Genomic DNA, 57,671 nt, shown 5'->3' with positions numbered 1-57,671 from the left:
TTGTCGAGGACTGGAGGGTTTTCTTGTGCAGCAGATAAATTTACCATGTTGGACCACAGAGTGAAAGTTGGTGCAAAGGCTTCTGGCCAGGTTCTGCAAAGGGGACGCATGATAAAATTTGTGATCTTATGCATGTGCCGATGACTGCCATAACCGGTTTGAGGTTTTACGACAGTGAAAGAATCCGTTTTGAAAGCAACTGAATTGAATCAGCAGCCCTCCAAGCTCATTATCGCTTCGCGCGAAAGCCGGCTCGCCATGTGGCAGGCTGAGCATGTTCGCGCGCAATTATCTTTATTATATCCGCAGTGCAGCATCGAGATTCTGGGAATGACCACGCGGGGCGACCAGATCCTCGACCGCACTTTATCAAAGGTCGGCGGCAAGGGGCTGTTCGTCAAGGAACTCGAGGTGGCGATGGCCGAAGGGCGCGCCGACCTGGCCGTGCATTCGCTCAAGGACGTGCCGATGGATCTGCCGGAAGGCTTCGAGCTGGCCGCCGTGCTGGAACGGGAAGACCCGCGCGATGCGTTCGTGTCGAACGACTTCGGCAGCCTGGACGAACTGCCGCCGGGCGCGGTGGTGGGCACCAGCAGCCTGCGGCGCCAGTCGCTGATCGCGGCGCGCCATCCGCACCTGGTGATCAAGCCGCTGCGCGGCAATCTCGATACGCGCCTGGGCAAGCTCGATCGCGGCGAGTATGCCGCCATCATCCTGGCTGCCGCGGGCCTCAAGCGCCTGGGACTGCCGCAGCGCATCCGTTCGCTGCTGGACCCCGAGCATTCGCTGCCGGCGGCCGGGCAGGGCGCGATGGCGATTGAAATCGTGTCGGGCCGCACCAATGGGGTCGACCTGCGCGCCGTGCTGGCGCCGCTGAACCACCTGCCGACCGCGCAGCGCGTCGCGGCCGAGCGCAAGGTATCGAAGGTGTTCGGCGGCAGCTGCCAGATTCCGCTGGCGGCGTTCGCCACCATCGACGATGGCGTGATGCACCTGCGCGCCATGGTCGCCACGCCCGACGGCAAGCGCAGCGCGCACGCCGAACTGCGCGGCCCGGCCGATGCCCCGGAACTGCTCGGGCAGCAGGTGTCGGACTTGCTCGACACCCAGGATGCGCGCGCCATCCTGGCCGCCTGCAAGGCCGATATCGCCGCCGATGCCTGACGCGGTCATCATCACCCGTCCGCTGGCGCAGGCCGGCGCGCTGGCCGAGCAGGTGAGGGCGCTCGGGCGCGAGGCGGTGCTGCTGCCGCTGCTGGAGATCGCGGCGCTGGAGGACCAGGGTCCGCTCAAGGCGGCGCTGGCCGGCATGCACGATTGCGCCATGGTGGCGTTCGTGTCGCCCAACGCGATCGATGCGGCGTTTGCCCACATCGGCGTGTGGCCGGCCTGGGTGACGCTGGCGGTGCTGGGCGAGGGCAGCCGCGCCGCGCTGGAACGGCATGGCATCAATCATCATACGGCGACCATCGTCAGCCCGCGCGACCCGGCCCGCAGCGACTCGGAAAACCTGCTCGAGACGCTCGACCTGGCGGCCCTGGCCGGCCAGAAGGTGCTGATCGTGCGCGGTGAAAGCGGGCGCGAACTGATGGCCGACGGCCTGCGCGCGGCCGGCGTGCTGGTCACGACCGTGGCGGCCTACCGGCGCAATGTGCCGGCCTTGACGCCCGCCCTGGCGCAGCAGCTGCGCGCGCTGATGGAAGGCGACAACGACTGGATCGTCACCAGTTCCGAGGCGCTGCGCGGGCTGGTGGCGCTGGTAAAGGAGATGGGCGATCCCGCCCTTGTGGAAAAAATGCAACAACAGCATCTGATCGTGCCGCATGCCCGTATTGCCGAAACGGCAAGCAGCTTGGGCCTGCGCCATTTGACGCTGTGCGGATCAGGCGACGAACGTCTGCTTGCCGCGTTACAATCACGAGCATGAACGAATTGCCTACATTACCTGAACACAATGCAGCACCCGGTGCTGCTCCCCATGCCGACAAATATAACGAGCCGGCGGGCGGGCGCGCGCGCTCGTCCGGCGGCGACAGCATGACTGAAATCCTGCAGCGTCCGATGACGGTGGTAGTGATCCTGCTGGCGCTGCTGCTGGCCGCGCACGCCTGGTCGACGCGCAGCAATCTGCTCAAGTTGCGCATGGAAATGGCCAACCGCCTGCAAAAGGGTGAAGTGGTCAATACCGAAACCAGCACGCTGGTGCGCACGGTGCAGGACCAGGCCAGGGATTTGCAGGCCAAGGTCAGTCTGCTGGAAAACCGCCAGCTCGAAGCCCAGAGCCAGCAACTGGCGCTGGAACAGCTGTACCAGGATTTGTCGAAGAACCGCGACGAATGGGCGCTGGCTGAAATCGAACAGGTGCTCTCGACCGCCAGCCAGCAGCTGCAGCTGGCCGGCAATGTGCAGGGTGCGCTGATCGCGCTGCAAAACGCCGACCGTTCGCTGTCGCGCTCGGACAAGCCGCAATTCATCACGATCCGGCGCGCGATTGCGGGCGATATCGACAAGCTCAAGGCCCTGCCGGCGCTGGACCTGACCGGCGTCGCGCTGCGCCTCGACAACGTGATTACCCAGGTCAATACCCTGCCGATGCTGGCCGACGAAAAGCCGGCCCTGCCGGCCAAGCCGGTCAAGGCAGCGGCGGCCCCGGTGGCGCCGAAAGCGGGCACCGCTTCCGCCACGACGGCCGCTGCGGCCCCGGTCAGGGAGTCGATGCTGGTGCGGGTGCAGGACGTGTGGCAGAGCTGGACCGGCGAAATGTGGGATGAAATGCGCCAGCTGATCCGCGTGCGCCGCGTCGATACGCCCGAAGCGCTGATGCTCTCGCCGTCGGAAACTTATTTCGTGCGCGAAAACGTCAAGCTGCGCCTGCTGAACGCGCGCATGGCGCTGCTGGCACGCAATGAAGTGGCCTTCCGCAACGACCTGGTGGCGGCGCAGGACGCCCTCGCCAAGTATTTCGACACGCGCGCCGGCACCACCCAGACCGCGCAAGCGCTGCTGCGCCAGGTCCAGGCCAGCAATCTGGCGATCGAGATGCCGTCCCTGTCCGACAGCCTGAACGCCGTGCGCAACTACAAAGCGAAGCCATAACATGCGTCTTCTTCTCTGGTTAGTCGCGCTGATGGCCGCGGCCATCGGCATTGCCGTGACGGCACGTTACAATCCGGGCAACGTGGTGTTTTTCTACCCGCCGCACCGGATCGACATGTCGCTCAATTTCTTCGTGGTGGTCGTGGTACTGCTGTTCCTCGTCATGTACGCCTTGCTGCGCGCCCTGCGCGCCACGGTCGGCATGCCGGGCCGGGTCGCCGCCTACCGCCAGCGCAAGCGCGAGCGCGATGGCAACAAGGGCTTGCGCGATGCGCTCAAGGCCCTGTTCGAGGGCCGCTTCGGGCATGCCGAAAAAGCCGCCATGCGCGCCGCCGAACTGCCGGAAAACGCCGGCATCGCCGCCCTGATCGGCGCCCGCGCCGCGCACCGCATGCGCCAGGGCGCGCGGCGCGACAACTGGCTGGCCGGCGTGGTGCACGACAACACGCTTAAAACCGCACGCCTGATGACCATGACCGAGCTGCTGGTCGACGATCACCAGCCGCAGGCGGCGCTCGACGCCGTGGCCGAACTCAATGCCAGCGGCACGCGCCACATCCACGCGCTGCAATGGTCGATGAAGGCGCACCAGCAAGCCAAGAACTGGCCGGAAGTGCTGCGCCTGGTGCGTTCGCTCGACAAGCACAAGGCGCTGCATCCGGCCCTGTCGGCGCGCCTGCGCGAGCTCGCTTACGACGCCTTGCTGTCCGATAGTTCGCACGATGCCGAATCGATCCTGCGCGTGTGGTCCACCGTACCGAGCGCCGACCGGGTCAAGCCCTACGTGGCGGCGCGCGCGGCGGCGGCGCTCAATGCACGCGGCCTGCACGACGAAGCGCGCGCCAGCGCCGAGGAAGCGTTGCGCGCCGGCTGGGACGACCGCGTGGTGCGCGCCTACCGCGACGCGGCCGCACAGGCGGGTTCGCCCGCGCTGCTGGCCCAGATCGAGCATTGCGAAGCGTGGATGAAGCAGCGCCCGACCGATGCCGAACTGGCGCTCACGCTCGGCTCGCTGTGCCTGAAGCAGAAACTGTGGGGCAAGGCCCAGCGCTACCTGGAACAGGCCCTGTCGGACGCGACCGAGCCGCGCATGGTGCGCGAGGCGCACCTGAAACTGGCGCAGATGCACGAAGCGCTCGGCCAGCAGGAAGAAGCCAATGCGCATTTCAGGCAGTGCGCGCTGGCGAGTATTTTGTGATCGATGGCGCGCCGCTGGCTTGAAAACCGTTGCGCCCGCGCCAAGGCGGTCCTTGGCGGGCGCCCAGGTGTTTCCACAGCAGCCAACTGAACGACGAACTTGGACCCCCGCCGTCGCGGGGGCGAGGGTTTTAAGGTTAACGCTATGGCATAGTGCGCCGTTTTTTGTGCGCTCGCCAGCCGATTTCCTTGCCCTCACCAGCCGATTTCCTGCCCCTCTCCAGTCTATCCTCCCGCGCACAGCGTACGACGACGCTTGCTGCAATGCACAAGCTAGCGTGAAACTTCGTTATAATGTCGGCCATTGACCCCCTCAGCAATCTAAGGATATCCCATGAGTTTGAATAAAGTCTCCGCCGGCCGCGATGTGCCGAATGATTTCAACGTGATCATCGAAATCCCGATGAATGCCGATCCGATCAAGTATGAAGTGGACAAGGAATCGGGCGCGATTTTCGTTGACCGTTTCATGGGCACCGCGATGCACTACCCGTGCAACTACGGTTATGTGCCGAACACGATCGCCGACGACGGCGACCCGTGCGACGTGCTGGTCATCACCCCGTTCCCGCTGATCCCTGGCGTGGTGGTACGTTGCCGCGCCATCGGCGTGCTGAAAATGACCGACGAAGCCGGCGGCGACGCCAAGGTGCTGGCGGTTCCAGTCGATAAGATCCTGCCGATCTACAAGCACTGGCAAAAGCCGGAAGACATGAACGAACTGCGCCTGCAGCAGATCCAGCACTTCTTCGAGCACTACAAAGACCTGGAACCAGGCAAGTGGGTCAAGGTCGAAGGCTGGGGCGGCCCTGAGGATGCCAAGGCAGAGATCATGAACGGGATCGCCGCGTTCGACAAAGACAAAGCCGCCAAGGCGTAAGCCTTGCAGCGTCGTTGCCCTTGGCAGCGACCGGCCACCGGCAGATGGCATGCCGCGGTACACGACGCGCTCCCGAGGGAGCGCGTCGTGCGTTTACAGCCGCGTTTTTACCAGCCAGGTTCTACCACCCGCGTTTTTACCAGCCGCGCTTTACCAGCCGCGCATCACCAGCCGCGCATCACCAGCCGATATCCTGCAGCAGCGGATACGTCAGGTCGCGCGGCGGGTTGACGTCGTGCAGCAGGTCGGCACTGATGGAAGGCTCCATCAACTGGTTCGGCCTGGTATCGACCGAATAGTGCGATACCGACGAGCCCGGCGAAAACACTTCCGGACTGTACATGCGTATCCGCCGGACCAGGTCGGTGCCCGAGAGCCGGTCGGGATCGACGCCGAGGCTGGCAGTCACGCCCGACGACGTGCGCGAGCGCCGGACCATCACCGACTTGAGCTGGTTGCCCGTCGCCCGGTCGATGCGCACCGCCGGAATGCGTACGGCCGGATCGGTGCCGCCCAGCGGACTGACGGGGTCGGCCGTGTTTTCCATGACCACCATGCCGCGCGCGCCGGCGTTCTGCAAAATCCGGGCTTTGGTAACGAAGGTACAGGCGCCACGGTCGACCAGGGCGATATTGCCCCGGACCGCCATCGCGTTGGCCGGGCTGAGCGGGGTGCAGGCCAGGCCGCCGCCGTTGGGCTGGTCGACCACGGGCATCAGCTCGCCCGTGACGGCGTTTTGCCCCAGTTGCGGGCCGAACGCGGCGTCGCCCACTTCGTGGCTGCCGCTGGCCTTGCCCGCCGCCATGCCGCTGACCAACAGCTGGGGCTGGGGCGCGAGAACCTCGGCGGTGACCTTGTACACGCGTTCGCCGTTCCACGACAGGTTGGCGCCGCCAATGGCCGAGAGGCGCCGTTCGTCATTCTTCATGTTGACCCAGGTTTTGTTGTTGCGGATATCGACCAGGAAGTAATCCCAGATCGATGGCGTGCCGAGGAAGAACTCGCCGGTGCTTTCGTCGGTGAAGTTCTGGAACCCCAGGCCATGCGCCAGTTCGTGCAGCAACACGGTAACCAGGTCGATCTGCGCGCCGGCTTTGCGGTCCAGCCCGAGGTAGAAGCCGGAACCGGGCATGCAATCGGGGAACAGGCCGAGGCGCGAGTTGAAGCGCGCCTGGATATGCGCCTGGCCCGGCGTGGCCAGGTCGGTGCGCGCCAGCTTGCTGGCCAGCGCGCCCGGATACCAGGTGTCGGCCTTGGGCGCGTTGGGGAAATTGCTGAACACTTCCACCGCGCCCGCCGCGCCGAGCACCGCGCCGTCGGCGTTGCACGGCAGCGGCTCGAACGAGGCGGCCACCCTGACCGGCACCGGGCTGGTGAGCGTGCGGCCCCAGATGTCGGCCGCTTGCTGGAACGCGATGAGGCGCTGCGCCCCGAGCGTGCGCCCGCTGTTGCCCCCGACCGGCTGCACCGGCGTGGGATCGTTGAAGCCCACATTGGGCCCGTTGGTGTTGACGATCGTGATGGTCGCCGCCGCGTGGGCGCTACCGATGGTGCAGCAGAAAACAGCGAGGGCGGCGGCCGCGCGCCGCAGGAGGGGGCGCTTATTGCTCATTGCCGTGCTCCCCCGCTGGCGTGGCATGGTCGTGGGCGGCGTGCTGCGCGGCGGCTTCGCCTTCCACGCAGCGCTGGGCCAGCTTGCCGTCGGGCGTGCGCGAGACGACGGAATACACCATGCCGCGATCGCCCACGGGCGCGCTGCGGGTGCCGTCGGCACGCACCTGGACCTGCGGTTGCGGACGCGCCATCTGCGGTTGCTGCAAGTCGCCTTGCATTGCGCGCAGCTCGGCCGCGGTGGCCGGACGCAGTTGTCCGGTTTGCTTGTCGCGCACCACGGCCATGCCGTCCGCTTGTGCTGCGGCCGAGGCTGCCATCGAAAAGGCAGCCAGCGCGCAGCAGGTGATCAGGGTTCTACTCAACATGTTGAAAATCTCCCGGGTTCGTTCATGGTGAACTGCCTTCGGCGCAGCAATGCCAGACTGCCCAAGCCGACCAGCAGCATCAGGTAGGTACCAGGTTCAGGCACCGTAGTGACTACGACAGCGTCAATGCCGATATAGTTCGCTGCTGAGGCGTCGCCAAAGTAACGAAAGGCGAAACGGCCCTGGCCTTCATGGTCGAGGCTGGAAATGACCTGCTGCCAGACCGTGGGATAGGCCGATATGCCGCCGAGCACGCCGAGCACGGTGCTGAAGTTGCCGGTATCGGTGCCGCTGCCCGGGGAAAAGCGCACTTCGAGCGTGTCGCCAAAGCCGGACGCGCTGGCCGAGCGCGTGAAAAACGATAGCTCGCTGGGACCGATCAGGCTCACCACCGGCGTGATCAGCCAGTTGTCGATGCTGCCCATGCCGTTCTGCGCGCTCAGGAAATTGGCCGCGATATAGGACGAGGCTGGCCCGGAGGGGGCCGGGAACACGCCGGCGTTGCCTTGCGACCAGGACTGGCCCGGCGGGATGCTCTTGTTGTCGAGGGCCCAGTCGTTCAGGGTGCTGATGTCGTTGAAATGTTCGTTGAGGACCACGATGGGTTCGATGGCATGCGACGCAGCGGGCAGCGCGGCGGCCATGGCGATGGTCGCCATGGCAAGCAGTTTATGAGCTAGTTTCATCGTCGTTCTTTCAGCAGTTGCCAGTAGGATGGCACTTCCACTCGCGCTGGCAGGCAGCGAGGCCACGGTTGATCCCATGATAGGAGTGGAAGAAGCGCCAGCATTGATGTGCGCTTAATGTGCGAAGCGCGTTTTCGGGCAATCGGAGGGAACTTAAATGAAGAGGCGCGGCGAGGCCGATGCCGCCGGTGAGGAAGAAGGGAAAACTGAAGGGGAAGCCAACGTCCCCGCCGCTGCGGGGACGCTGTGAAAAACAATCAGTTGCCGGCTGCGCGCGCGGCAATCTTTCGCAAACGCAGTTTCCCTACGATTCCGAAGGGGAAAAAGTAGATCGACAGCACGAACAGTACGCCCAGCCACAGCATCCAGCGGTCCGGATGCAGGGCCTGCGCCAGCAAGGGCACGCCTTCCAGCGCGGCCGAGCCTTCGGCCATCAGCGACTTGAGATAATTCTGCGCGATGATGAACAAGGTGGCGCCGACCACCGCGCCATACATGGTGCCCATGCCGCCGATCACCACGATCAGCAGGATGTCGGTCATCACCTCGAAGCCGAGCATGGTCTTGGGCCCCACGTAGCGCAGCCACAGCGCCATCAGCGCGCCGGCCAGGGCCGCCACCAGCGCCGCCAGCACGTTGGCCCAGATCCGGTACAGCACCGTGCGGTAGCCCAGCGCCTCGGCGCGGAACTCGTTTTCGCGGATGGCCTGCAGCACGCGTCCGAAGGGCGAATTGACCAGCCGCAGCAGGAACAGGAACAGCAGCAGGCAGCCGGTGAACACGATGTAGTAGGTGATCAGCTTGCCGTCGATGGCGCGCCCGAACACGTCGGACTCGAACAGGCGAAAGCCGGGCGTGAGCAATTCCGGCACGCTGAAGGTCTTGCCGTCTTCGCCGCCGGTCAGGTCGGACAGTTGCGAGGCGAGCACGGCAAACGAAGAGGCGACCGCCAGCGTGATCATGGCGTAGAAGATGGCGCGCACGCGCAGCGCGAACAGGCCCACCACCAGGGCCAGCACCAGGGTGAGCAGCAGGGCCAGCAGCAGGCCGGTGAAGGCCGCGCCCCAGGTCGGCTCGCCGCTCGACAGGCCCAGTCCGACCCCGTAGGCGCCGATGCCGAAAAACATGGTGTGGGCGAAGGACACAATGCCGGTGTAACCGAGCAGCAAGTCGTAGGAAGCCACCAGCACGATATAGATGCAGATGGTGGCGGCGGTGTTGAGCGGGCGCGCGCCGCTGGTCAGGAAAGGCGCCAGCGCCAGTCCCAGCAGGATCAGCAGCAGGGTGGCGGACAAGGCCCGGCTGCGCGGCAGGTCGCCGGATAACAATTGATTGAGCATCGTCGTTCCTTAACGGCGCAGGTTGGAAAACAGGCCGGCCGGACGCCACAGCAAAATGGCGATCATCAGCATGATGTGCGACACCAGCGCGAACTTGGGCGCCAGGAAGCCGGCATAGTTGGCTACCAGGGCCATCAGCAGCGCGCCGATGAAGCAGCCGCCGACCGAGCCCAGCCCGCCGATGATGATGACGATAAAGATCATCACCATGATTTCGCCGCCCATGGCCGCGCTCAGGGTTTCCTTGTACAGGCCCCACAGCACGCCGCCCAGGCCCGCCAGCGCCGAACCGGCCGCGAACACGGCCACGAACAGGCGCCGGATGCGGTAGCCCATGGCCTCGACCATTTCGCGGTTTTCGACGCCGGCCCGGATCAGCAGGCCGATCTTGGTGCGGTTGAGCACCAGGAACATGGCCGCGAACACCAGCAGGCCGATCACGACCGCCACCAGCCGGTATTTCTCGACCGCCGCGTCGCCCAGCATCACCGCCCCGCGCAGGCTGGCCGGCAGCGGCAGGGGAATCTGCTCGGCGCCCCAGATCACGTTGATCAGCTGCTCGGCCACGATCATGCCGCCCATGGTGATCAGGATTTGCTTGAGATGCTGGCCGTACACAGGTGCGATGATGATGCGCTCGAAAGCCCAGCCGAGCAGCGCGGTGGAGAGCATGGCCACCGCGATCGCCAGGCCCAGCACGCCCAGGTTGATCAGCAGCGAATCGACGTCGAGCCAGCCGCGCATGGGAATGAGGACCATGGTGGCGGCGTAGGCGCCGACCGAGACGAAGGCGCCGTGGCCGAAGTTGAGCACGTCCATCAGGCCGAACACGAGCGTCAGTCCGCTGGCCATGATGAAGATCATCATGCCCATCGCCAGGCCGGCGATGGTCAGGGTGACCCAGGTGGGAAAGCTGCCCACCAGCGGCAGCATGAGCAGGATCAGCGCGGGCACCAGCAGCAGCGGCGCGATGTCGCGTGTCGCCGCCGGCAGCGGGGTATCGCCTGATGCGGCCGGGGCGGCGGGCAGCGCGGTGGCGCCGCTCACCGGAGGTGATTTCGTGGTCACGTGGTTGGTCTCCGTGTTCATGATGGGTGCAGGTTCATTGATGGGAGCTCAGTGCCAGCCCGAGCAGGCGTTGCTGCAGGTCCTGGTCCTCGACCAGCTCGCGCATGGCGCCGGCGTGGACCACGCGCCCGTCATCCATCACCGAGACCGTGTCGCCCAGGTGCCTGACGAAGCTGAAGTTTTGCTCGACCAGCAGGATGGTGGTGTCGGTCTGCTTGAGTTCGCGGAAGGCGGCGATCAGGCTCTGGATGATGGCCGGGGCCAGGCCCTTGGTCGGCTCGTCGATCAGCAGCAGCTTGCGCGGCTCGACGATGGCGCGCGCGATGGCCACCATCTGTTTCTGTCCGCCCGATAGGTTGCCGGCCGGGTAGTGCCAGAATTTTTTGAGCGCCGGAAAGAAGCCGAAGATCCACTCGACCCGCTGCTCGTCGAGCGGCCCGTTGCGCGCCGCCAGGTACAGGTTTTCGCGCACCGTCAGGTCGGAAAACACGGCCATCGATTCGGGCACGTAGGCGATGCCCAGCTGCGCGATGTCGGGCGTGGGCAGGGCGGCGATATCGTGCCCGTTGAAGCGCACCGTGCCGGCGCTGGCTTTCCACAAGCCCATGATGGTGCGCAGGGTGGTGGTCTTGCCGGCGCCGTTGCGTCCCAGCAGCACCGACAGGCCGCCGCGCGGCACCGTCAGGTCGACCCCCTGCAGGATGTGGTACTCGCCGATGTGGGTGTGGACCCCGCTCAGTTGAAGGATAGTTTCAGGCATGGCTTCACGCATGTTCGGGGGTTCCCAGATAGGCTTCCTGGACGATGGCCGACGCCATCACCTCGGCCGGATTGCCGTCGGCGACCAGGGCGCCGTTGTGCAGGACGATGATGCGGTCGGCCAGCGAGCGCACCACGTCCATCTTGTGTTCGACCAGCAAAATGGTCTTGTTGCGCTCGGCCTTGACCTGGTGGATCAGGTCGAGCACGACCGGTACTTCGTCCACGCTCATGCCGGCGGTCGGTTCGTCGAACATCATGACCGCCGGCTCCAGGGCCAGGAGAATCGCCACTTCGAGCTTGCGCTTGTCGCCGTGCGACAGGGCGGCCACGCGCGTGTCGCGCCGGCCGGCCATGGAGACGCGCTCCAGGTAACGGTCGGCGCGCACGATCAGGTCAAGGTGGCTGGACCAGCGCGTCAGCATCGAGCGCATATTCATGCCGAAGCCAGCACGGCTTTGCACCGCCAGGCGCACGTTCTCGCTCACCGTCAGGTGCGGGAACAGGTTGGTCAGCTGGAAGGCGCGGCCGATGCCGAGCGCCGTGCGTCTGGCCGCGCCATGGCGGGTGATGTCGGCGCCATCGAGCAGCACCGTGCCGGAGGTGGCCGGCAGCTGGCCCGACATCAGGTTGAAGTAGGTGGTCTTGCCGGCGCCGTTGGGGCCGACGATCACGGTCAGGGTGCCGGGATAGAAATCGGCAGTCACCTGGTTGACCGCAACGTGCCCGCCGAAGCGGATGCTCAGTTCGCGCGTCGACAGCGACGGCATGGCCGCCGGCGTCATCGCTTGTTCCTCACCGGTAGCGGCAGCTCGCTGGCCGGGATTTCGCGCACCAGTTCGAGCAGGTCCCACTCGTTTTTCTGGTCCTTCTTGATCTTGAAGTGGTACATCGACTGCAAGGCCTGGTGGTCTTCCTTGCGAAAGCTCATCTTGCCCTTGGGCGTGTCGAATTCCATGCCTTCCATGGCCGTGATCAGCTTTTCGGTATCGCCCGAATTGGCCTTGGTCAAGGCCGTGACCACCGCGCTGGCGGCGGCGAAACCGCCGGCGGTGAACATGTCGGGCGGGGCCTTGTAGCGCTTGCTGTGCTCGGCCACCAGCCAGTCGTTCATCTTGTTCTTCGGAAAGCCATGGTAGTAGAAGATGGTGCCCTGGGTGCCGGCGAAATTCTTCCAGGTTTTCATCACCGGCAGGATGTTGCCGCCCGGGGACAATATGATGCCGTAGCGCTCGGGCTTCATGTCGGCCAGCTTGTTCATGGGGTTCGGGCCGGCCCAGACGATTTGCAGCAGGCGCGGCTCGGGCTTGTTCTTGAGGGCGTCGAAGATGCGCTGGGCCGGGGCGGTGAAGTCGGTCGTGTTCTGGGCCGCGTATTCCTCGTGGATCACCTGGGCCTTGCTGCCGGTGGCGGCCAGCGCTTCCTTGCCGGCCTTGACCGCATCCTTGCCGAAGGCGTAGTCCTGCGCCAGGAAGGCCACGCTGCCGGCCTTGAGGGTGCTGGCGGCGGCCAGCGCGTCCTGCATCGAGCTGCGCGCGGTGCGGAAGATGTAGCGATTCCATTTGTCGCCGGTGATGGCGTCGGCCACGGCCGGCTCGATGATCAGGATCTTCTTGTACTCCAGCGCCACCGGCAGCATGGCAATGGCCGAGCCGGACGAGGTGGTGCCGACCGCGATGTCGGCCTTGTCGTCGCCGTAGGCTTCGGCCAGCAGGGTGCGTCCCAGGTCGGGTTTGCTCTGGTCATCCTTGACGATCACCTTCAGTTTGCGCCCGTTGATTTCCATCTTGCCGCCGGTGAGATACTCCAGGCCCATCATGAAGCCGGTTTCGGTCTCCTTGGCATAGGTTTCCAGGATGCCGGTCTTGCCGGCGATGAGGGCGATTTTCAGGTCGGCCGCGGCCATGGCCGGTGCCGCCAGGGTGGTCGCGAGCGTGGCCAGGACGGCCGCTGCCAGGGTGTTCAGTTTGTGCATCGTGTCTCCTCGTTGGGGTGCTGCTTTATATTTGTACGGTCGGTTACAGGGTCAGTCTACCTGTCCCAGGAAGCGTTCGATCGCTTGCCGGGCCGGCGCTTCGGTCAGCATCGGCGCGTGGCCGACGCCGGGTACTTCGGCGTACTGCATGGCCGGCGCGGCGCGCTGCATGTAGCTGGCCTGCTCCTGCTCGACCAGATCGGACAGGCTGCCGCGCACCAGCAGGGTGGGGCGGTTGCGCGCCAGGCGCCGGAATGCCAGGCGCGACATCCACGACGACGGCTTGAGCTTGCCGGTCCGCAGGGGCAGGGCGATGTTGGGGTCGTAATGCAGCACCAGCTGGCCGGCATCGTTTTCGCTGAATGCGCGGCGCGCCCACTTGTTCCATTCGGCCATGTCGTTCGATGGAAACGCCGGCTGGTTGATGTCGCGCATGTACTCGGCCGCCTGTTCCCACGACATCATGGTGGCGCCCTTGCCGGCGTAGGTGGCGATGCGCGACAAGCCTTTTTGCGAGATCACCGGGCCGACGTCGTTCAGGACGGCGGCGGCGATCAGTTTCAGGCGGCGCAAGGCCAGGGTCATGGTGATGATGCCGCCCATCGAGGTGCCGACGAACACGGCGCGCTCGATGCCCAGGTCGTGCGCCAGCTTGATGACATCGCCGGCGTACACCGCCGGGTTGTAGTGGGCCGGGTCGGGGTCGCGCGCCGACTGGCCGCGCCCGCGCACGTCGAGCGCCAGCACGCGCCGCCCGAGGCTGGCGATCCATGGCGCCAGCTCGTCGAAGTCGCCCGAGTTGCGCGTGAGCCCGTGAATGCAGATGACGGGCAGGCGCGCCGGCCCGCTGTGGCCCGGATAGTCGCGCGCGTACAGGGTCAGGCCGTCGTCGCTGGTGTAGCTGACGTCGTTGAATTGCCTGGCCGCGCCCGCAGCGCCGGCGGGGTGGAGGTGGCGGGCCGCCTGCGCGCCATCGTGTTCTTGTACTTGTACCGACATGCTCAGAACCGGTACTCGAGCGTTGCCGACACGGTGCGCGGGGCGCCGTAAAAGGCGGTCAGCACGCCCTCCTTGCCAAGGTTCGGGAAGACGTAGCCACCGGTGCGATAGCGTTTGTCGCTCAGGTTCTTGCCGTGCAGGCCGGCGCGGATCCTGTTGTCGGCGCTGGTCCACGTCAGGCTCAGGTCGTACAGGGTGTAGGCCGGCTGGTCGAGCACCGAGGCGTATTCGAACTGGGTGGTGTCGTCCTTGTAGGAGGCGCTGCCGCTGACGCTGAAGGTGCCGCTGCGGCCCATCATCGGCAGCGCCATATCGTAGGTGGCACGCAGGTTGGCCGAGTTCTTCGGCGTGTTCTGGAAGTAGCGCTCGTTGGCCACATTGACCAGGGCCGGCACGCCGCCGACCAGTTGCGATGTCAGGTACTGGGTGAATTCGGCGTTGATGTGGCTGTACATGCCGGTAACGCTGAGGGCGTTGGTCAGCTTCGCGCTCGCTTCGAGTTCGATGCCGCGGATCTTGGCCTTGCCGGCGTTGGTGGTCACGCCGGCGAAGCTGTCGGGGCGGCCGTCGCCGTTGGTGTCGACCTCCACCGAGCCGGGAATCTGCACATCCTTGTATTTGCTGTCGAACAGGGCGATGTTGGTCAGGATGCGGTTGTTGTTGTACGACGATTTCAGGCCCAGTTCGAGCGAGTCGATGGTTTCCGGCAGGAAGCCGGCGCGCGCGGTGGCGTTGCTGATCTTGGTGCCCACCACGTTCATGCGCGGGTCGAAGCCGCCGCCCTTGAAGCCGCGCGCCCAGCTGGCGTAGATGTTCTGGTTGGCGCTGGCCTTGTAGGCCAGGCCCACTTTCGGGGTGAATTTCTTGTCTTCGCGTTCCAGTTCGCCGTGGGTGAAGTCGGTATCGGTGCGGAACAGCACGGCGTTGGGGTTGCCCATCGCCGGCGAGCCATCCTGGCCGAGATAAATCTGGCGCAGCACGCTCGCTTCGCGCTTGTCGACCGTGTAGCGTCCGCCCAGCGAAAAGCTGAGGGCATCGTTGACTTTATAGTTGGCGTCGGCGAACACGGCCCAGGCCTTGGTGTCGATGTCGCCCAGGGTATAGGTCGAGCTGGGGAAGGCGCCGGCCAGCACGGTGTCGAAGATGTTGAAGGCGTTGGCGTCGATGTAGTACACGCCGGCCACGCCCTGCACCTTGTCGCCGGTATAGGTCAGCTGGAATTCCTGGCTGAACTGCTTGTTCTTGTACAGCGCCGGCACGTGAAAGTCGGTCATGGCCAGCGAATCGAAATCGATCGGCGCGTACGATTTGTCGCGGCGCGCGGCGGTCACCGACTTGACGCTCAGTTGCGGGCTGACTGTGTATTCGAGCAGCGCCGACCAGCCGTGGGCCTTCACTTCCTGCTCGTGCCCGAGCGCGCGGGTCAGGTTGGCGCGGGTATCGTACACGTTCGACAGGATTTCGGCGCCGCTGGTGCGCCCGACCGTCACGCGGTGGCCGTTGCGCGGGCTCGAATCGTCGTCGGTGGCGTCGCCGGCGAGGCGGATGAACAGTTCCGGCGTGGGCGTGAATTCGGCCGACAGGCGCGCCGCGGTCATGTCCTTGTCGTAGTTGTGCGCGCCCGTGACGAGGTTGCGGCCATAGCCGTCGCGCTTGAAGCGGGCGATCGAGCCGCCCACCCGCACCGTGTCGGAGATCGGCGTGCTGGCCGTGAGCACCGCTTCGCGCTGGCTGTAGTTACCCAGGGCGAGGCGGGCGCGGATATCGGTTTTGGGGCCGAGCTTGCGGGTCACGTACTTGACCGCGCCGCCGATGGTGTTGCGCCCGTACAGGGTGCCTTGCGGGCCGCGCAGCACTTCGATGCGCTCGACGTCGTAAATATCGGTCACGGCGGCCTGCGGGCGCGCCAGGTAAATATCGTCGAGGTAGATGCCGACGCCGGCTTCGAAGCCGGCCAGCGGGTCTTGCTGGCCGACGCCGCGAATGAACGCGGTCAGGGTCGAGTTGGTGGCGCGCGAAGCCTTGAGCGTGGTGTTCGGAATCGACAGGGCGAGGGCGGTGATGTCGGGCGTGCCCTGCTTGGAGAGCTGGTCGCCGCCGAACGCGGTCACCGATACCGGGACGTCCTGCAGGTTCTCGGGACGGCGCCGCGCGCTCACCGTCACCACGCCGGCGTCCTGGATGGGGCCGGCGGCGGGAGCGCCCGGCTCGGTCTGTGCCTGCGCCGTACCCATCGCCCCTCCCGACAGGGCCAGCACGGCGGCGGCAATACGATGTAAAGGGAAATGTCGAATGGTCAGGCGCATGGTGTTGTCTCCTTGAGTTTTTTTGGACAATGCGGGAAGCCAGGAATGAACGCCATGCAGTGTGCCCCCATTTAAATTTGCGCGAAAGATAACGAAACGCCCACCCACTGTGCAAATTTGCACAGTGGTTTATTGTTCAACTTCTTCTTTGCACACGGGCTAGTTCCTCTGGGACTTTGCGTTTTATCAATACAGGGAAACGAAAAGTTTGCGTGTGCGATGTGCACTGGTGCACAATATCGGCGATGAATAGCGGATATTTATTCCATGAATACCTTGCCTGAATGGACAGACCTGCGTTTCTTTCTGGAGCTGGCACGCGCCGGCACCTTGTCGGGCGCGTCGCGCCGGCTGGAGGTGGAGCACACCACGGTGGCGCGCCGCATCGACCGCCTCGAAATCCAGCTCGGCACCACCTTGTTCGACCGCAGCCGCGAAGGCTATGAGCTCACCGAGATGGGCCAGGCGCTGCTGCCGCATGCCGAAGCGATGGAAAGCGCGGCGCTGGCCGCCACCGAGCAGCTGGGCGGCACCGAAGTGGCGGCGCACGGCGTGGTGCGGCTGGGCGTGCCGGAAGTGTTCGGCGTGCGCGTGGTGGCGCCCCTGCTGGTCGGGCTGCTGCAGACCCACCCCGACCTGAGCATCGATCTGCTGGTGCTGCCGCGCTTTGCCAACCTGGCCAACCGCGAGGCCGACCTGGGCGTCATGCTCGATCCGCCCAGCACCGGGCGCTACATGATCACGCGGCTGGCGTCGTTCCGTTTCTATTTGTACGCATCGCCCGACTACCTGGCGCGCCATCCGCCGATCCGCGAGCATGCCGACCTGGCGCGCCACGATTTTGTCGATTACGTGCAGGACCGGCTGGCCAGCCGCGAGCTCAGTTATCTCAATGAACTGGGATTCACGCCGAGGCGCCGCCTGTGCTGCACCGGGATGACCGCGCAGGTGGAGGCGGCGTCGCTGGGAATGGGGCTGATCATGGCGCCGCCGTATGCGGTGCCGGACGATGGCCGGCTGGTGCCGGTGCTCGACCAGTTTTTTGCGGAGCGCTCGTTCTGGCTGGCCGCGCCGACCGATCTGTACCGCCTGCAGCGGGTGCGGGCGGTGTGGAATTTGCTGAGGGAGTATTCGGACCGGCAGCCATCGCTGTTCGTGCACGGGCGCGAGGAGCGGCGGTGAATTGTCGTTCCCGCGCGAGGGCGGCCCCCGGCGGGAACGACGGTTTACTGGCTAACGCCGCTAGCCAGCGTCGGTGGTCTTAGTCCTCCGGCTTCTCGTCGATCAGCAGCGGCGGAATCAGGATGGTTTCCTCCTGGCCCGCCGGCACGGCCAGCTTCGGAAAGGCGATGTCGGTACCGTCATCGACCACTATCAGCGTGGTCGGCACGCGGTAGGTCCATGCCGCGCCTTCGGGCGTTCCTTCCATCGGCGTGCTGCGGTTGACCAGCTGGACTTCGCGGTTCAGGTCGGCGAGCACCCGGTCGGCCGGCACCACCGCGATGTCGGACACGATCCCGGTCTGCAGGTACAGCGCGGCGGCATCTTCATACCCGCTGCGCACCGGCAGGATCACCGACGCGAAACCGGCGTTGAGGAAAGCCGTGAACACGCTGTCGCCCTGCTGCTCGAAGCGGGAAGCGGCCCATTGCTGCGACCCCTGGTTCCAGAAATACGGGAAGAAGCTGTAGGTCAGTTGATCCCACTCGAAGGCGTACTCGAAGAAGCGCACTTCGCGTGCCGCCTGCTCCAGCCGCTCCGGCGCGATGGCCGGTATGGCGCCCTGGATGATGGGCGAGGCCGGCGCGGCCTGGCCGCTGCCGCTGCGCACGATTTCCAGCACCGCGCGTTTGAGCTCGTTGCGCTCGATGGTGCGCATCTGTTCTTCGCCGAGGGCAGCGTATGGACCTTCTTCGTCGGCGCGCGCCGCGGCCAGGCGGGCGTGGTGCTGTTTCAGGTCGCTTTCGTACTGGTCCATGATGATCTGGTGGCAGGCCAGCTGCCACTTCTCGAGCGCCACCTTGGTGCGGGTCCAGACCAGGTAGAAATTGACCGTGAACTGGTCCAGCTGGCCCCAGCCGCTGGCGTTGTAGCTGACCGCGCCGCTGTTGGTGCCGATGGCCTGGGCCGCGATCGGCGTGCTGCCGGCCGGGCTGCTCGAAAACAGCCGGGTGCCGATGCTGGCGGTGATGCCGGACTGGTTCTCGACCCCGTACCAGGCCATCGACACGCCGGCCGCCGTCGCCGCGTAGCCCTGTTCCAGCGCCACTGGCGAATTGAACACGCCGCTGGCGGTGGGTGTTGCGCCGGCACCCGTGGGGTAGCTCAGGCTGGCGTATTCGGTGATGGCGGCCGTCGGCGGCGGCGGCAGGGTCACGCCGAAGCGGTCGGCGATCGCCAGCCAGCTGGCGTCGGTAATCTCGGCCGGGCGCAGGGTGGGCTTGACCGGGGCCGGACCGGCATGCCCGCCGAAGCCGGGCTGCCGGGCCAGCAGGTGGCGGAACATGGCCGCCGGCGCCGGCACCATGACCTCGTACATGGCGCGCGCGCCGTAGGTGAACACCTGCGCCTGGTAGACCTTGTCGACCCAGCGGTACTGGGCGCGCACCGTGGCCGCCGGGGCGCTGTGGCGCACCGTCTCGCTTTCGTACACTTCGGCGCTGCGGGTAAGGAAACGCTGGCGCCCGACCCGTTCGCGCACCAGCGCCACGGCGCGGTCGACCAGTTCGCGCGACTGGCGCACATCGTTGCCGCGCGACTGGTCGCCGCCGCGCGAGTTGTTCATGAAGGTCGATGCCTGGGCATTGACGGCGCCATAGTTGGAAGTCAGGTTGATGCTGGCGTTGCGGTCCTGCTGGTTGCGCGCGCTCTGGAAGGCCGACTGGCCCAGCTCGAAGCGGTTGAAGCCCGTCTCTTCCTGCGAGAATTCGGCATCGCCGTCGTTGAAATTGCCCTGGCTTTCGTCGGCGCGGCTCAGGCGCGAGTGGAAGTGCTCGTGCTCTTCGCCTTGCAGGATGTTGTGGATATTGGCCAGCTCACCCTTTTCGTAGCCCACCAGTACCTGGCGCACCACGCGCAGGTCGGCCACGCCAACGGGACGGATGCCGAACTTCATGCCTGGCGCCGGGGCCGGTTTCGAGACCGGGGCGGTGGGCAGCAGCAGGCCCAGTTCCGGACTGGCGGCCAGCACGGCTGCAGCTTCAGGGCCGGTGGCGGGCGTGCCGGACGCAATGGCCACGCCGCTCGAAATGCGGCGCCGCACGTCGTCGAGCAGCTCGTAGGCGCTCAGCGTGGCGGTGGACACCTGGGCGTCGGCCAGCTCCTGGATCAGGTTTGCATGGTCGGCGCGGAACTGCGCGTCGATGTCGGCGGCGGGCTGGATGCGGAAGACTTTTTGCAGTTCCGATGGGCTGCCCGTGCCTGGCATGCCGGGCGCGTGCGTGCCGCCGCCGGCGATCTGGTCGAGCGCCGCAACCAGGCGTTTTTCGAGCAGGACCAGGGTATCGATCTGCTTGAGCAGGTCGCGCAGGATGGCATCTTCTTCCCCGGCGGCGTTGTGGCCGGCGGCGGTTTGCTGGGCATGTTGCTGTTCGCGGCGCAGGCGCATCTGTTCCTCGAACGCGGCCGGCAGCCTGAGTGCGGGCGTGAGCGCGGCCTGCACCGATTCGGGCGACAGCGCATTCTGGTCGCCGGCCAACAGTTTTTGCAGCAGGGTGACCTGGCCCAGCAACTGCTGGGCGCGCTGCAACTGGGCGTTGCTGGCCTTGTCGGAAGCGATGCCTTGCAGGTAGTACTGCCAGAAGGCGGTTTGCAGAGCGCTGACGTCGCCCGTCGCGCTTTGGGCGATCGGGAACAGGGTGTCGGCGGCCAGGGTCAGCTGGCCCTGGCGCGCGGCGTTCAGGTCGGCCTCGATGGCTTCCGGCGTGCGCTTGACCAGCGCGGCCCAGTGGGCGGTCAGGATGTCCAGCTCGGCGGTGAAATCGAGCTCGGCGGCGGAGGCGATCCAGGCCGCGACCTTCGATTCGTCCGGCAGTTCAAGGAGTCCCGCTGGCGCCGGTGTCGGGTTGGGTGCCCGGGCGGTAGCGAAGCGAAACAGTTCCTCTGCATTGGCGGTAGCTTGCGTCATGATATCTCCCGGTGATGAGGTTGAAAGGTCATCATGGACCGCGATGGCGCGCCGGAGTTCAGCCTGCGTCAGCGATAAAACCGACCTGCCTCAATGCGGAGCCTGTTTGAAATGTCGCGACGCAAGTGTTGCGGATTTTATGGTTCCGGCTGGAACAAGGTTTCGACCGGCACATTCAAGGTTGCAGCCGGGTGCCGGTGCCGCTTACTCGTGGCAGCAGACGCACAGCTTGTTGCCGTCCAGATCGCGGAAGTAGGCGCCGTAGTAACTGGCGTGATACTCGGGCCGCAGACCGGGCGCGCCTTCGCAGGTGGCGCCGTGGGCGAGGGCGCTGGCGTGGGCGCGCTCGACCGCGGCGCGCGAAGGCGCCAGCAGGGCGGTCATCTGGCCGTTGCCGGCGGCGTGCCGGCCGGCGAAGGGATGGCCGATCAGGAACAGAGGGCGCGGGCTGCCTGGCTTCATCCAGCCGGCCCACGGCCTGGCCGGATCGCTGAACTTGAGCGCCAGGCCCAGTTCGGGCATCAGCGCCGCGTAGAAACCGAAGGCGGGCGCGAAGTCGGTCACGCCGATGAAGACATGCGAAATCATGCGGGTTCCTTGAAAGGATTGCGCTCGTTCAGTTCATCGATGTAGTCGTCGATGCCGCCGCTTTCACGCTCCAGGAAGCGCTCGATGGCGTCCGAAAACGCCGGGTGGGCCAGCCAGTGCGCCGACCAGGTGCGGGTCGGCAGGAAGCCGCGCGCCATCTTGTGTTCACCCTGGGCGCCGCCCTCGAACACGGCGATCTTGTGCTCGATGCAAAATTCGAGCGGCTGGTAGTAGGCCGTCTCGAAGTGCAGGCAGGGCACGTGTTCGAGTTCGCCCCAGTAGCGCCCGAACAGGGTGTCGGCGCTGTGGATCACCAGCGAGGCGGCGATCGGCTCGCCCTCGCGCTCGGCGATCACCAGCAGGATATTGTCGGGCATGGTGCGCCCGATGCGCTGGAAAAAATCCAGGTTCAGGTAGGGCGAGGAACGGTGCGCCGCGTAGGTGCGCTGGTAGCAGCGGTTGAACAGGCGCCAGTCGGCGTCCGTCGCTTCGGCCCCGCGCACGCGGCGCAGCATCACGCCGGCCTCGCGCACCTTGCGCCGCTCGGCGCGGATGTTCTTGCGCTTTTTTTGCTCCAGCGTGGCGAGGAACTCGTCGAAATCGCGGTAGCCGGCGTTCAGCCAGTGGAACTGCACGCCGCTGCGCAGCATGAAGCCGGCCTCCTCCAGCTGCTTTACCTGGTCTTCGGGCGGGTACAGGATGTGGGTCGAGGAGACGTCGGACGCCTTCTGGGTCGACACCAGCGCGGCCAGGAGCGCGGCGCGGGCGGCGGCGTCGCGTGCCAGCAGGCGCGGCCCGGTCACCGGCGTGAAGGGAATCGCCGAGAGCAGCTTGGGATAGTAATCGACGCCGTTGCGCTGGTAGGCGTCGGCCCAGGCCCAGTCGAACACGTACTCGCCGTACGAGTGCATCTTGACGTACAGCGGCATGGCGGCGGCCAGTTCGGCGCCGTCGTACAGGGCCAGGAATTGCGGCTGCCAGCCGGTATCAAGGCAGGCGCTGCCCGACTCGTGCAGGGCGTCGAGAAAAGCGAAGGAGAGGAAGGGATTGGTGTCGGCCTGGGAGGATGCCAGGGCGTCCCAGGCGGCTTGTCCGATCTCGCTCAGAGAGGATACGATTTGCGTGCGATAATTCATTCTTGTCGAATCGGCTATTCCATTATTTTGGCGGGCGACGCTGGCTGTGATGCAGGCCGGTCCATTGCATTCTACGCACATTAGCGTCAGGAGGCGCAAGGCGGCCGGACGCCGCGCCGCGCGCGCCGCCACCCTACGAAAGACACTGCATGCAGAACGACTTCTTTAACCTCTATTCGCACGGTTTCGCCCGGGTCGCGGTGGCTACGCCACGCTGCAAGATCGCCGATCCCGTCTTCAACGCGGCCCAGACCATCGCGCTGGCCGAAGCGGCGGCAAAGCAGGGCGCGGCGCTGGTGGCCTTTCCCGAGCTGGGACTGTCGGCCTACAGCTGCGACGACCTGTTTCACCAGGCCGCGCTGCTGGACGCCTGCGAAGCGGGCTTGCGCACGGTGATGGACGCGACCGCGCAGCTGCCGCTGGCGCTGGTGGTCGGCCTGCCGCTGCGGGTCGGGCATCAGCTGTTCAACTGCGGGGTGGTCGTCGCCGGCGGGAAAATCCTCGGCGCGGTCCCGAAAAGCTACCTGCCGAACTACGGCGAATTTTACGAAGCGCGCCAGTTCAGCGCCGCCGACAGCGCGCCATGCAGCCAGATCGACCTGCTCGGGCAAAGCGTGCCGTTCGGCGCCGGCCTGCTGTTCGAGGCCGAGGGCGTGGCGCTGCTGCGCTTTCATGTGGAGATCTGCGAGGATGTGTGGGTGCCGATTCCGCCGTCGTCGTTTGCGGCGCTGGCCGGGGCCACGGTGCTGGTCAACCTGTCGGCGTCGAACGTTTTGGTGGGCAAGAGCGGCTACCGGCACCAGCTGGTGTCGCAGCAGTCGGCGCGCTGCCTGGCGGCGTATCTGTACACCTCGGCCGGGCGCGGCGAATCGTCGACCGACATGGCGTGGGATGGCCAGACCCTGATCTACGAAAAAGGCGACCTGCTGGCCGAGGCCGAGCGCTTCCAGGACGACTCGCACATCATTTACGGCGACGTCGACCTGGAACGCCTGTCGCGCGAGCGCATGCACACGACCACGTTCGCGCAGCAGGTGCGGCACCATGCGCAGCAGGTGGCGGCCTTCCGCGTGCTGCGCTTCGCCTTGCCGGGCGCGCCGGGCGGCGGCAGGACGCTGGCCTTGGCGCGCGCGGTCGAGCGCTTTCCGTACGTGCCGTCGGACCCGCAGCGGCGCGACGAGCGCTGCACCGAGGTGGTTCACATCCAGGTGCAGGCGCTGGTGCAGCGGCTGTCGCAAAGCGGCATGCAGAAGGTGATCATTGGCGTGTCGGGCGGGCTCGATTCGACCCACGCTCTGCTGGTGTGCGCCAAGGCGATGGACCGCCTGAAGCTGCCGCGCACGAATATCCTGGCGTACACCATGCCGGGCTTTGCGACCAGCGAGCGCACCTTGCGCCAGGCGCGCGCGCTGATGGAAGCGGTGGGCTGCGAGGCGCACGAAATCGACATTCGTCCGAGCTGCATCCAGATGCTCAAGGACCTGGGCCATCCATACGCGCAAGGGCAGGAAACCTACGACATCACGTTCGAGAACGTGCAGGCGGGCGAGCGCACCAGCCATCTGTTCCGGCTGGCGAACTTCCACAACGGGATCGTGATCGGCACGGGCGACCTGAGCGAGCTGGCGCTGGGCTGGTGCACGTACGGCGTGGGCGACCATATGTCGCACTACAACGTCAACGCCAGCGTGCCCAAGACCCTGATCAGCCACCTGGTGCGCTGGGTGGCCGAGTCGGGCGTGATCGGCACGGGCGGCTCGGACGTGCTGCTGCAGGTGCTGGCGACCGACATCAGCCCCGAGCTGGTGCCGGGCAAGGCCGGGGAAGACAAGCCGGCGCAGAGCACGGAAAGTTCGATCGGGCCGTACGAGCTGCAGGATTTCAACCTGTACTACATCCTGCGCTATGGCTTTGCGCCGTCGAAGGTGGCGTTCCTGGCGTGGTCGGCGTGGAAGGACCGCGAGCAGGGCGCGTGGCCGGACGCCTTGCACGCCAGCCGCAACCAGTATGCGCTGGCCGATATCAAGAAACACCTGGCCACGTTCGTGTATCGCTTCTTCAAGATCAGCCAGTTCAAGCGCTCGTGCGTGCCGAACGGGCCGAAGGTCGGCAATGGCGGATCGCTCTCGCCGCGCGGCGACTGGCGCGCGCCGAGCGACGCCGAGGCGGTCGTGTGGCAGGCCGATCTGGACAGGATTCCGGATCAAGCCGGGAAATAGCACTGGCGTTCGTTTAGAATAGCGGCAACAGCAATTCCATCGCGTGACGAGCAACTATTTAGGAGTAGCCATGAAACAAATTACCTGTGTCATCAAACCGTTCAAGCTGGACGAAGTGCGCGAAGCGCTGGCCGACGTCAATGTGACGGGGCTGACGGTCACCGAGGTCAAGGGTTTCGGCCGCCAGAAGGGCCATACCGAGCTGTACCGCGGCGCCGAGTACGTGGTCGATTTCCTGCCGAAGGTCAAGATTGAAGTGGTGGTGGACGACAGCATGGCGGACCAGGTGGTGGACGCCATCATCAAGGCCGCCCGCACCGGCAAGATCGGCGACGGCAAGATTTTCGTGCAGGATGTGGAGCAGGTGATCCGTATCCGCACCGGCGAAACGGGCCCGGAAGCAGTTTAAGTCCGCCCAGCAATTAATTTCCTAACCGGGGTCAGACCTCCGAATCGAAACAAAAAGATTTCGATTCGGAGGTCTGACCCCGGTTAAGAAACTTTATGAGCGGCCCATGCGCATGTCGAATTTCCACGTGAGCAGGCGCAGGCCGCTGATGACCGTGGCGCTCGACCACAGCGCCAGGTCGGGATCGGCGCCGAATTTCTTCATCAGCAGAAACATCCAGCTGCCGATGAACGCGCAGATCGCGTAGGGCTTGCCGTCGCGGAAGACCATCGGCACTTCGTTGCAGACGATGTCGCGCAGTACCCCGCCAAAGATCCCCGTGATCACCCCCATCATCGAGGCGATGAAAATCGGCATGTGCGCTTCCAGCGCCGAGGCCACGCCGGCAATCGAGAACAATCCCAAGCCCACCGCGTCGGCCACCACGATCAGGCGTTCCGACACGATCTGGCGCAGGGTGCGGATCAGCGGCGCGGCCATCAGGGCCAGCACGAAGATGAGAATGGCGTATTCCTGGTGCGTGACCCAGAACAGCGGACGGCGGTCGAGCAGGATGTCGCGCAGGGTACCGCCGCCGAACGCGGTAATGAAGGCCACCGTGAAGACGCCGACCAGATCCATGCGCTTGCGGCGCGCTTCGATGAAGCCGGAAAAGGCGCCAACCAGGATCGCCATGATTTCGATGAGCGTAATGAGGGTCATGCGGTGCACTGTACTGTGGCGAATATTGCTAGCCTAACATGCGCTTGGCATGATGGACAGTGTAAGGAGTGCGCCCGGGGAAATACCGGGCGCGTGTTTCAGGTGCCGATGGCCGATTTGAGCAGGACGATCAGGGCGCCATGGCTGCGCCCGTCCACATTGGCGGCGCAGAAGGCAATCACTTCCTCCTTCTGTTCGAGCCAGCTGTGCACCATCGAGCGCAGCACCGGCTCGCCGCCGGCCGATCCGAGGCCCTTGCCGTGGATCACGCACACGCAGCGCAGCTTGCGCTTGCCGGCATTGTGCAGGAATTCGCCGATGGCATCGCGCGCGCCATCGCGGCGCAAGCCGTGCAGGTCGAGCTCGTCCTGGACCGGCCAGTGGCCCTTGCGCAGCTTGCGTACCACGTCCGTGCCGATCCCGGCGCGCGAAAAACTCAGGCTGGGGTCGTCCTCGAGCAGGTGATCGACCTCGAACTGGTCCGAGAGCGACTCGCGCAGCACCGCCGCGTCGTCCTCGGCCTGGTTGCGAAATACCTTGGCCGGCTTGATCTTGACGTTGATGCCGGGCGGGGCGTTGGGCACGAAGCGGTTCGATTCGGGCATCTTGCGCACGCCGCCGATGGCGCTCTTGAACAGGTTGGCCTCTTGCGCGGCCACCCGTTCACGTTCTTCGCGCTCGGCTTTGTCGCGCGCGCGCGCTTCGTCCTGGCCCTTGAGCTGTTCGCGCAGGGATTTCAGATCGGAAAAGTCTTTCATCGGCATCGCTTTACTGTTAGTCGTTCAGGCTTTCCAGGTAGCGCTGGGCATCGAGCGCCGCCATGCAACCGGTGCCGGAGCTGGTGATGGCCTGGCGGTAGATGTGATCCTGCACGTCGCCGGCGGCGAACACGCCCGGGATGTTGGTCGCGGTGGCCATGCCTTCGAGGCCGGTGCGGGTCTTGATGTAGCCGTTGTGCATGTCGAGCTGGCCTTCGAAGATGCTGGTGTTCGGCTTGTGGCCGATCGCCACGAACAGGCCGTGCACGGAAATCGGCGTGATGGCGCCGTCGACAGTGGACTTGATGTGCACGCCGGTCACGCCGCTGTCGTTGCCGACCACTTCTTCCAGGGTGTGGTTGTACTTGATGACAATCTTGCCTTCAGCCGCCTTGGCATTCAGGCGGTCGATCAGGATCGGTTCGGCGCGGAATTTGTCGCGGCGGTGGATGATCGTGACCTTGTTGGCGATGTTCGACAGGTACAGCGCTTCTTCGACCGCCGTGTTGCCGCCGCCGACGACCGCAACTTCCTGGTTGCGGTAGAAGAAACCGTCGCAGGTGGCGCAGGCCGATACGCCGCGGCCCATGAACGCCGTTTCGGACGGCAGGCCCAGGTACATGGCCGAGGCGCCGGTGGCGATGATCAGGGCGTCGCAGGTGTACTCATGGCTGTCGCCGATCAAACGCATCGGTTTTTCATTGAGCTTTGTCGTGTGAATGTGGTCGAACACGATCTCGGTGTTGAAACGCTTGGCGTGTTCCAGCAGGCGCTGCATGAGGTCCGGGCCTTGCACGCCCATCGGGTCGCCCGGCCAGTTTTCGACGTCGGTCGTGGTCATCAGCTGGCCGCCTTGCTCCACGCCGGTGACGAGCATCGGCTGCAGGTTGGCGCGCGCAGCGTAAACGGCCGCGCTGTAGCCGGCTGGGCCGGAGCCGAGAATCAGAACTTTGGCGTGTTTGGTAGTGGTCATGGGGCGGGCTTTAATCGAAATGTGTATGAAGAGAAACTGGGGTCGATTGGGGGCAGATCAAGAGCGCGGAAATTCAATTGCGCACCCTCGATTATAGTCCATGATGCGGCCTAGCATGAATCATGGGGCCGATGCACGCCGGATGGCTTAGAATGAGCGCATCGCCAACATCGGTAAACACACGGCAGCACTGCAAGCAACAAGAATGACAAAGACAAGCCAACCATCCAACGCCAGTTACACCCGAAAGCCCGTCATGCGGCAACCGCTGCCGAACCGCGTGGTGCGCCTGCTGTCCGAGGCGCGCTGGATCGCGCTGGGCGTGATGTTCCTGTATTTCGTGATGATCTTGCTCAGCTACAACAAGGGCGATCCCGGCTGGTCGCACGAGGTGCAGGTATCGCAGGTGAGCAACCTGGGCGGGCGCGCGGGCGCTTACCTGGCCGACTTGCTGCTGTTTATCTTCGGCTTTTCGGCCTGGTGGTGGTGCGTCTGTTTCCTGCGCATGCTGTGGAAGGGCTATCGCTCGCTCAATCAAAAGTTTGTACTGGAAACGGAAGAAGATCCCGAGCACCAGCAGGAAGCGGCCATCCGCTGGCTCGGCTTTGCGGTGCTGTTCGTCGGCAGCCTGGGCCTGGAATATTTGCGCATGTGGTCGCTCTCGGTGCAGTTGCCGCGCGCGCCGGGCGGGGTGCTGGGCCAGCTGATCGGCCATGCGGCCCATTCGGCGTTCGGGTTCACCGGCGCCACCTTGCTGCTGTTGCTGCTGTTCGGACTCGGTTTCAGCCTGTTCTTCCATGTGTCGTGGCTGGGCGTGGCCGAGCGCATCGGCGGCGCCATCGAAAACGCCATCGACTGGTTGCGCCTGCGCTACCAGGACCGCGAGGACCGCAAGCAGGGCGAAGTGGCGGCCGTCAAGCGCGATGAAGTGGTGGTGCACGAGCGCGCCAAGCATGTGGAAAAGCATGTGGCGTCGCCGCCGGTCAAGATCGAGCCGCAGGTGATGGAGGTGGTCAAGTCCGAGCGCGTGCAGAAGGAAAAGCAGGCGCCGCTGTTCCGCGACCTGCCGGGCGACTCGTCGCTGCCGCCGCTGTCCCTGCTGGACGACGCGCCCGAGGTGCAGGAGACGGTGTCGGTGGAAACGCTGGAATTCACCAGCCGCCTGATCGAAAAGAAACTGTCGGACTTCGGGGTCGATGCCAAGGTGGTGGCGGCGTATCCGGGTCCGGTGGTGACGCGCTACGAAATCGAACCGGCCACGGGCGTCAAGGGCAGCCAGATTGTCGGCCTGGCGCGCGACCTGGCGCGTTCGCTGTCGCTGACCTCGATCCGGGTGGTGGAAACTATTCCCGGCAAGAATTTCATGGCGCTGGAGTTGCCTAATCCTAAGCGCCAGATCGTGCGCCTGACCGAAATCGTCGGTTCCAAGATCTACAACGACAGCGCCTCGCAGCTGACCGTGGCGCTGGGCAAGGATATCGCCGGCAAGGCCGTTATCGCCGACCTGGCCAAGATGCCGCACTTGCTGGTGGCCGGTACCACCGGTTCGGGTAAATCGGTGGGCATCAACGCGACCATCCTGTCGCTGCTCTACAAGTCCGATCCGGCCGATGTGCGCATGATCCTGATCGATCCGAAGATGCTGGAAATGTCGGTGTACGAAGGCATTCCCCACTTGCTGGCGCCGGTCGTGACCGACATGCGCCAGGCGGGGCACGCGCTGAACTGGGCGGTCAACGAGATGGAGCGCCGCTACAAGCTGATGAGTAAACTCGGGGTGCGTAACCTGGCCGGCTACAACGCCAAAATTGCCGAGGCGGCCAAGCGCGAAGAGCATATTCCGAATCCGTTCAGCATCACCCCGGACTCGCCCGAGCCGCTGGAAAAACTGCCGACCATCGTCATCATCATTGATGAGCTGGCCGACCTGATGATGGTCGTCGGCAAAAAGGTCGAGGAATTGATCGCCCGTATCGCGCAAAAGGCGCGCGCGGCGGGCTTGCACCTGATCCTGGCGACGCAGCGGCCGTCGGTCGATGTCATTACCGGCCTGATCAAGGCGAATATTCCGACCCGGATTGCGTTCCAGGTGTCCTCCAAGATCGACTCGCGCACCATTCTCGACCAGATGGGCGCGGAAGCGCTGCTGGGCATGGGCGACATGCTGTACATGCCGCCCGGTACCGGTTTGCCGGTGCGGGTGCACGGTGCGTTTGTTTCCGACGAGGAAGTACACCGGGTGGTGGCCCACCTCAAGCTGTCGGGCGAGCCGAACTATATTGAAGGCATCCTCGAAGGCGGCACGCTCGAAGGCGAGGGCGGCGGCGCGGAGGGTGGCGCGGCGGGCGAGGCCGGCGGCGAAGCCGATCCGATGTACGACCAGGCGGTACAGGTGGTGCTCAAGAACCGGCGCGCATCGATCTCGCTGGTGCAGCGTCACTTGCGCATCGGCTACAACCGCGCGGCGCGCCTGCTGGAACAGATGGAAAACAGCGGAGTTGTGTCGCCGATGCAATCGAACGGCAACCGCGACATCCTGGTGCCGGCTGCCAGCGCAGAATAAACCGCCGCGTGTGCACCGGGTTCCCCGCTCATCCGTTACAGGATGGACCGGTTCCCGGGCATCACATTGCCCACGCGGCCCACATAAAGGATATACATGCGATTTCTACTGACTAAAACAAGCGCCGTGCTGGCACTGAGCCTGGCCTGCGCCGGCATGGCCCACGCCACCGCCCTCGATCAATTCAAAACCTTCGTCTCCGGCACCAAGGCCGCGCGCGGCGAGTTCACCCAGCGCCAAGTCAAGAAGGCCGATGCGGGCAAGGTGGCGGCGCCATCGTCGGGCACCTTCGTGTTCGCCCGTCCGGGCAAGTTCATCTGGACCTACGTGAAGCCCTACGAGCAACTGCTGCAGGCCGACGGCGAGCAGCTGTATATCTACGACAAGGACCTGAACCAGGTCACCACCAGGAAGCTGGGCGACGCGCTCGGTTCCTCGCCGGCCGCCATCTTGTTCGGCAGCAACGACCTGGAAAAGAATTTCACCCTGAGCGAAGCGGGCATGCGCGACGGCCTGGAGTGGCTCAACGCCGTGCCCAAGGGCAAGGATTCGCAGTTCGAGCAGATCAGCATCGGCCTGCGCAATGGCACGCCGGAAGCGATGGAGCTGCGCGATGCCTTCGGCCAGACTTCGGTGCTCGCGTTCAAGAAGTTCGAGAAAAACCCGCCATTGACGGCGACCCAGTTCAAATTCGTCATCCCGAAAGGCGCCGACGTCGTCAATAACTGATCCCTCTTCCTCGTGGAGCACACGTGAATCGTCGAACAATCGGTACCGCACTGGCTGTAACGTTTTTTACTGGCACCACGATGGCTGTAGCCTTGGCTGTAGCCTTGGCTCTAGCCTTGGCTCCCGCCCTGGCGCAGACCAGGGTGCCGTCTGCCGCGGCCGACCGGCTGCCCTCGGCCTGCACCCGGCCCGACTGGCCTCCCGAGGCCAAACGCTACGATCTGGAGGGCACGACCGTGCTCGACTACCGGATCAGGGAGTGGCGCATCGCCGATGTGAAGGTGCGCAAGAGCAGCGGCTGGCCGATCCTCGATGCCGCCGCGGCGCGCAGTTTGCAGGCATGCAAGCTGAAGGCCGATGCCGCCCGGCCGCGCGAGAGCACGGTGCGGTCGGTCGACTACGTGTGGGCAACGGCCGGCGGACCGTCGGCGCGTCCGCAACTCCATCCTGACAGCTGTGCGGCATCCCCGCTGTTCAGCGGCTTCGTGCCGCTCGACAGGACGCCGACCGCCAGCGACGGCGTGCTGGTGCGCTTCCTCACCAATGGCCGGGGCGAACCGTTTAACATCCGCCTCGAAGGGCGCGTCACCGACACGGCACTGGCCGAGCACATCAGGCAATACGTGCAAACCTGCCGTTTCGTCGCCGCCAACGCTCCCGGACCGAAGACCGATGCGGTGTATGGGCGCGTGCTGCTGACAGCGCCATTGGCCATCGAATAAATCGAACATGCATATCTGGCAATATTGATTGCCCGGGTATATGATCGTGCGTCGGTCCCGCCGGGGCCGCGTCATCGGGAGGGCTTCATGAAACATTGGATCAGCCGTTGGTTGCTAGGGGTTGCATTTCTTCACACCGTGTTTGCTTTCGTTGTCATGGGGCCGATCATGCTGTCGATGCTGGACAAGGGCTTGTTTAATTCAGCCAAGAGCATGACCGAGGGCGCGACCACCTGGTTCTTCCTGTTCGGCATACTGCTGGCCTTGTTCGCGGTCCCGGTGCATGCGCTCGAGAAAGCCGGTGTCGCGCTGCCCAAGCCGATCGGATGGGGCTTGATCGGGATGGCTGTGCTGGGTGTGGTGCTGATGCCGGACTCGGGCTTCTGGCTGGTGTTTCCGCCAGCGATAGCCATCTTGCTGCGCAAGAGCGGCGTGCGGGCCAACGCAGGCTCCGTGCATGGCGTCGGCGCTGCTTGAGAAGTTGCATGAAGCGTTGCGAAGTAATTTCGCCTTGGACGGGAACTGTTGCGCGCTGCGCGGGTCTTATCTTGAACGCCGATTCGCGCCATGCGCTAGACTACGCGCTTCCTATCAATGAAGACTTCGCATGGACGATTTGTTCAAGACCGAACCTGCCGCGCCCCTCGCCGAAGCGCTGCGTCCGGCAACGATTGACGAGGTCATCGGCCAGAGCCATTTGCTGGGCGAGGGCAAGCCGCTGCGCCTGGTATTCAAGTCGGGCAAACCGCATTCGATGATCCTGTGGGGCCCGCCCGGCGTCGGCAAGACGACCCTGGCGCGCCTGACGGCGAATGCCTTCGGCTGCGAGTTCATCGCCTTGTCGGCCGTGCTGTCGGGCGTGAAGGATATTCGCGCCGCCATCGAACAGGCCGAGCATCACCTGGCAACGGGCAAGCACACGATCCTGTTCATCGACGAGATTCACCGCTTTAACAAGTCGCAGCAGGATGCCTTGCTGCCGTTCGTCGAGTCGGGCCTGGTGACGCTGATCGGCGCGACCACTGAAAACCCCTCGTTCGAGGTCAATTCTGCGCTGCTGTCGCGCTCGCAGGTGTATGTGCTCAAGGCGCTGACCGACGCCGAGCTGCTGCAGCTGCTCAAGCGCGCCCAGGAGAAGGTGCTGGGTCACCTGACGTTCGACGAGGTCGCCATCGCCACGCTGATCGGTTATGCCGATGGCGATGCGCGCCGCTTCCTCAACCTGCTCGAACAGACCAAGACCTCGGCCGAAACGTCGGGCCTCACGCACATCACCGGCGAATTCGTCGACAATGCGCTGACCCTCAATTCGCGCCGCTTCGACAAGGGCGGCGACAATTTCTATGACCAGATTTCGGCGCTGCATAAATCGGTACGCGGCTCGCACCCGGACGCGGCGCTGTACTGGCTGTGCCGCATGCTCGACGGCGGCGCCGATCCGCAATACCTGCTGCGCCGCATCGTGCGCATGGCGTGGGAAGATATCGGCATTGCCGATCCGCGCGCGATCCAGATCGCCAACGATGCCGCCGCCACCTACGAACGGCTCGGCTCGCCCGAAGGCGAACTGGCGCTGGGGCAGGCGGTCATCTACCTGGCCATCGCGGCCAAGAGCAATGCCGGCTACAACGCGTACAACCGCGCCGTGGCGTTCGTCAAGAAGGACAAGTCGCGCGAAGTGCCGGTGCACCTGCGTAACGCCCCGACCAAGCTGATGAAGGAACTCGGCTACGGCCACGAGTACCGCTACGCGCATGACGAGCCGAACGCCTATGCGGCCGGCGAAACCTATCTGCCGGACGGCATGGTCGAGCCGCGCTGGTACGAGCCGGTGCCGCGCGGGATCGAAGCCAAGATCGCCGAGAAGCTGGCCTGGCTGCGCGGGCTCGACGAGGACGCCGGCAACTGAACAGCGCGCGCGGCGTTCGTGCTGGCGGCGCCGCCAGGGCGGGTAGCGGCGGCCATCGGCGGTGCGGGAAAGCCGCCGCTGTGGTGGGTTCGCCTGCAACGGCGGGCGCGCCTGCATGCGGATAACAGGCCGTCGCGATCTGGTGCGTCCTGTCCCGGCTTTCCGGCGCTTCATCGCAAGCCGGTGGAAGGGCAGGGGGCGAATGGGTAAAGTAACACCATACCAACCCGCCTCACCCACTGGAGAAGATCATGAAAGTCCGCAAAAACCTCGAAGCCGTTTTCCTCGCCGCCACCGTCATGGTCACCTTTGCCGCCTACGCCACCGCCGACGTACCGCTGCGCGCAAGTGCCGCGCCGGCCCGTGCCGCCGCCGCCGCCGACAGCAATGTGACCGTCGTCGTGGTCAGCGCCAAGCGCCTCACCGCCGCCGAAAAAGCCGCACAACAGTAAGTCCGGGCGGGCCACCCCGCACCGCAGCGTGCCTGCTAGTTGCTACAAAGCACGCTTCTGGCAGAAAAAGCATAGTTTGTTGCTGCCATTTTTGCATGTTTGCACTATGATCAAGCGCTGATCATAGAGGAGTCATTAATGCAAACAGTCATGAGCTTTTCACAACGCGCCCTGATGTGGGCCTTGGGCGGCGTTCTTGCCCTCGGCATCGCCGGCTGCAGTGCCGAACCGAAGGAGCGCGCGGCGTTCATCGCGTTTCTGCAAACGCGCATCGTCGACAAACCCGGGGTCCATGTGCCCAGGCTGACCCCAGAAGAAGAAAAATCGTTCGGCGATTACAGCAAGCATTTTGCCGTGATCACCGACTACAACAAGTCGATGGATGCGAAGGTCCAGCAGCCCTTGCGCGATATGATGGGCAAGAACATGCCGAACACCATGGCCGATCTGATGGAGCGCCGGGCCGACGTGGTCGCCTTGCATAAGACCAGTGCGCAATTGCGCGCGGTGATCGACGCCGAACAGGCGGCCGCTGGCACCAAGCGTGCCGCGCTCAAGCAACCAGAGGACCTGAAACCGGTTTACGACAAGGCGTATGCCCGTACGGTCAGCGATCCGGGAAATAGCTTCAAGGAATTTCTCGTGGTGATGGAGGGCATGCTGACCAGCGCCGAAAAGATGGCCGATTTTCTCGCTGCCCACAAGGATCAAGTCAAGTTCTCCGGAATCACCGCCCAGATCGACGATCAGAAAGTTCTCGACGACGCGAATGTGCTCATGAAAGAGCTTGGCGCCAAGAATGCCGAGGTCGCGCAGGCACAGCGCAAGCTGACCAGCATGATCTCCGGACGCTAATGCCGTTTGTCCGCCGCAGCGCAGGCGCGATGCAGGCCCGACAAGGTGCCAATGTGCAGGGAATCGGTTAAACTGCTCATTGAACAACAGGGCCAGTGCGCGTTGTGCAGGCTTGGGCTTGCCGCCTGGCTGCCTCGTCAAGTGCATCGCCTTGGTCAGCGCGTTGTGACACCGGCTTCGTATCGAAGCTTTTATTTTGCTTGATTCGTGCGCGGCGGCATCCGCCCGCACGGTTCTCAGGGAAAAGCGATTCGGCAACGGATCCTTCCTGTCCTTCCACATAGCGGCACTACCGACAATGATAGACATTCAACTTCTCCGTAAAGATATCGACAACGTCGCGGCCCGCCTCGCGACGCGCAAGTTCCAGCTTGACGTGGCCGCCTTTAACGCCCTCGAAGCCGAACGCAAGGCGATTCAAACGCGTACCGAAGACCTGCAAAGCAAGCGCAACTCGCTGTCGAAGCAGATCGGCATGCTCAAGGGCAAGGGCGAAGATACGTCGGCCGTGATGGCGGACGTCGCCGGCCTGGGCGACGAGCTCAAGGCCAACGAAACGTCGCTGGCCGACGTGCAGGCGAAACTGGCCGCGTTCATGGAAGCGGTGCCGAACCTGCCGCACGCGTCGGTGCCGGTTGGGACGGATGAAAGCGGCAATGTCGAAGTGCGCAAGGTGGGCACGCCGCCGGCGTTCGACTTCGAGGTGCGCGACCACGTCGACGTGGGCAGTGCGCTGGGGCTGGACTTTGACGTCGCCACCAAGCTGACCGGCTCGCGCTTCTCGGTGATGAAGGGCGGCATCGCGCGCCTGCACCGCGCCCTGGCCCAGTACATGCTCAACACGCATACGGGCGAGCACGGGTACACGGAATGCTACACGCCGTACATGGTCAACGCCGATTCGCTGCGCGGCACCGGCCAGCTGCCCAAGTTTGAAGCCGATCTGTTTTCGGTGAAAAAGGGCGGCGCGGAAGGCGAGGGCGAAACCTTCTACCTGATTCCGACCTCGGAAGTCTCGCTGACCAACATCGTGCGCGACGAGATCGTGGCGCTCGACCAGTTGCCGATCAAGATGACGGCGCACACGCCATGCTTCCGTTCGGAAGCGGGCAGCTACGGGCGCGACACGCGCGGCATGATCCGCCAGCACCAGTTCGACAAGGTCGAAATGGTTCAGGTGGTGCATCCGGACACCTCGTACGACGTGCTGGAAGAAATGGTCGGCCACGCCGAAGCCATCCTGAAGGGGCTTGGCTTGCCGTACCGCGTGATGTCGCTGTGCACCGGCGACATGGGTTTTGGCGCGACCAAGACGTACGACCTGGAAGTGTGGCTGCCGGCGCAGAACACGTACCGCGAGATTTCGTCGCTGTCGAACTGCGAGGCGTTCCAGGCGCGCCGCATGCAGGCGCGCTTCCGCAACGCGGCCGGCAAGCCGGAACTGCTGCACACGCTCAACGGTTCGGGCCTGGCGGTGGGGCGCACCTTGGTGGCGGTGCTGGAGAACTATCAGCAGGCCGACGGCAGCGTGGTCATTCCAGACGTGCTGCGTCCGTACATGGGCGGGCTGACCCATTTGACGCCCTGAAAATAGTCTTTGCCTTTTTTTTTCGGGGTGCTATAATCTTGCCTTCTCGCAGGAATGTGAGAAAGGAGAGGTGGCAGAGTGGTCGAATGTACTTGACTCGAAATCAAGCGATGGGGCGACCCATCCGTGGGTTCGAATCCCACCCTCTCCGCCATGAATAAAGAAAAAATCCCCGATATTTGGGGATTTTTTTTGAAGCAAGACCAGGAAAGGTGGCAGAGTGGTCGAATGCGCTGGACTCGAAATCCAGTGTACATCTATGGTGTACCGTGAGTTCGAATCTCACCCTTTCCGCCAGTAATATGAAAAGCTCCCCAACGGGAGCTTTTTTTCGTCTCCTTCACTGCCGGGCGTCCAAATTCGTCCGGAGTCACTTGCACCTTCTTCAGGCGTCGTTATTCGTGCCGCGAGTGTTTGCGTCTCCACGAGCGCAGGGCAGATTGCGGGATGCCGGCTCTCCATGGATGGATACTCGAGCGGTCAAACCATTTGTCGCAATTAAGCATCATTTGTTACTTACACTCAAATTTCTTTCTGAAAATATTATTTTCCATCTATAATGTTGCTGAATTAATAATCTGCGGTGTGGCGTGCAAGACGGCTCGTTTCGTGACGCGGTATTGGAAACGCTCACGCGCCGATTTCTCACATGCTATCCACCTGCCTTTTATTTTGCCGTTTCCATTTGTCGCTCTTGATAAGGCAGCGTCCCCGCACGGTCGCCTTGCTCGCGGCATTCGTGCTCCTTCTGATTGGGTCTGGTGTCGTCTTGCTGGCGCAATGGCAGCGTGTACGCGTTGCCCAGGAGCGAGTGGCGGGATTGCGCGCGCACGTCGTAACGGATCAGGTTAAACGCGATGACGTCGTCGATAGTTTGGCGCCGCTCGACCTTCCTTCCTTTCAAAGTTCCGCAGCGATAGCGAAGTTTAGCGAACTTGCGGTGGCATCCGGCCTCATCCTCAATGAAGTGAGCTACGTGCTTGAGGAAAATAATAGCCAGCCTTATCTTCGCTACCGTTTTACCCTGACGGTGGTATCGACTTATCCGCAAGTGCGCAGCCTGGTCGAGCAGCTTCATCACGACGTTCCCCATTTCACGATGGATTCGATCCGGTGCCGACGCAGCGATATCGCAGTAGTCGAACTCAGCTGCGATCTGGTGTTGTCGGGTTTCTTCCAGAAGGACTTGCGTGGATAAGCCGGCACGTCTGAGGTGGCTGATGCTCTTGTGCGCCTTATGCGCCACCGTGATCGCTATTTTTTACCCGGTCGAGCAGGAGGAGGCGCCGATATCGCGCGCCCGGGTGAAAAAGGCGCCTATCCGCGTGGCGCTTGCACCGATTGACAGGGCAGTCCATGAATGGGCTCCTCTGGGAAGCGATCCATTCGCTCCGCGCAATTGGATCATGGCGCCGCCAGCGCCAACAACGCCCGTCGCGTCCCAGGAAGTGGCGACCGTGGTGACCTCGTCCGAGCCAGCCGCGCCGGCTGGTCCCCCGGCCTTGCCGTTTCAGTTTGTGGGGAAAATGAGCGATAACGGGGACCAGATCATCTATTTATCCAAAGGAGAGCAGGCCTTGCTCGCGCGCCCCGGCGTCACCCTGGAGGGTACCTACAAGGTAATTGATATCAGCGCAGTGCAAATCGAATTTGAACATTTACCGACCGGCCAAAAGCAGGTTCTCGTTTTCCCGACACCGAATAATTGACGCCATGTTGCATCCCTACCTACGTTCGCGCACTCTCCTTGCATTCACTGCCTCCCTGGTGGTACTGCTTTTTTCCGGCTGCACCGCGCAAATCAGCCATCGTGAGGGCATGCAGGCGATGGAGCGGCAGGAGTACGTGGAAGCGGTTGGCAAATTGGCCAAGGCAACCGAGCTCAAACCCGACGACCTGGCTTATCGCAAGGATTGGCTGCGCGTACGCGAGCTGGCAACGGCCAAGCTGCTCGCTTCGGCTGCAAACGATGCCACGCAAGGCAAGGCCGCCGACGCCGAACGTGCTTACCGCACAATTTTGCAGTTTGACCGCGACAACGACCGTGCGCGAGCGGGACTCGATGGCATGCTGCGGATGGCTGAGGCGAATGCCGACATCGCCAAGGCGCGTGACGCGATAAAACGCGGCGAGACTGCGGAAGCGGTGGACTTTGCAACGCGCGCCCTGAAGAATGCGCCCAATAGCGGTGATGCGCGCGCGCTCAAGCGCGAGCTGGATGCTGCGGAAGCCCAAAATATGCTGATCGCGCCAAGTCTGGGAGCGATCTACAAAAAACCGATCAATCTCGAATTTCGCGACGCCAGCATCAAGATCGTGTTTGACGCATTGTCCCGCACAACCGGAATCAATTTCATTTTCGACCGTGACGTGAAGATCGACCAGCGCACCACGGTGTTTCTCAAGCAAACGACGCTGGACGACGCGATTGACGTTATCCTCGCGACCGGCCAGCTGGACAAGAAAGTTCTCAACGCGAGCAGTGTGCTGATCTATCCGAGTACGCCGGCCAAGGTGCGCGAGTATCAAGACCTGATCGTGCGCGTTTTTTATCTGGCCAACGTCGAGGCAAAGAACGCGGCGAACATGCTGAAAACGGTCCTCAAATTGAAGGACGTGTTCGTCGACGACAAGTACAACATGCTGATCCTGCGTGAAAATCCGGAGACGATCGCGCTGGCCGAGCGCTTGATTTCCCTGCACGATATGGAGGAGGGGGAAGTGATGCTCGAGGTTGAAGTTCTCGAGATTAACCGTTCCCGCTTGCTGAACCTCGGCATCCAGATCAGCGACCAGCTGACCATCGCACCGCTGAGTTCAGGCTCAGGTTCGAGCAACACGAACGGGAGCGCGAACTCTCCGAACTTCAAGTTGAGCGACATACAGTCGCTCAATTCGACGCGCCTTGGTATTTCTCTGCCAAGCGCGACGATCAATCTGCAAAAGATCGATGGCGATGCGAATTTGCTGGCCAATCCACGCATCCGGGTGCGTGATCGTGAAAAAGCCAAGATCATGATTGGAGACAAAGTGCCGGTCGTCACCACCACCAGCAGCGGCACGTTTGTCACCGAAAATATCCAGTACCTGGACGTCGGCCTGAAACTCGAAGTGGAACCGATGATCTACCTGCGCGATGAAATCGGCCTGAAGCTGAGTCTGGAAGTCAGTTCACTGGTGTCGTCGATTAAAACAAACAATGGTTCGCAGGCGTATCAGATCGGCACCCGGAATTTCAGCAGCGCGTTGCGGCTGAAAGATGGTGAAACCCAGATTCTGGCGGGTTTGATCAGCGATGAAGATCGTTCCGCGGCCAACCGCATTCCTTTGCTGGGAGACTTGCCGGTACTCGGGCGCTTGTTCTCGAGTCAAAGCGATAACCGCAAGAAGACCGAGATCGTGCTGTCGATCACACCGCGTCTGGTGCGTAACCTCCAGCGCAAGAGTCCGTCGGCCGAGACCTTCTGGGCAGGTACCGAAGCGGTGCTGCGCAATAAGCCCCTGCAATTGCGCCAGTTCGAGTCTGCCGGCCCGACAGGCGCGCCTCTCATGGCGCCAGCGGCGGCGGCGGCACCAGCGGCAGTAGTGCCGGATGGCGCGCCCGATGCGCCCAAGCTGGCGTGGGAAGGGGCAAACGCGGCGCGAGCTGGTGAACTGGTGACGCTGGTACTGAATATCGATAGTCCTGAACTGCTGCGTGCGGCATCGCTGCAATTGGGTTTCAATCCCGCTGAGTTACAGATCGTGTCCGTCAAAGAGGGCGACTATTTCACCAAATTGTCGCAAGGGGCGTTCAGCCAAAGCGTCGATAATCAGGGCGGCCGCGTGTCGGTCGGCGCCAGCAGCGTCGACGGCAGCGGTGCGAAGGGTCCGGGTCGCATTCTGACCGTGGTTGTCAAGCCGCTGATCCCGGCGCCGGGCGGTGCCGATCTCAGCGTGATTGCGCTGACCCCGGTGGGGGCCCAGCGTGCGATCGGACGGCCGGGTCTGCCTGTGGTGCATAAACTGACGGTGACGCCATGAGGCTGGCGACGGGGCTGAGGCGCCGCGGCGGGTTCAGCTTTGTCGAGATTCTGGCATCGGCCGCCATCCTTGGCCTGCTCGCCAGCGTTGCCGTTCCTGTTGTTCAAACGACGGTGAAGCGGCAGAAGGAACGCGAGTTGCGCATCGCGCTGCGCGAAATCCGGCAAGCCATCGACGCTTATAAAGAAGCCAGCCTGGCCAACCGTATTTCAACGCTGAATGAACCCAGCGGGTATCCGGCTACCTTGCATGACCTCGCCGTCGGCGTGGAAGAACTCCCGAGCAAGAGGCGGATCTATTTCCTGCGCCGCATACCGCGCGATCCGTTCTACCCCGATGCCGCTGTCAGTGCGGTCGATACCTGGGGCAAGCGCAGTTTCGCATCGCCGCCCGACCGGCCGAGCGAGGGAGACGATGTGTTCGACGTCTACACCACCTCGGCTCTCACCGGCCTGAACGGCGTGCCGTACGCGGAGTGGTGAACATGCGCGCCAAAGGATTTACCCTCATCGAAGTGCTGGTCACGATGGCCATTGTCGCCATGATCCTGACCTTGGCGGTGCCACGCTATTTCGCCAGCGTCGACCGGGCCCGGGAAGACGTGTTGCGCGAAGATCTGTACCTGCTGCGCGACGCGATCGACAAGTTCTATGCCGATAAAAATCACTATCCGTCGAAGCTCGATGAACTGGTGACAGAAAAATACCTGCGCGCGATTCCTGTCGATCCGTACACGAAAAGCGCACGCAGCTGGGTGCCGGTTGCGCCGGAAGAAACAAGCACGGGCATGATTGCCGACGTACGCAGCGGCGCGCCGAATAAAGGGCGCGACGGCACCTGGTTCAAGGACTGGTAGCGCATGCGGCATGAGCAAGGATTCAGCTATCCGATCGTGATGTTCCTCGTGGCGGTACTGGCAATCATTTCAGTGCGGGCGATGGAAAACAGCCTGACCGCGGCGCGGCGCGACAAGGAGGCCGAATTGCTGAGCGTCGGCCAGGCGTATCGCAAAGCGATCAAGGCGTATTACGACGGTTCGCCGGGCACGGCCAAGGTGTATCCGTCCAGCCTAGACGACCTGCTGCTCGATGCGCGCGGAACGCAGTTGCGCCGCCCACTGAGGAAGAGGTTCAGGGATCCGATCACCGGCAGCGCCGAGTGGGGACTGGTGCGGGACGAGAGCGGCGCGATCAAGGGAATCTACTCGCTGTCGCCATCGAAGCCGTTCAAGACCGGCGGGTTTCCGGTCGAGCTCGGGCATTTCACGCAAGCCACGCAATACCGGCAATGGACCTTCGAGTACACACCACCGAAATAATTGAAAGGGAATATTCATGTTAAAAAAATCGAAACGACCAAGCGCTGGCTTTACTTTGCTCGAGCTGCTGGTGGTGATTGTCATCATCGGCTTGCTTGCCGCATTCGTGGCGCCGAAATATTTCGGCCAGATCGGCAAATCGAAAACGCAAATGGCGCGCGCGCAAATCGAAGCGCTCGACAAGGCGATCGACCAGTACCGGCTCGACACAGGGACCTATCCGACCACCGCCCAGGGTTTGGTGGCGCTGTCGGCACAGCCCGCGGGCGAGGCGAACTGGCGCGGACCTTACCTGAAAAAAGGCATCCCGATGGACCCGTGGGGCAAGCCCTATATCTACACATCGCCAGGGGCCGATGAGCGCGAATTCGACCTCGCGTCCTACGGCAATGACGGTGCGACCGGCGGCAGCAATGAAGACGCCGACGTCACCAATTACGGCAACTGATTCTCCAGCGGCGATATGCGTTTTCAGGCGAAAGTAATGGATGCCGCCATGGCGGTGGCGCTGGTCGATGTCGACGCCGCCAGCGTTGAAGAGGCGCGCCGGTTCATCGAATCGTCGGGCGGACGGGTGCTGGGTATTCGCTCCGTGCGCGCCGGCTGGTCAGGCTCGGCGCGCCAGAAACCGTTCAATCTGAGCGTCTTCAATCATCAGTTGCACTCGCTGCTCGATGCCGGGCAGACCGTCGTCGATGCGATTGAAATGCTCGGCCAGAATGACCGGCACGGCAAGCACCGGGCAGTCTACGACACGCTGCTGACCGGTTTGCAGCAGGGTAACCAGTTATCCGACGCCATGGCAGTGCTGCCATCGGTTTTTCCGACACTGTACGTGGCCATGGTGCGCGCCAGCGAGACCACGGGAACCGTACGGGCGGCGATCAAGCGGTTCATGCAGTACCAGCGCCAGGTCGACGAGATCCGCGCCAAGCTGACCGCCGCCGCGACCTATCCGGCGATCCTGCTCAGCGTCGGCTTCGTCGTCATTGCCTTTCTGATGTTATACGTGCTGCCGCGTTTCAGCGCCGTGTACGACGACGCCGGCCCGCGCGACGGCTCGGGCGGCTTCGTCGAGGTATGGGGGGCGTTCGTGCGCAACAATACCTTGCTCGCGTGGTCGGCGGTGGCGATCGCCGGCGCCACCGTGCTGGGCCTGATCATGCATCCCCGCGTGCGCGATGTGGTGTATCGCCGCTTGCTGGCAACGCCGTGGATTGGCGAACGGATCTTCATCCTGCAGCTGGCGCGCCTGTACCGGACCCTGGCCATGTTGTTGCGCAGCGGCGTCAGTGTGATTGCCGCAATGCGGATGACGGAAGCATCGCTGCCGCTCGCCATGCGCGCCGCCCTTGCCGCCGCGACCAAGAGCGTCAGCGAAGGCAAGTCCATGTCGTTTGTCATGGCCGATGTCGGCCTCAGTACCGAAGTGTCGCAGCGCCTGCTGGTGGCCGGCGAGTCGTCCGGCAACCTGGACGAGATGATGGAGCGCATCGCCGACTTCTACGACCAGGAGACCGCCATGTGGATCGACACCGCCGGCCGCCTGATCGAGCCGGTCCTGATGATTTCCATCGGCCTGGTGATCGGCGGCATCGTGCTGATGCTTTACAGCCCCATTTTTGACCTGGCGAATATCGTTTAATGTATTTCTTACTCCTTTACCCTCAATGTTGAGCTTGCAAGATATTCTGGACGCACAGCGCGATGCCGTGCCGCCCGCCGATTGGCTGTCGCTTCTGTGTGAACGCCACGGCGCAGACCGTGAGGCGGCAATGCGCGTGGCGGCGGAGCTCACGGGCTACCCTGCGCTCAATCTCGATGCCGGCTGGCCTATCGTCCCGGCGTTCAAGCTGGTGCAGTACACGGACATGGTGGAGCGCCTGCTGGTGCTCGGCCACGACGGGCAAGGCCGCCTGGTGGCAGTGATGGGCTTGCCGCTTGATCCGCATAACGGAACATGGCTTGCCAGGTTTCCGCTGCGCGAAATCTATCTGGCCGATCCCGTGCTGGTCCAGGCCCAGCTCGACTCGCACGAGCTGGGCTTCAGTGCGGTGGCCGATGCCGTGGGCCTGGACCAGGGCAGCGAGCTGGCGCGCGATGCCAGCGCCGACCTGACGCTGACCTCCATCCAGGGCGAGGCGAGCCCGGCGGTACGGCTGATCAACTCGACCGTGTTCGACGCGCTGCGCTACGAAGCGAGCGATATTCACCTGGAATCGCTGCCGCAGGGATTGGTGATCAAATTCAGGATCGACGGCGTGCTCAATCACATCGCCGCGGTCAACAATCCGGTGCTCGCGGAGCAGGCCATTGCGCGCATCAAGGTCCTGGCGGAACTCGACATTGGCGAGAAACGCATTCCGCAGGATGGGCGCTTCCGGGTCGCCGCCAAAGGGCGCGACATCGACATCCGTGTTTCGATCATGCCGAGTATTCATGGCGAGGATGCCGTATTGCGCGTGCTGGATAAAAAAGCGCTGATCGACAGCGTGCAGCGCCTCACCCTCGATTCGCTCGGCTTCGATAGCCAGACCATTCATTTGCTGCGCCGGCTGGCATCGGAACCCTACGGCATGATGCTGGTGACCGGCCCCACCGGCAGCGGGAAAACGACGACCTTGTATGCCGCGCTGACCGAAATTAACCATGGCGAAGACAAGTTCATCACGATCGAAGATCCGGTGGAGTATCAACTGCCCGGTGTGTTGCAGATTCCCGTCAATGAAAAAAAGGGACTGACCTTCGCCGTCGGCCTGCGGTCGATCTTGCGCCACGATCCGGACAAAATCCTGGTCGGAGAAATTCGCGATCCGGAAACGGCGCAGATTGCGGTTCAATCGGCCCTGACGGGGCACATGGTGTTTACCTCGGTGCACGCGAACAATACGTTCGACGTGATCGGCCGCTTCATGCACATGGGTGTCGATCCCTATAACTTCGTCTCGTCGCTGACCGGGGTCGTGGCGCAACGGCTGCTGCGCCAGAATTGCGTGCACTGTAACGAACCGGTCGAGATCGCCCCGGTGCTGCTATCCGAGTCGGGCATACGCGACCCGCAGAACTACCGCTTTCATGCCGGTCGCGGCTGCGTTCAGTGCCGCAACACCGGATTCAAGGGCCGCCGCGCGATTGCCGAGGTGCTGAGGTTGACCGATGAAATCCGCGAAATGATTATCGCGCGGGCGTCGATCCGGGCGCTGAAGGAACAGGCACGCCGTGAAGGAACGCGTTTCCTGCGTGACGTCGCCCTGGAGCTGGTGAGGGACGGGCATACGACTTTGCAGGAGGTAAATCGTGTCACCTTTGTGGCCTAAAAAATTAAGCGCGGGCCTGTTTCCAGGTCATTGCTGGATCGGCGATGCCGTGCACGCCGATGCCGTGGCCGACGAACGCCAGGACGCGCAGGATCCGGAAGCGTTGCTGGCTTCGTTCGACAGCCTGTTGCTGGCGCAAACTGCCATGCTGGCCAAAGGCGGCGATGTCACGCTCGTTGTGTCCGACAGTGTCGCCATGATCGCAACGCTGCCGTGGCGCGATGCCTTGCTTGCGCAAGATGAGGTGAATGCCTACGCGCGCATCTGTTTCGAGCAGCAGGGGATCGATATGGATGAGCGATGGGTGATGCATGCCGCGTTTCTGACATTTCGGGGCGCCGGGCTGGCGTATGCACTGCCGCGTCAATGGCTCGACAAGCTGGTGTCGCTGCTCGGCGCGCGCGGGCTGCGGCTGGCGCGGGTGCTGCCGTTGTCGGCACTGGCGTATTCGCGCCAGTGCCGCTTTCCGTCAAGCGGTCAGGCAGTGATTCTGCTGCGCGAGGCGGAGCGGGCCAGCGCGCTGGTCTACGACAAGACCGGTTTGCGCGGCATTGACGCCGAAGCGCTGGTGGGCAATGCCGAACTGTCCGGTGCGCGCCTGTTGCGCCGTATCGGCATCCATCATCCGGACATCAGGACGGTGTGGGATTGGCCGGTCAGCATGTCTGTACCGGTCGCCGTCCCGGACTACATTGCGACTTGTTTGCCTGCGGCCGTGGTTCATCCGGTGCCGCGCCATACATGGGGTTGATTGATGAATTCGATGACACACTATTTATTTCCCGCAGTCCGCCTCTCGTGGCGGCTGCTCGGTTTCGCCGCGGGTATCGTCTTACTGACGGCTTATCTGATGCTTCAGTGCCAGGAGTTGTCCGAGCAGGCACGGCAGATGGAAGTGCTCGGTGACCGGCTCGGGGCTGCCCAAATCCACCGGCCGGTACCGAAGAAGAGTAAAACTGCCCAGGAAGAGCAGAAACGCTGGGCGGCCTTGAAGGCCGAACGCGAGTTTTCGTGGCAGTTCGTGTTCGCTGCGGTAGAAGAGGCTGGCAGTGACGATGTGGAATTGCTGGAGCTGTTACCCGATAAAGCCGGCCGGCGCATCGTCCTGCGCGGCGAAGCGCGCGATCAGGTCAGCCTGTTGGCCTTTATTGATGCGCTCGATGAGCAGGAAGCCCTCGACAAGGTGCATTTGACCCATCAAATCAAGAAAAAGCGCGAACGGTTGGAAACAATTTCGTTCGAGGTGAAGGCCAGCATGAAGCGATGAGTGGCAGTATGGCGGCCGCACCTTGCGACTCAGGCGGCGCCGCCATGAAGCATCGAATGTGTTATTCGTGCAACATCTTTGGTCGATTTGCCAAAAATACCGAGTTGCATCTTGCGGATTACTTATCGATTAGATATATTTCCACTTCGCAATTTGACTGTCAGTATTGTCTGTTTGTTGATCTAGTCTTTCTTCAACTTCCATCCCCTGCCGCGGTTGCTCTGCCAAAGATCGTTTCCCGGCTCTGACGACGTGTGTCGTCGGTTGGTTTTCCATCTTCCTTACCGTTCTTGAAAGCGGATTTCTGCGCGGCCCACGGCTGTGCAGGCGGCTTTTTGCGCGTTGCTGTTTGACGCGCGTTCTTTAGTTTCTGGAGAGTACTTTGTTCTACGCCACTTCGTTGCAGGATCATCCCGGCAAGCCATCGCTGCACGCTCAATTCCTTCGCATATTGTCAGGAATGATGGGTACTGGTGTCGCTGCCTTCCTGAGCGGCTTGCTCGTGCTGTGCATGCTGGGCTTTGCGTCGCAGGCCCATGCGGGTAACAATGCCCAGTTCGTGTCCCAGAGCATCCCGGGCACGATGCAACCCGGCGAGACGGCTCTCATCACGTTGAAGATGAAGAACACGGGAACCACGACGTGGACGCAGGACGGCAACTACTATCTGGGTTCGGAAAATTATCGCGACAACACCCTCTGGGGCAAAAAACGCATTCCGCTGGGGTCGTCCTATGTGGCACCCGGCGAAGTCGGGCTTTTTGTCTTCAGTATCTCACCGCCAGCCAGCGGGGGAGCGGTGAATTTTCAATGGAGAATGGTCCAGGAAGGGGTGGAGTGGTTCGGCGATTTATCTCCCAACAAAGGATACGAATTTCCGATTCCACCACCGCCCCCGCCGGCACCCGGCGATCCGGCGCTGCCTGAGGTCACGATGCTCTCGCCAAATCTGAACAGTACTGTTCAGGGTGGCGAGTATACGGGCACGGTAACGGTGTCTGGGCAGGCTGTGGGCGGGCTGCCGATCATCATGATGTTCGTCCACAATGGTGCCGGCATCGCCCATTCCAACACCAACTCGCCAACCATTTCCTTTCCGATGAAATTGGAAAGTGGTAAGACGCATTCCATCGCGATTCGAGCGGTTGATAGTGGCTACCGTGAACATATCGTGCGTACCAATGTGTATGTGGCCAAGCCTGGACTCCCGGTAGCTACTCTGTCTTCCCCGGTAAAGTACGGTACCTATTATCTATCCGGAAATGCGCCTAACGTACGCGTGATTTCGAGAGGCATGGGATCGGGCGGCTTGGGAGTCGTCAAGCTGGAGTTGATGGATTTGACCACCAGGGTACTGGCCACCTTCAATAGCGATAACGTCAACCAGATGGTGTATCTGCCCAAAGGGCTGTACCAGCTCTGGATGCGCGCCACCGACAGTAGCGGGCAAGTGAGCGTGCTGACTGCACTTTCGGAGATCAGTGTCACTGACACCCCACCCCCGACCATCGACTTCACCGGGCCAGCGGCAGGCACGACCTTTTACGCCGTCAATGGGATCGCGCAGGTCAGGGTAACCGCGACGGCGACGGCGATGGGTAGCCAGCAAATTAACAAGGTTGAAATTCTTAACGGCGACGTCGTGCTGGCGGCCATGGGAACTGTTCCCCTGATCGACAAGACGGTGAATGTGCCGGTGGGATCGCAGAACTTGTTCATTCGCGTCACCGACTCGCTGGGACAAACTGTGACCAGCCCGGCAAGGGCGATCAAGGTGGTGGAAGCGTTTGCCGGCGACATGGCCAAGTTCATCAGCCAGGGCGCGCCGAGGGTCTTGCGTGCGGGGCAGCCATACAATATGGACGTCACCATGCAGAATAACGGGACGACCACCTGGGAGCTTGGCACTGTTGCGGGAGCGGGCTATAAACTTGGATCGCAAAATCCGTCGGACACCCGGTTGTGGAACAATGTAGGTGCCAGCATGCTGCCCGGCCCGATTCCGCCTGGACGGGAAGTGACGTTCATTCCGCCCATCGTGGCGCCGTCGACTCCGGGCAAATACAACCTTCAGTGGCAGATGGTCAACGCTGCCGGCCAACCGTTCGGCGAGCCGACACCCAACGTCCTGGTCGAAGTAATCAGCGGTAGCGGACCGACGGTCGAGTTGAGCGCGACACCCACCAATGCGCGTGTAGCCGCCAACGGGATTTCCATCATTACGTTGCACGTCGAGGCCAAGGGCAACGGGCGCAAGATCAGCAAACTGAAGATTTTCCGCGCCGGTGCGTCGGGCTATCTGAACGATCCCGTACACGAAATGGATGTGGCGACCGAGGCGCTGTCTATCGATATTCCCCAATCGCTCGGGGGAGGGTCCTGGCGCTTCAAGGCGCGAGTCACCGATGATCTGGGTGCCTCGACGGATTCCGAAGGGGCCTTGGTCAACGTCGTTAACAGCGCATTGCTAGGTGAAGTCAGCGGTGTGCGCCTGAACGCCGCCGGTGACCCGCAGCTGGTTGGCTGGGCATGCGAAAGCTTGGGCCCCATCCTCAGGTATCAGGTGATGGTCGATGCGCCAACGACGGCACTCGGTGGCACCCTGCTGACAACGGGGGAGGCCAATGTTAGTACCGAGCCCGATAGTGCAGCGATTTCGGCAACGTGCCGAAGCCCTGGAATGGGGCGCAATTTTGTGGTGAACCTTGCGCCGTACACGGCCTCGCACGCCGGACGTCAACTGTTCGTGGGCGCATTCATCCCCAAAGTTGCGGTTCCGGTCATTCTCCCATGCAAGGAGAACCATTGCACGATCCCGGGCAGCTTGCGCATCGGGCTGACGACGCCGTTGAACAATGACAAGTACCCGGCACCGGGTCCGGTTTTCATGCGCGCGCGCATGACCAACGGCGTGGGCCCGTATGACGAAGTGTCGTTCAGCATCAATGGCGAATGGATTAAAGGTGAACTCGATACCGAGCCAAACACCTATTACGCCAGCAAGACCGGCCTGACGGCGAGTGCGACGCCGATTCCGGTGGTGGCGCGCGTGCGCAAGGGTAATACCACGCTGTACTCGACGACAAGCATGATCACCATCACGGGCGCGCCGACAGCGTTTTTGACGCTGACGTCGCCACAAAACGGCGCGGTGATCGGCAATGGCGAGAAAGTGTCGTTGTCGGCCACGGCGACGGGACAGACGGTTAACATTGCCAGCGTCAAGTTCTTCCTGAATGGCCGCGTCATTGCGACCGGCAACAACGCGAATGGAACGTGGACTGCGATGCCGATGGTTGTTCCAAACGGTAAGCTGCAGTTTGCCGCCGGGGGCTACAACGGCAGCGGCGTCCTTGTCACCATGTCGCCCATCTCCACCGTGACGGTGTCCGGCTCGCCTATCGAGACGAGACCGATTCCCGTCGATATTACGCCACCGCATCTGGACAACCAGGATGCCGGTACCTTGCCGGGCAGCCTGACTGTCGGCAAGAACGGCAATGCGGAATACGTGGTGCCACTGGCTGTGCCACCGGGCACGGGCGGCATGGCTCCATCGCTGACGCTCAATTATTCGAGCGAAGGCAGCAACGGCATGCTCGGCCTGGGCTGGTCGCTGGGCGGCCTGACGACGATCAACCGCTGCCCCAAGACGATCGCCCAGGACGGCGTGCCGGGCCGCATCAGTTTTGATAATGCCGACCGCCTGTGCATCAACGGCCAACGCCTGGTGCGCTCCGATGGGGCCAATCCGGGTACCGACGTGGCGGCTATCGATGCCGCGTACTGGGCCGCAGGCGCGCAGTACCGCACCGAGCTGGAAAGCTTCAGCCGTTTCACCCGTCTGCCGAATGGCGGCTTCCTGATGGAAGCGAAGGATGGCCTGAAACACTACTACGGCACCAGCACAGGTAATGCGATCGCGCAGCCGAATGGCAAGGCCGGACAGCCCCTGCTGTGGGCACTGGCGCGCACGGAAGACCGTCACAGCAATTACATGACGGTCGAGTACAACCAGGATGGTGTCACGGGCGAATACACGCCCAAGCAGATACGCTACGGCGCCAACACTGCGGCGGGGCAATCCGCCGACCTGGCGGTGCGTTTTGCATATGAAGCGCGCAGCGATGCGCAGATTCAATACATCGGTGGCGGGCGTAATGATCTGCGCAGCCGCCTGATGAAGGTCTCCACCTTTACCGATACCGCCGCCGACGGCAGCGGCGGGGCACTGGTACGCGATCACCGCTTGAATTACACGCATAGCGTCAACAGCGGGCGCAGCATGCTCGAGTCGATGGAAGCTTGTGCGATTAATCCGGGGACGGGCGCGCGCGAATGCTTGCCGAAAACAACCTTTGAGTGGGGAATTGCACCTGCGCCGAGTTTTCAGCAAATTGGATCATTTCCTCCCCCACATATGCCAAGCACCTACCTTCAGAAACATTTTGAGGGAGACCTGCATGGAAATGGCCGGTCGAGTTTTATAAGTACGATGACAGCTAAAAAATGCGAGGGGGATTGTGACAAGAAGGTAGGCGGTCATCGCGACGTAGACATGACTGCCGCGCATACCGTGATGACAGGTCCTATTCGCATCTTAATGCCGGATGGAACTATCGTTAACCGGACTCTTAAACTTCCTGAATTGACGACCGCACTGATATTTGGCGATATCAACGGCGACGGCCGGGATGATATTGTGGCTGGCAGTAACTACCCGGGGGCTGCATCAGCACAAGCGTATTGTCTCAATATTATTGCGCGCGATGGCAATGTAGATTTTGATTGCCGAAACTGGAACTGGGAAACCTTGGGCGGATTTCCCAAGCTGGTAGCAGTCAACAATGACAGAAAGAAACACATTCTTTTCGGATTGGTAACGGATTGCCATTATTCCGATCTAATCGACAGCATTAAATGTATTCAGCGCAAAGTGGTCCACAGTAAGCCGGCAGCACCGCATTACGGAAGTATCAACGATAAGAGTTTTTTTAATCCTGCATCGGTGTCAGTTGGACGCAACGATATCAGCGATTTTTACTCCGTATGGAATAACCGCGGGGGGAATGATAGCTGGGATCGTTCGTACGTTATCACCACTTACCAAGGGGTTACCGTCTGCTGGAACCGGGAAATCATTCTCTGCGACACGGTGTTTGATGAGTATCAACCAGGTGCGACGACTTCCTTGGTTAAACTTGGCAGCTCGAAAGCAACGGGCGATATAAACGGCGATGGGTTGGATGATTTTCTCTATTGGGGGGGAGGTACAGGTCTTGGCAATGGAACGACGGTCTGCTTGAGCAAAGAAACCGGGATCGATTGTCAACACGCTAAAGCGGGCGGTGACTTGGGGGATTACCTCGGCGATGGCATGACATACGCTTTTGGCGGCACTAGTGATGCCCCTGCGTTGTGTCGTTATAGTGATGGCACGTTTGTTTGTCAAAAAATCGCAAATGCTCGCCCACCTCTTTCTAGGGAGATACAGCTGAACTATAACGGCGATGGCGTTCTGGATATGTCCGATCATAATGCCATAACGCGTACGGTGTGGACCTTGGCTGGTCCTGCATGGCAAGATAAAATCAGGGCGGTAACAAACGGGCTCGGCCGACGCGATGAGGTCGAGTATGCGCGTGCGGACGATGCTGACGTGTATCGAAGCTTTGACGCTATCCCGACGGCCACCTCCCCCGGCGATATCTATGCCAATTCGCAGCTGCCCCCGGCATACCCGCTCGTGCCTACAACGCCAGGCGTCATGGTGAAGCAATTGCGGCAAAGTAACGGCAAGGGCGGCTGGCTGAGAACTAATTACCGCTATAAAGGCGCCGTGGCTGATGCATCCGGGCGCGGTTCGAGTGGCTTTAATACAGTGTGGAGCACTGATGTCCAAACCGGTATAGTGACGGCGACAACTTACAATCAAGCATTCCCGTTTACGGGAATGCCGATGCGCAGCTCGACGACGACCCCTGCATTCGTGATTGTGAATAACACCGAGATGCTGAACGAAAAGCAGGCGGTTAATCATACGAATGGTGCGCAAACCAGTGTTGTTTATGCCAAAAAATCTGTCACCAAAAAACGTGACCTCGATGGTAGCGATCTCGGCCTCGCCACAGTAACAAGTCACTACACAGATGGATGGGGTAATCCGAATCAAGAAGATTCAGAAGTGACTGGCACTGGTGGCACCTTTACGACCAGCGTTGTTCGCCAATTTATTAACGACAGTGCGGCGTGGTTGCTGGGTAAAAGCACGCTCGAAACCCAGACCCGCAAGGGCGCTGATGGCGTATCCCTGACCCGTACGGTCGCGTATGGCCATCATCCGGCCACCGGTGCGCTGACGACAAAAACTGTGGAACCCAACGCTCCGGTCTACCGCGTTGTGACGACCTACGACCGGACCGGGAATGTGTTCGGTCACGTTAACCAGCAGATCGAAACGTGGCAGCAGCCTGGCTGCGTACCTCCAGCGCCTTGTTCCAGCACACGTACCGTGAGCGACACGCGCTTCGATGCCAAGGGACGGTTCGGCTTGACGGTCAAGAATGCGCTCGGCCATCAGCAGAGCGCGGAGTATTATCCAGGCACGGGTGCGCGTAAACGCCAGGTCGATATCAACGGTTTGATCACCACGTCGACGGCCGACGGATTCGGGCGCATCAATGAGGAGCGCCTGCCAGACGGTACCTCAACCCGAACCTACGTTAAGTTGTGTAACGGTGGCTGCCCTGCGGACGCTGTCGCTGCACAAGTTTCCGATAGTTTCAACGGACTTAATCGCATCCGCGCTCCGTTTGTTACGTATCTCAACAGTGCGGGGAAAAGTGTCGGTACCCTGACTTGGGGGCTGGATGGAGTGACCCCGCGCGCGATTATCACGAGCACGCGTTTCGATGACCGGATGCGCCCGGTGGAGGTTGACCACCCTCGCTTCGAGAACGCTCCCGCCTACCTCGCGAGCCGCACCAACTATGATGATCTAAACCGGCCGTTCAGTGTCGTTACCATGGATGAGGCAGGGGCTCAACATTCCACGACCACGGTGTACAACGGGGCCATATCAACGCTCACTAATGCCCTAAAGCAGACGCGTGTTGAAACGAAAAATGTGCTCGGGCAGCTAATTTCGGTGCGAGACCCAAAGAACAAGACTACCAGCTTCGAGTACGAACCGTTTGGCAATCTGAGCAAGACTGTCGACCCTGCCGGTAACGTGATTCGCGTCGGTTACGATCTGCTGGGCCGAAAAAAGTCATTGGTCGACCCCGACCTGGGGACGATTACGTATAACGTCGACCCGGTTGGACGCGTGTATCGTCAACAAAACCCGTTGCAAAAGCAGCGCGGCCAGCAGACGACACTTGTCTATGATGCGCTCGACCGCATGACGCAGCGTCTGGAACCCGACCTGTCGAGCTACTGGATTTTTGATACGGCGGCCCGGGGTGTTGGCAAGCTGGCGGAAGCGTACACCATGACAGGCAGCGCGAAAGACTATCGCCGGGTTCACACCTACGATCATATGGGCCGTCGGTTCCTGACGACCCAGACCTTGACCGGAAGCGATTACACCGTGTTGAGCGAGTACGATGAATGGGGGCGCCCGAGCGTTGAGGCGTACACACGGGGAAGCAGTCCGTCGAAACGGTTCATCACTTACTACGGCAAGACCGGTGAGGTTGACCGGGTCCAGCGCGAAGCTGTTGTGTTGATGAAAATCGCGGCGCAGGATGCTTCACGTCGCGTCACGGAAGTCGTCTTTGGAAATGGCTTGACGCAAAAGAAAAATTACAACCGCTACACAGGACGACTTGAGGATGGATCACTGCAGACCAGCGCCGGGGCAGCGCGCCTGACTGAGGGGTATCAGTACGACGTGATCGGCAGCGTGACGAACCGTACCCACTACTGGGACAACGTCGGCTTCCAGGAAACGTTCAAGTACGATGAACTGAACCGCCTTAGTACCAGCCAAGTGGCGGGACAGTCCGAGCAGACCTTTACCTATGATGACGCGGGCAACCTGAAGACGAAATCGAATGTCGGCGGTGGCAGCACCTACGTCTATCCGGCGCCAGGCGCGAGCGCCGTGCGTCCGCACGCAGTGCACAACATTTCGGGCGTCGGCGCGTTTGGCTATGACGCCAATGGCAACCTGCTCACTGGGGCAGGGAGGACCATCAGCTGGAACAGTTTCGATATGCCGATTCAGATTGGCAAAGGCGGCATTACTGCAAACTTCGTGTATGGCCCGGAACATCAGCGTACCCGGCAGAACCGCAGTGACGGTACGAGTGTTGTGTACGCAGGTGCGCAGGAAGTGGAAAGCAAGGCCAATGGCGAGCTCACGGTCAAAACCTACTGGCCGCAGGGCATCGGCGTCGAGATCGATATCGGCAGCGCTTCCACGGCATTCCATTGGACCCATGATGATCACCTCGGCAGCCCGATCGGCATCAGCGATCAGGCAGGTAACCTTGAAGAAAAACTAGCCTACGATGCGTGGGGCAAGCGACGCTCGTTGACCGGCGGGACAGTGGGGCAAACCATTGCTGGCTGTGGTGCACTGCCATCTGGCAACGTCACCCCTGACTGCATTGACGGAAAGATCGATAACCGGGGCTATACAGGCCATGAAATGTTGGATCAACTCGATCTGGTACACATGAATGGCCGGGTGTACGATCCGTTGGTGGCGCGCTTCCTGTCAGGCGACCCGATGATCACCGATCCATTGAACGGGCAGAGCTATAATCGTTATAGTTATGTGCTGAATAACCCAACTAATATGACAGACCCAACCGGATTCGATCCGAATCCGAGACCCAAGGATAGCAACCCGAAAATCGCTCCGGAACCTGCACCATGTGCTGGGAAAGGAGGGTATTGCTCGGTGGTGTATCAGAATCCCGGAGATAGTGCCGGAACTGCTAGTAATAAACAGCAGAATAAGGACGGTGCACAAAAAGCTGACAGTTCGGCAAACGCGGGAGGTGCTGGTAGTGCTAGCAGGGACGACATAATTCGGGAGGCCATGGTCTCGAGTCCAAACCGATATGTTGCTCAGGCTGCGTCGTGCCATGGTAACGAAGGAACTTGTATTGCAGTGGGCGCTGCCCCTCTCGCCGGTGGCTGGTTTGCTGGGACTGCGCTTGGAAGGGCTATGTTGGCATTCCTTGGATTCGGGTCTGAGATGCAAGGAATGGCCGAGGGTGTTCCCAGGGCTGGGGGCAGTGGGAGTTCGGCAGCGAATGGCGCGGCCGCGCTTGCAAAGACTGGAGCGGAAACGGTTAGAGTCGGGCGCTGGATGTCGCCTGCTGAGTATCAGGCCATGAAACTGACGGGGCGGATGCAGGAAGGGGCTGGTGGCGCAACCTCTATCGCAACCAGCGGACCAGCTTCGTTTGCGAAGCAGGCACCTTCGGGAAGCGTCTACGTTGAATTTTCTGTGCCAAAGAGCAGCCTACTTCAAGGAGGTCAAGCCGAGTGGTTCAAGGTAATTGGTCCGAATGCACCACGGTCCATGCAGTTTATGCTGCAGAAACAGGGCGGCCAACAGCTTCCCCAGGTTGATAATCTCTCCCATATCCAGGCGGTTAAACAATGACTTCAATTTTTTCTGAATCAAGGAAGGCGTTAGACGACTTCGAGGCGCTGTTCAGTGACCATTTTGAAATGAAACGAATTTCAGCAAGTAATGGTGATTTTGGTGAGCTCGAAGGAATTCAATTTGATTCAGCCAAGCGTGGAGGATTCTTGTATTTTTGGAGTACGGGAATGATCGAATATCACCTTGTTGATTATGAAAAAGGTGAGGAGATCATCCCTGTTGCAGCGCGGGTTGTGGAGAAGAAGGACATCGAGCAGGAATATCTTGGCGTGCTCATTAATGCCATCAGGGCTGAGATAGAAGGTGGTAGGGAATAACCCATCTCGTTATACACAAGTCGTTTAACCGCCTAATCGGCGCATGGCACGCATCGTCTTCACCGCAACGTGGACGTCTTTCAGTCCGAGCCAGATTGTTTTGACGCCGGGTTCGCCATCGCCTTTGCGAGCGAGGAAGCCGCCAATGCAGGCGATTCGACGCACTACCTCGTTCAGCGTCGGCTTGGCCGGCGGCACTTTGTCGTGCAACAGGTAAGCGGCTTGAATTTCATCGGGATCGAAGAACAGTTCCGCATCCAGATCGGGGCAGGTTCTGCCCAATCTCATCAGGTGGGCGATACGCCATGCCACCACCATAAACGTAGCCGTTCACTTCCCCCCATGAGAAAGCCAAATAAGTTCACTATGGAAGTTGCTGATATTGCATAATGCTCAATGATGCCAATAAAGCCAACCCCACTTACCGATCACGATCTTCGCCAGATGAGCGACGAGTGGGTGAGTTCGCTCACACCGTCGCAAATGGAAGATCTCTTGGTTCGCGCCCTGGCGGAATTACGCAAGTCGCGGGATCGGCTCAATCAAACGCCAAACAGCAGTTCCAAGCCGCCGTCGAGCCGCGCGCCATGGGAGTCGACGCGCACCGATACGGGCGCCGAAGCGCCCACAAGCGCGGCGCCGATGGCGTGACGGCACGAATGTGGTGTACGCGGGCGGCCAGGAAGTGGAGAGCAAGGCCAATGGCGAACTGACGGTCAAAACGTACTGGCCACAGGGAATCGGCGTCGAGATCGATGTCGGCAGCGCGCCTGCGACATATCACTGGACCCATGACGACCACCTCGGCAGTCCGATCGGCATCAGCGATCAGGCTGGCAACCTTGAAGAAAAGCTCGCCTACGATGCGTGGGGCAAGCGGCGCTCGCTGACCGGCGGGACAGTGGGGCAGAGCATTGCGGGCTGTGGTCCGCTTCCAGCAGGAAACGTCACGCCGGATTGTATCGATGGAAAAGTCGACAACCGTGGTTTTACCGGGCATGAGATGTTGGATCAACTCGATCTGGTGCATATGAATGGCCGGGTGTACGATCCCCTGGTGGCGCGTTTCCTGTCGGGCGATCTTCTGATCGAGGATCCGATGAACGGGCAGAGCTACAACCGTTATAGTTATGTTCTGAATAATCCGACCAACCGAACCGATCCCACCGGGTTTGAGTCGGAGGTGGTTCATAAAGACGCAGTCCGGCGTAGTAGTTCGGGCTGGATGAATATTTATGTCAATCCGGAAAGTGGCGCGACAGGCACTGCCGCAGGTAAAAAAGAAACCACCGAGACTCCAAAAAAGGACACTCCGACGGCAGGCAATGTAGTCAGGAGCCCTGACGTGATGAGAGCCGTCATTCCAGGCCAAGTTCAGTGGGATGATGCTCGGACGGATTTTTCTAACGGTAACTATGGCGGTGCTATTTTGCACTCCGGACTAATGCTGGCCGAGCAGGTCATGACCGTCGCTACCGGCGGTGGATTTCAGGGAGGTCGAGCTGCTACCCAAACTGCTTTGAGCGCAAAAGAGGCTGTGGCACTGTCTGAAGGTTTACAAGCAAACTTAGCTCCCAAGTTGTCGTCAAAAGTAGACGCGGTGGAGCGGTTTGGGCCATATCATCGACTGGGAGATTCTCCAGCCTCAATCAAGGCGATTAAAGAGTCTGGTGAGTTATTGGGAAATCCTTCAACAAATTATATGGCTTCGCCGTTCCCAAAAGTAAAAGCTTATGAGGGCCCCTTGCCAGGAGGCCGGCAAGGATTTGAGTTTTACACCAACGTAA

Annotated in this window: 48 protein-coding genes, 2 tRNA genes and 1 pseudogene (2 of these 51 cut by a window edge); 33 read left to right on the top strand and 18 right to left on the bottom strand. The window is 62.2% G+C overall.

The window, feature by feature from the left end; genetic code table 11:
* Nucleotides 1-47: the start of a phosphoenolpyruvate carboxylase gene (gene ppc / locus RBA41_RS08495; protein ID WP_306623024.1), read on the bottom strand. Its footprint begins 2,764 nt before the window's first position; the window shows 47 of its 2,811 coding nt (coding positions 1-47); it begins with the start codon at nt 45-47; the stop codon falls past the left edge of the window.
* A 142-nt stretch (nt 48-189) separates the two neighbouring features.
* Between ppc and hemC the strand changes: the two genes are divergently transcribed.
* The 5 genes from hemC (at nt 190) to ppa (ending at nt 5,173) form a co-directional block, all read left to right on the top strand.
* Nucleotides 190-1,164 (top strand): hydroxymethylbilane synthase, encoded by a 975-nt coding sequence (hemC, locus tag RBA41_RS08490; protein ID WP_374709511.1) that lies wholly within the window; start codon nt 190-192, stop codon nt 1,162-1,164.
* Nucleotides 1,157-1,927, top strand: coding sequence for a uroporphyrinogen-III synthase (locus RBA41_RS08485; protein WP_306623022.1), 771 nt, complete (start codon nt 1,157-1,159; stop codon nt 1,925-1,927). The genes hemC and RBA41_RS08485 overlap by 8 nt, the downstream gene beginning before the upstream one ends.
* Nucleotides 1,924-3,096, top strand: a complete 1,173-nt coding sequence (locus RBA41_RS08480) for a uroporphyrinogen-III C-methyltransferase (protein ID WP_306623020.1) — start codon at nt 1,924-1,926, stop codon at nt 3,094-3,096. The genes RBA41_RS08485 and RBA41_RS08480 overlap by 4 nt, the downstream gene beginning before the upstream one ends.
* 1 nt (nt 3,097) lies before the next feature.
* Nucleotides 3,098-4,294: a heme biosynthesis protein HemY gene (locus RBA41_RS08475; protein ID WP_306623018.1), complete on the top strand. Its 1,197-nt coding sequence runs from the start codon at nt 3,098-3,100 to the stop codon at nt 4,292-4,294.
* Nucleotides 4,295-4,627: 333 nt separating this feature from the next.
* Nucleotides 4,628-5,173: an inorganic diphosphatase gene (gene ppa / locus RBA41_RS08470; RefSeq protein ID WP_054263314.1), complete on the top strand. Its 546-nt coding sequence runs from the start codon at nt 4,628-4,630 to the stop codon at nt 5,171-5,173.
* Between the two features lie 178 nt (nt 5,174-5,351).
* Here the strand turns inward: ppa and RBA41_RS08465 are convergent, their stop codons facing one another.
* From RBA41_RS08465 to RBA41_RS08420, 10 genes are all read right to left on the bottom strand, one after another.
* Nucleotides 5,352-6,785 (bottom strand): PA domain-containing protein, encoded by a 1,434-nt coding sequence (locus tag RBA41_RS08465; RefSeq protein WP_306623014.1) that lies wholly within the window; start codon nt 6,783-6,785, stop codon nt 5,352-5,354.
* The gene (locus tag RBA41_RS08460; RefSeq protein WP_306623012.1) at nt 6,775-7,152 is read right to left on the bottom strand and encodes a post-PEP-CTERM-1 domain-containing protein; all 378 of its coding nucleotides are present in this window, start codon (nt 7,150-7,152) and stop codon (nt 6,775-6,777) included. Before RBA41_RS08460 ends, RBA41_RS08465 begins: the two co-directional genes overlap by 11 nt.
* Nucleotides 7,146-7,838, bottom strand: coding sequence for a choice-of-anchor J family PEP-CTERM protein (locus RBA41_RS08455; protein WP_306623010.1), 693 nt, complete (start codon nt 7,836-7,838; stop codon nt 7,146-7,148). The genes RBA41_RS08460 and RBA41_RS08455 overlap by 7 nt, the downstream gene beginning before the upstream one ends.
* 257 nt (nt 7,839-8,095) lie before the next feature.
* Complete coding sequence (locus tag RBA41_RS08450; RefSeq protein WP_306623008.1) at nt 8,096-9,178, bottom strand: branched-chain amino acid ABC transporter permease; 1,083 nt, start codon at nt 9,176-9,178, stop codon at nt 8,096-8,098.
* A gap of 9 nt (nt 9,179-9,187) precedes the next feature.
* Nucleotides 9,188-10,225: a branched-chain amino acid ABC transporter permease gene (locus RBA41_RS08445; protein WP_374709518.1), complete on the bottom strand. Its 1,038-nt coding sequence runs from the start codon at nt 10,223-10,225 to the stop codon at nt 9,188-9,190.
* A gap of 55 nt (nt 10,226-10,280) precedes the next feature.
* On the bottom strand, nt 10,281-11,006 hold the full coding sequence (locus RBA41_RS08440; protein ID WP_306623006.1) for an ABC transporter ATP-binding protein: 726 nt from the start codon (nt 11,004-11,006) through the stop codon (nt 10,281-10,283).
* A gap of 4 nt (nt 11,007-11,010) precedes the next feature.
* Nucleotides 11,011-11,790, bottom strand: a complete 780-nt coding sequence (locus RBA41_RS08435) for an ABC transporter ATP-binding protein (protein ID WP_306623005.1) — start codon at nt 11,788-11,790, stop codon at nt 11,011-11,013.
* The gene (locus tag RBA41_RS08430) at nt 11,787-12,980 is read right to left on the bottom strand and encodes a substrate-binding domain-containing protein (RefSeq protein WP_306623004.1); all 1,194 of its coding nucleotides are present in this window, start codon (nt 12,978-12,980) and stop codon (nt 11,787-11,789) included. The genes RBA41_RS08435 and RBA41_RS08430 overlap by 4 nt, the downstream gene beginning before the upstream one ends.
* Nucleotides 12,981-13,031: 51 nt before the next feature.
* A complete protein-coding gene (locus RBA41_RS08425) occupies nt 13,032-13,979 on the bottom strand; it encodes an alpha/beta fold hydrolase (protein ID WP_306623002.1) in 948 nt (315 codons plus the stop codon).
* Between the two features lie 2 nt (nt 13,980-13,981).
* The gene (locus tag RBA41_RS08420) at nt 13,982-16,285 is read right to left on the bottom strand and encodes a TonB-dependent receptor (RefSeq protein WP_306623000.1); all 2,304 of its coding nucleotides are present in this window, start codon (nt 16,283-16,285) and stop codon (nt 13,982-13,984) included.
* A 267-nt stretch (nt 16,286-16,552) separates the two neighbouring features.
* On the opposite strand from RBA41_RS08420, the gene RBA41_RS08415 reads away from it, so the two are divergent.
* A complete protein-coding gene (locus RBA41_RS08415) occupies nt 16,553-17,467 on the top strand; it encodes a LysR family transcriptional regulator (protein ID WP_306622998.1) in 915 nt (304 codons plus the stop codon).
* A 79-nt stretch (nt 17,468-17,546) separates the two neighbouring features.
* On the opposite strand, the gene RBA41_RS08410 is transcribed toward RBA41_RS08415, so the two are convergent.
* The 3 genes from RBA41_RS08410 to RBA41_RS08400 form a co-directional block, all read right to left on the bottom strand.
* Entirely contained in the window at nt 17,547-20,411 is a 2,865-nt protein-coding gene (locus RBA41_RS08410; protein WP_306622995.1) for a hypothetical protein, read from the bottom strand.
* Between the two features lie 204 nt (nt 20,412-20,615).
* Entirely contained in the window at nt 20,616-20,999 is a 384-nt protein-coding gene (locus RBA41_RS08405; RefSeq protein ID WP_306622993.1) for a VOC family protein, read from the bottom strand.
* Nucleotides 20,996-22,135 carry a GNAT family N-acetyltransferase gene (locus RBA41_RS08400; protein WP_306622991.1) on the bottom strand — a complete coding sequence of 380 codons (1,140 nt, stop codon included), beginning with the start codon at nt 22,133-22,135 and terminating at the stop codon, nt 20,996-20,998. The genes RBA41_RS08405 and RBA41_RS08400 overlap by 4 nt, the downstream gene beginning before the upstream one ends.
* Before the next feature lie 149 nt (nt 22,136-22,284).
* Here RBA41_RS08400 and RBA41_RS08395 point away from each other — a divergent pair, with 149 nt between their 5' ends.
* A complete protein-coding gene (locus RBA41_RS08395; RefSeq protein ID WP_306622989.1) occupies nt 22,285-24,354 on the top strand; it encodes an NAD(+) synthase in 2,070 nt (689 codons plus the stop codon).
* A gap of 70 nt (nt 24,355-24,424) precedes the next feature.
* On the top strand, nt 24,425-24,763 hold the full coding sequence (locus RBA41_RS08390) for a P-II family nitrogen regulator (RefSeq protein ID WP_054263304.1): 339 nt from the start codon (nt 24,425-24,427) through the stop codon (nt 24,761-24,763).
* Between the two features lie 93 nt (nt 24,764-24,856).
* On the opposite strand, the gene RBA41_RS08385 is transcribed toward RBA41_RS08390, so the two are convergent.
* The 3 genes from RBA41_RS08385 to trxB all read right to left on the bottom strand — a co-directional run bounded on the left by RBA41_RS08385 (nt 24,857) and on the right by trxB (nt 27,196).
* Entirely contained in the window at nt 24,857-25,465 is a 609-nt protein-coding gene (locus RBA41_RS08385; RefSeq protein ID WP_099880775.1) for a trimeric intracellular cation channel family protein, read from the bottom strand.
* 98 nt (nt 25,466-25,563) lie between these two features.
* Complete coding sequence (locus tag RBA41_RS08380; RefSeq protein ID WP_306622984.1) at nt 25,564-26,229, bottom strand: Smr/MutS family protein; 666 nt, start codon at nt 26,227-26,229, stop codon at nt 25,564-25,566.
* A 10-nt stretch (nt 26,230-26,239) separates the two neighbouring features.
* On the bottom strand, nt 26,240-27,196 hold the full coding sequence (gene trxB, locus RBA41_RS08375) for a thioredoxin-disulfide reductase (RefSeq protein WP_099880771.1): 957 nt from the start codon (nt 27,194-27,196) through the stop codon (nt 26,240-26,242).
* Nucleotides 27,197-27,401: 205 nt separating this feature from the next.
* On the opposite strand from trxB, the gene RBA41_RS08370 reads away from it, so the two are divergent.
* The 23 genes from RBA41_RS08370 to RBA41_RS08260 all read left to right on the top strand — a co-directional run bounded on the left by RBA41_RS08370 (nt 27,402) and on the right by RBA41_RS08260 (nt 55,884).
* Nucleotides 27,402-29,759, top strand: a complete 2,358-nt coding sequence (locus RBA41_RS08370; protein WP_306622980.1) for a DNA translocase FtsK — start codon at nt 27,402-27,404, stop codon at nt 29,757-29,759.
* Between the two features lie 96 nt (nt 29,760-29,855).
* Nucleotides 29,856-30,488 (top strand): outer membrane lipoprotein chaperone LolA, encoded by a 633-nt coding sequence (lolA, locus tag RBA41_RS08365; protein ID WP_306622978.1) that lies wholly within the window; start codon nt 29,856-29,858, stop codon nt 30,486-30,488.
* Nucleotides 30,489-30,592: 104 nt separating this feature from the next.
* Entirely contained in the window at nt 30,593-31,210 is a 618-nt protein-coding gene (locus RBA41_RS08360; RefSeq protein ID WP_306622976.1) for an energy transducer TonB, read from the top strand.
* A gap of 87 nt (nt 31,211-31,297) precedes the next feature.
* Entirely contained in the window at nt 31,298-31,687 is a 390-nt protein-coding gene (locus RBA41_RS08355) for a DUF6463 family protein (RefSeq protein ID WP_306622974.1), read from the top strand.
* Nucleotides 31,688-31,817: 130 nt separating this feature from the next.
* Nucleotides 31,818-33,119, top strand: coding sequence for a replication-associated recombination protein A (locus RBA41_RS08350; protein ID WP_306622972.1), 1,302 nt, complete (start codon nt 31,818-31,820; stop codon nt 33,117-33,119).
* Between the two features lie 251 nt (nt 33,120-33,370).
* Nucleotides 33,371-33,571: a hypothetical protein gene (locus RBA41_RS08345; protein WP_306622970.1), complete on the top strand. Its 201-nt coding sequence runs from the start codon at nt 33,371-33,373 to the stop codon at nt 33,569-33,571.
* 150 nt (nt 33,572-33,721) lie between these two features.
* Nucleotides 33,722-34,426: a DUF3053 family protein gene (locus RBA41_RS08340; RefSeq protein WP_306622968.1), complete on the top strand. Its 705-nt coding sequence runs from the start codon at nt 33,722-33,724 to the stop codon at nt 34,424-34,426.
* 298 nt (nt 34,427-34,724) lie between these two features.
* A complete protein-coding gene (gene serS, locus RBA41_RS08335; RefSeq protein WP_306622966.1) occupies nt 34,725-36,014 on the top strand; it encodes a serine--tRNA ligase in 1,290 nt (429 codons plus the stop codon).
* Nucleotides 36,015-36,078: 64 nt separating this feature from the next.
* A tRNA-Ser gene (locus RBA41_RS08330) sits at nt 36,079-36,168 on the top strand.
* Nucleotides 36,169-36,220: 52 nt separating this feature from the next.
* Nucleotides 36,221-36,311: transfer RNA gene (locus RBA41_RS08325), tRNA-Ser, on the top strand.
* Between the two features lie 352 nt (nt 36,312-36,663).
* Nucleotides 36,664-37,212, top strand: a complete 549-nt coding sequence (locus RBA41_RS08320) for a hypothetical protein (RefSeq protein ID WP_306622964.1) — start codon at nt 36,664-36,666, stop codon at nt 37,210-37,212.
* Nucleotides 37,205-37,723 (top strand): hypothetical protein, encoded by a 519-nt coding sequence (locus RBA41_RS08315; RefSeq protein WP_306622963.1) that lies wholly within the window; start codon nt 37,205-37,207, stop codon nt 37,721-37,723. The genes RBA41_RS08320 and RBA41_RS08315 overlap by 8 nt, the downstream gene beginning before the upstream one ends.
* A gap of 4 nt (nt 37,724-37,727) precedes the next feature.
* Nucleotides 37,728-40,037, top strand: coding sequence for a secretin GspD/PilQ domain-containing protein (locus RBA41_RS08310; protein WP_306622962.1), 2,310 nt, complete (start codon nt 37,728-37,730; stop codon nt 40,035-40,037).
* The gene (locus RBA41_RS08305; protein WP_306622960.1) at nt 40,034-40,519 is read left to right on the top strand and encodes a type II secretion system protein; all 486 of its coding nucleotides are present in this window, start codon (nt 40,034-40,036) and stop codon (nt 40,517-40,519) included. Before RBA41_RS08310 ends, RBA41_RS08305 begins: the two co-directional genes overlap by 4 nt.
* 2 nt (nt 40,520-40,521) lie before the next feature.
* Nucleotides 40,522-40,893 carry a type II secretion system protein gene (locus tag RBA41_RS08300; RefSeq protein ID WP_306622958.1) on the top strand — a complete coding sequence of 124 codons (372 nt, stop codon included), beginning with the start codon at nt 40,522-40,524 and terminating at the stop codon, nt 40,891-40,893.
* Between the two features lie 3 nt (nt 40,894-40,896).
* Entirely contained in the window at nt 40,897-41,355 is a 459-nt protein-coding gene (locus tag RBA41_RS08295; protein ID WP_306622956.1) for a type II secretion system protein, read from the top strand.
* Between the two features lie 16 nt (nt 41,356-41,371).
* Complete coding sequence (gene gspG, locus RBA41_RS08290; RefSeq protein ID WP_306622954.1) at nt 41,372-41,803, top strand: type II secretion system major pseudopilin GspG; 432 nt, start codon at nt 41,372-41,374, stop codon at nt 41,801-41,803.
* Between the two features lie 36 nt (nt 41,804-41,839).
* A complete protein-coding gene (locus RBA41_RS08285) occupies nt 41,840-43,000 on the top strand; it encodes a type II secretion system F family protein (protein ID WP_306622952.1) in 1,161 nt (386 codons plus the stop codon).
* Between the two features lie 130 nt (nt 43,001-43,130).
* Entirely contained in the window at nt 43,131-44,672 is a 1,542-nt protein-coding gene (locus RBA41_RS08280; RefSeq protein ID WP_306622950.1) for a GspE/PulE family protein, read from the top strand.
* Nucleotides 44,653-45,423: a hypothetical protein gene (locus RBA41_RS08275; RefSeq protein WP_306622948.1), complete on the top strand. Its 771-nt coding sequence runs from the start codon at nt 44,653-44,655 to the stop codon at nt 45,421-45,423. Before RBA41_RS08280 ends, RBA41_RS08275 begins: the two co-directional genes overlap by 20 nt.
* Nucleotides 45,424-45,426: 3 nt before the next feature.
* The gene (locus RBA41_RS08270) at nt 45,427-45,939 is read left to right on the top strand and encodes a hypothetical protein (protein ID WP_306622946.1); all 513 of its coding nucleotides are present in this window, start codon (nt 45,427-45,429) and stop codon (nt 45,937-45,939) included.
* A 382-nt stretch (nt 45,940-46,321) separates the two neighbouring features.
* A complete protein-coding gene (locus RBA41_RS08265; RefSeq protein ID WP_306622944.1) occupies nt 46,322-55,564 on the top strand; it encodes a TreTu family toxin in 9,243 nt (3,080 codons plus the stop codon).
* Complete coding sequence (locus RBA41_RS08260; protein WP_306622943.1) at nt 55,561-55,884, top strand: hypothetical protein; 324 nt, start codon at nt 55,561-55,563, stop codon at nt 55,882-55,884. The genes RBA41_RS08265 and RBA41_RS08260 overlap by 4 nt, the downstream gene beginning before the upstream one ends.
* Nucleotides 55,885-55,908: 24 nt before the next feature.
* Here RBA41_RS08260 and RBA41_RS08255 read toward each other — a convergent pair.
* Nucleotides 55,909-56,211: pseudogene (locus tag RBA41_RS08255) on the bottom strand (IS4 family transposase); the annotation flags it as partial.
* A 117-nt stretch (nt 56,212-56,328) separates the two neighbouring features.
* Between RBA41_RS08255 and RBA41_RS08250 the strand changes: the two are divergent.
* Nucleotides 56,329-56,535 (top strand): hypothetical protein, encoded by a 207-nt coding sequence (locus tag RBA41_RS08250; protein ID WP_306622941.1) that lies wholly within the window; start codon nt 56,329-56,331, stop codon nt 56,533-56,535.
* 34 nt (nt 56,536-56,569) lie between these two features.
* On the top strand, nt 56,570-57,671 hold the 5' portion of the coding sequence (locus RBA41_RS08245) for an RHS repeat domain-containing protein (RefSeq protein WP_306622939.1). The gene runs 116 nt beyond the window's last position; the window shows 1,102 of its 1,218 coding nt (coding positions 1-1,102); its start codon is at nt 56,570-56,572; the stop codon falls past the right edge of the window.

The organism is Massilia scottii (genome assembly GCF_030846495.1).
GTDB lineage: Bacteria > Pseudomonadota > Gammaproteobacteria > Burkholderiales > Burkholderiaceae_D > Telluria_A > Telluria_A violaceinigra.
This window is presented reverse-complemented; position numbering and strand designations above follow the sequence as displayed.

Coding starts and splice junctions, on each gene's coding strand:
- RBA41_RS08310 (WP_306622962.1), top strand. CDS start 37,728: ATGTTGCATCCCTACCTACGTTCGCGCACTCTCCTTGCATTCACTGCC.
- RBA41_RS08430 (WP_306623004.1), bottom strand. CDS start 12,980: ATGCACAAACTGAACACCCTGGCAGCGGCCGTCCTGGCCACGCTCGCG.
- RBA41_RS08425 (WP_306623002.1), bottom strand. CDS start 13,979: ATGTCGGTACAAGTACAAGAACACGATGGCGCGCAGGCGGCCCGCCAC.
- ppa (WP_054263314.1), top strand. CDS start 4,628: ATGAGTTTGAATAAAGTCTCCGCCGGCCGCGATGTGCCGAATGATTTC.
- RBA41_RS08345 (WP_306622970.1), top strand. CDS start 33,371: ATGAAAGTCCGCAAAAACCTCGAAGCCGTTTTCCTCGCCGCCACCGTC.
- RBA41_RS08420 (WP_306623000.1), bottom strand. CDS start 16,285: ATGCGCCTGACCATTCGACATTTCCCTTTACATCGTATTGCCGCCGCC.
- RBA41_RS08300 (WP_306622958.1), top strand. CDS start 40,522: ATGCGCGCCAAAGGATTTACCCTCATCGAAGTGCTGGTCACGATGGCC.
- RBA41_RS08435 (WP_306623005.1), bottom strand. CDS start 11,790: ATGACGCCGGCGGCCATGCCGTCGCTGTCGACGCGCGAACTGAGCATC.
- RBA41_RS08485 (WP_306623022.1), top strand. CDS start 1,157: ATGCCTGACGCGGTCATCATCACCCGTCCGCTGGCGCAGGCCGGCGCG.
- RBA41_RS08350 (WP_306622972.1), top strand. CDS start 31,818: ATGGACGATTTGTTCAAGACCGAACCTGCCGCGCCCCTCGCCGAAGCG.
- RBA41_RS08370 (WP_306622980.1), top strand. CDS start 27,402: ATGACAAAGACAAGCCAACCATCCAACGCCAGTTACACCCGAAAGCCC.
- RBA41_RS08380 (WP_306622984.1), bottom strand. CDS start 26,229: ATGCCGATGAAAGACTTTTCCGATCTGAAATCCCTGCGCGAACAGCTC.
- RBA41_RS08260 (WP_306622943.1), top strand. CDS start 55,561: ATGACTTCAATTTTTTCTGAATCAAGGAAGGCGTTAGACGACTTCGAG.
- RBA41_RS08460 (WP_306623012.1), bottom strand. CDS start 7,152: ATGTTGAGTAGAACCCTGATCACCTGCTGCGCGCTGGCTGCCTTTTCG.
- lolA (WP_306622978.1), top strand. CDS start 29,856: ATGCGATTTCTACTGACTAAAACAAGCGCCGTGCTGGCACTGAGCCTG.
- RBA41_RS08455 (WP_306623010.1), bottom strand. CDS start 7,838: ATGAAACTAGCTCATAAACTGCTTGCCATGGCGACCATCGCCATGGCC.
- RBA41_RS08465 (WP_306623014.1), bottom strand. CDS start 6,785: ATGAGCAATAAGCGCCCCCTCCTGCGGCGCGCGGCCGCCGCCCTCGCT.
- RBA41_RS08340 (WP_306622968.1), top strand. CDS start 33,722: ATGAGCTTTTCACAACGCGCCCTGATGTGGGCCTTGGGCGGCGTTCTT.
- RBA41_RS08450 (WP_306623008.1), bottom strand. CDS start 9,178: ATGCTCAATCAATTGTTATCCGGCGACCTGCCGCGCAGCCGGGCCTTG.
- RBA41_RS08480 (WP_306623020.1), top strand. CDS start 1,924: ATGAACGAATTGCCTACATTACCTGAACACAATGCAGCACCCGGTGCT.
- RBA41_RS08475 (WP_306623018.1), top strand. CDS start 3,098: ATGCGTCTTCTTCTCTGGTTAGTCGCGCTGATGGCCGCGGCCATCGGC.
- RBA41_RS08440 (WP_306623006.1), bottom strand. CDS start 11,006: ATGCCTGAAACTATCCTTCAACTGAGCGGGGTCCACACCCACATCGGC.
- RBA41_RS08410 (WP_306622995.1), bottom strand. CDS start 20,411: ATGACGCAAGCTACCGCCAATGCAGAGGAACTGTTTCGCTTCGCTACC.
- RBA41_RS08400 (WP_306622991.1), bottom strand. CDS start 22,135: ATGAATTATCGCACGCAAATCGTATCCTCTCTGAGCGAGATCGGACAA.
- trxB (WP_099880771.1), bottom strand. CDS start 27,196: ATGACCACTACCAAACACGCCAAAGTTCTGATTCTCGGCTCCGGCCCA.
- RBA41_RS08295 (WP_306622956.1), top strand. CDS start 40,897: ATGCGGCATGAGCAAGGATTCAGCTATCCGATCGTGATGTTCCTCGTG.
- RBA41_RS08405 (WP_306622993.1), bottom strand. CDS start 20,999: ATGATTTCGCATGTCTTCATCGGCGTGACCGACTTCGCGCCCGCCTTC.
- RBA41_RS08320 (WP_306622964.1), top strand. CDS start 36,664: ATGCTATCCACCTGCCTTTTATTTTGCCGTTTCCATTTGTCGCTCTTG.
- serS (WP_306622966.1), top strand. CDS start 34,725: ATGATAGACATTCAACTTCTCCGTAAAGATATCGACAACGTCGCGGCC.
- RBA41_RS08390 (WP_054263304.1), top strand. CDS start 24,425: ATGAAACAAATTACCTGTGTCATCAAACCGTTCAAGCTGGACGAAGTG.
- RBA41_RS08250 (WP_306622941.1), top strand. CDS start 56,329: ATGAGCGACGAGTGGGTGAGTTCGCTCACACCGTCGCAAATGGAAGAT.
- gspG (WP_306622954.1), top strand. CDS start 41,372: ATGTTAAAAAAATCGAAACGACCAAGCGCTGGCTTTACTTTGCTCGAG.
- RBA41_RS08415 (WP_306622998.1), top strand. CDS start 16,553: ATGAATACCTTGCCTGAATGGACAGACCTGCGTTTCTTTCTGGAGCTG.
- RBA41_RS08395 (WP_306622989.1), top strand. CDS start 22,285: ATGCAGAACGACTTCTTTAACCTCTATTCGCACGGTTTCGCCCGGGTC.
- RBA41_RS08355 (WP_306622974.1), top strand. CDS start 31,298: ATGAAACATTGGATCAGCCGTTGGTTGCTAGGGGTTGCATTTCTTCAC.
- RBA41_RS08305 (WP_306622960.1), top strand. CDS start 40,034: ATGAGGCTGGCGACGGGGCTGAGGCGCCGCGGCGGGTTCAGCTTTGTC.
- RBA41_RS08280 (WP_306622950.1), top strand. CDS start 43,131: ATGCGCGTGGCGGCGGAGCTCACGGGCTACCCTGCGCTCAATCTCGAT.
- RBA41_RS08385 (WP_099880775.1), bottom strand. CDS start 25,465: ATGACCCTCATTACGCTCATCGAAATCATGGCGATCCTGGTTGGCGCC.
- RBA41_RS08285 (WP_306622952.1), top strand. CDS start 41,840: ATGGATGCCGCCATGGCGGTGGCGCTGGTCGATGTCGACGCCGCCAGC.
- RBA41_RS08270 (WP_306622946.1), top strand. CDS start 45,427: ATGAATTCGATGACACACTATTTATTTCCCGCAGTCCGCCTCTCGTGG.